Origin of the sequence: Pseudomonas sp. EA_35y_Pfl2_R5 (assembly GCF_963970805.1) — a bacterium.
GTDB lineage: Bacteria > Pseudomonadota > Gammaproteobacteria > Pseudomonadales > Pseudomonadaceae > Aquipseudomonas.
Map to the genome: position 1 here is coordinate 57,672 of NZ_CAXAOW010000011.1, position 57,671 is coordinate 115,342.

The following is a 57,671-nucleotide window of genomic DNA, read 5'->3' on the forward strand; positions in this document are numbered from 1 at the left end:
AGGAGCCTGCCAAGGTCGATCCAACAAAGCCTGTCGTTAAGCGCAGACCCAAGTTTGTCGTAGATGCGGTCTCTCTGCTCGCCGGTGGCACCAGTGAGGGCAAGGTAAGCCTCAGTGCGCTTGGGCAGTATCTGAAGCGTACAGATCCGGCCTTTTCCCCCAACACATATGGTCATTCCGGCCTGCTCGATATGGTTAAAACCTATGACTTGCTACGTCTCGTCCAAGAGAACGGTGGTCATTGGAATGTCGGCCTAGCCGTTAAAGAAGAAGATTTGGCCGAAGCGTGACAGTCGCCAATCGACCATAGACGAAGCAAAAAAGGGGGCCGAAGCCCCCGGTGTTCAGATCAATCCACGCTCAGCAAATGACACTGTTTGTCGACCTCCGACCACGATGTGATCCAGCGAGCGCACCTCGATGAGCATCAAGGCTTCCTTGAGCCGTTGGGTCAGCGCTTTGTCTGCCTGGCTTGGCTCAGGATTTCCGCTTGGGTGGTTGTGCGCGAAGATCACTGCTGCCGCGTTGTGGTGAAGTGCTTCCTTGACCACTTCCCGAGGGTAGACCGACGCGCTATCGATACTCCCGCGAAACATCTCAACGTACTGAATCAGTTGGTGCTTGGCATCCAGGAACAGTGCAGCGAAAACCTCATGTTCAAAGCCAGCCAGCTTGGTGATCAAGTACTCCTTGACCAGCTCTGGCGAAGTGAACGCTTCACCGCGTTGTGTTTTGAGGTCGATGGTCACCACCGCAAGCGAAGCGCGCAGGCTCTTGCATTTTCCGCACAATCGTGCGGATTTTCAGCTATAACCATGATTCAGCCTTAAAATCCTCACGATCATGAGGAATTATTGAAAGATGCGGTACTGCCAGCTAAAATCCTCACAATCGTGTGGATTTTGATTTTCTTTCTACGCTGCGCAATAAATCAGCAAGATCATGAGGTTTCTCAAATGAAAGTCGACATCGAATCCCCTGAGCAAGTGGGGGCGCTCATTCGAGCAAGTCGCAAGGCCATGCAAATCCGCCAAGACGACGCGGCTGGCATCATTGGCGTGTCCGAGAACTTTTTGGGGAAGGTTGAGCGCGGCGGAGAGTCGGTGCAGTGGGGCAAGTTGTTCCAAGTCATGCAGGAACTCGGTATGACCGTGACGATTGAGGTGCCCGAAGCCTTCGCAGACGACACTAGGAAGGTGCTCATCGAGACGGTAAACAAGAAGTTGGCCAAACAGAGCAAGGCGGCTGCCTCCAAGAGTACTGCTTCCGGGAGCAAGGCTGAGTAATGGAACGATCGCTTAATGTATGGATCAACCAGACCCACGTGGGCACCTTGCGCGAGAGCAATGGCCTATGGGCCTTTTGCTACAGCGGGCAGTGGTTGGTCGATCCTTTGGCGCATGCATTGTGCCCCTTGCTACCCCTGCAAGCCGAGGAGCACTTCGATGGTGCTACCACTCGCCCTGTGCAGTGGTATTTCGACAATCTGCTACCGGAAGAGGGGCAGCGGCAGTTAATCGCTATGGCAGCAGGCGCGGCGATTGAGGATGCTTTCGCTTTGCTGCAGCATTTCGGAGCGGAGTCGGCCGGCTCTCTCACGTTGCTTCCGCCTGGGCAAGAGCCAGAACCGGGGAGTAAACAGGTGCTGCCCGATGGCGAGCTGTCAGAGCGCATTTTGGCGATGCCGAAGATTCCCTTGGCTGAGCAAGCTGCCAAGAAAATGTCCTTGGCGGGTGCTCAACATAAGGTGGCGATCATCTACAGAGATGACCAGCTACTTGAGCCAGTGGGTAGCGAGCCATCGACCCACATACTCAAGCCCGACCATCCAGGTGATGCATGGCCGCACTCCGTGATCAACGAATGGTTTGTGATGAAACTGGCTGATCGTGTGGGATTGCCTGTACCAAGGGTGCACCGCTTATATGTGCCGCAGCCGGTCTATTTGATTGAGCGTTTTGACCGCGCCGAGACTGAGCACGGCTGGGCTCGCCTTCACTGTATCGATGCGTGCCAGTTGAATGGCCTGTCCAGAGAGTTCAAGTACAGCGCCGGCAGTGTTGAGCGCATTGCAGAACTGGCCAACCAGTGTCGGCCAGCAGCACTGGCCCGCCTGCGCCTATTCCAGTGGCTGATCTTCAACGTGCTCGTGGGCAATGAGGACGCGCATCTGAAAAACCTCAGTTTCTTGATGTCTCCTAGGGGCGTGCACCTGTCGCCTTTCTATGACTTGCTGTGCACGGCTGTATACGGCACACGGGCGTATGACCGGGATCAATGGCCAGGCCAAGCCACTATGGCTTGGCCCATTCATGGCATTCAGCGCCTTGCAGAGATTAGTACGCCGCTACTCATAAACGCTGGCGAAGCCATGGGCATCAAGCCAACAACGGCCCGGGACAACATCCGGAAACTTGTAGACAGTGTGCGCATAGAAGCACCGAAGCTGTTGGAAGAGGTGATTCAACAAAATGCAGGGCTACTGGAGGACAGGCCGGAGCTTAAGGCCACGTTAGGGGGTGAAGTACGGCTGTTGAGGAGCATTAATGCGATCGTCATCAGCGAGATGACGACTCAGTTGAGCCGAGGCCTGTAAGGCCTGCATAGACATCACAGGAACCGCGAGCAGACAGGTTCGACCCGCAAAAAGCCCAGCGACCTTTGGTCACTGGGCTGTTTGCTATGGGTGTCGGATTAAATAATCGTCACACCTGTTTCTGGGACAAACATAAAGCAGTAAAAACCGTACTCCACCAACAGCTCACGGCTATCGGTGCTGGAGACCGGCCCCTGGTTGACTTGCCAGTTGGCAGTTATGGGGTTGCTGATCGGATTGCCGGCAAAGTCGAAGTTGGTCACCTGGTCTGAACCGTCTTTCTGTGACCAGCTGTCGCAAGCACCGGACGAGTTGTCACAGCGCGCCCAGTGGTAGTCGCCCGGCCAGTTGGCATCACCTGCCGTTGAGACCATCAGCGCGACGAAGTGCCCACCGAGGTAGCCGGCCCCCAGGCTGCTAGGCGGCTGTGGATTAGTGCCCTGCTTGCTGGACTTGAATGCAAACAGCTCTTCGAGGCTGGTGCCGACTAACTCCAGCCCGTCCTTGACTGCGTAGCTGCTAACCAGAGCCCCCAGATCGGAGAAGGGCTGTTGAAAGTTTGCGGCGGTGAGCAGATAGCCACTCTGCCGTCCTGGCTGAGGAAAGGTGTTTGGTGTGATGTTGCAGCCGTAGGCATAACAGTTGTTGTTGGGCTGGAACCTGAATGACATGAAGTTGCCCTGGCAGTCGCCTGCGGGGTCGTAGCGACCGGCTGCCTCTCCGTATACGGTGGCCGAGTATTGGGGTACGCCAATGGTCTTCTGCTCGGGCACGCTGATTTGTACCGAGATGACCGTAGGGGCGATGTAGTGCTCGTCCGGTACCGCGCCCAGCTCCGGGGCGCGGGTGGCCTGGTGAAAGAAGTCCTGGGGCGCAATAACACCGCTGAATTTGAAGGGACGTGTTGAGCTGTTCATGGCGTATTCCTTTTCGCTGGGTGGATTGGGACTAAGGGTAGAGCTGGCTGGCGATGACCATGCTGGAGTAGTTGTAGACCTGCATGGTTAGGCTGTTACTTGGCGCAGAACTCGCGTAATGGCCGCTGATAACCAGCCGCGAAGACGCGCCACCGAACTGGCCGGTATCGCTGGCCCAGATGGCCTGGTTGTTACGGTTGTAGAACACCAAGTTCCCGTCATCCTGCATGCGCAGGCGACCTGGCAAATCACCCGGCTGGATGGTGATGGGTAGGCGCCACAGCGGCGTGTCCTGGCCGCTGGCTAGCAGTACCGGACCCTGGTCTGGGGTGTTGGTCAGGCTGGCGCTGCCATCCAGGGCGCTGATGCTCTGGTTGGGTAGCAGTTCGGCGTTGATCCGGCTGTCGAGGTAATTGACGCTCAGCATTTCGCCGGCCAGGTTGGTTTGCAGCAGGGTCTGCACCTGCTGACGCGTCCAGCCATTGGTTGCGGCGGCTGCCATCAGAATCATCAACTTTGCCAGGGCTGCCATGGGCGTCATGTCCGCTGGCGCCAGGGCGCCCACCTGGGGCAGCCAGGCGCCGGAAGCATAGGCGCTGTTGTTTACCGTACCTGCCAAGACCTGAGTGCAATCGACCAGGTTGACGCCGCTCTGGTTGGCCTGACTCAGCGCCTGGTAGATGGCCCCTGCGCTGGGTGTGTCCGGGTTGCCGGAGGGGTAATTACCTTCGCCATAGGACTCCAGAATGATGCCGCGTGCCCCGGCCGTAACCACAGCGTTTATCAGCGTGGCGAGAAAGGCGCTGGGTGGTGAGATGCTGTAAGGCGCGGGGAATGCGTTCAACTGAACAATCGGAAAGTTATTGATGCAGGCCGCTATTTGGTTGAGCTGGGTTAGCTGGCCGGCCAGTACGCTTGGGCTTTCCAGGCTTAGGCTAGCGTGCACGGGGCCGGGTAGGCAGGCTGCGTTGTTGAGCGTCAGGCTGATGCCATATTCGGCGAGGGCCGGGTAGTTGGGAGATGAGAACGCGTCGAACTGGCTCGCGTTGGTTTTAACCACGCGGTTGCCGCGGTAGAGGTGGTTGTGAAAGTACACGCCCACCTCGGCAATACCGCTTTGTGCGGCCGCGACTGCGCCACAGACGTTCTGATAAGCGTCGGTGTTGAAGTTCAGGCTTAACGCTTGGCCGCTGCTGGCTTGGTAATACAGCGGCACCTGCGAGCCGGTGATGATCACCGGCTTGTTCAGCACTGCGGTGGCATAGCCATTGGCGTCGAAACTGTTGAGCAGAAACGCCAGCGCGGCACCCGAGAAGTCCATGCTGTCGGTACCGTGGAGAATCACGAAGCCGTCGTAGGCGGCATAATTGTCCAAGATGCCCTGGGCCATGATGCACCAATCGGTGGGTTGCAGATTGGTGCTGTCCAGGGTTTTGCTGGCCGACTCGGGGAAACTGATCTGGGTCAGATAGCCGATGCTCAGATCAGGGAATTGCTGCTGCAGGATTGGGTTGAGCAACTGCTCACTGGCCGCTGCAAAGGCCGTGGCGCTCATCGGTGCAAGCGGGTCGCCGACGCAGCTGATAGTCCCGCCGGTATTGATAATCGCGATACGCATAGGGTGCCTCCTGGTAAGTCTCTGTCGTGGCTTAACGTTGGGTCAGCAGGACCTGGCGTAGCCGCACGAAACTGGGCGCAGTAGTTCGCTTCAGGTGTAGGGCGCTGAGACTGACCACGGGGGCCATGGCGATGGCGAAGGCGGCACCCAACTTGAGTTGGTCGGAGAACCAGGGGGCCTCGTAAGCCGGGGTGGTCGACCAGTTCTGCCGGATTTCTTCGCTTTGCAAATTGACGATGTTGCTGAACGCCGTGCTGGGGTCTTGCGGGTCTTTGCGAAACTGCAGGGCGATTTCAGCCAGTTCGACCAGTTCAGCATGGGTAAAGGGCAGGCCGGCGTCGCGAATCTGCACGGGCGGCTGCTCCTGGCGGCGCATGATGCAGTACACCGTTTGCCCGCCGCAGGTTGGATCACGCTGGTACAGCTGCAGGTCGTAGGGTTGGTTGGTGGCCACGGCGCGGCCATCGCCGGAGTAACTCACACCAAAATCACCACGGTTTTCCTGCCTAGGGTCACCCTGCAAGAGCGCCAGTTCGCACTGCACGACGCGGCTGCCGAGTTGGTCGATGCGGACTTGTAACTGGCTGGCATTGTCCTGGGCGGTGCTGTTGTCAGGAGGGTTCGCACCTTGGGCGAATACTTGCCAGCTGTTGGCGGGCTGGGCGGCGATCAGGTCGAAGAAAGCGTCAATACAGGCGGGGCTGTCGAGGTGGGCCAGGGTCAGGCTGTTGCGGTCATCGAAGTTGCTGACCACAGCGGTGATGATGCAGGAGGTGGCACTGTCGGAGTATGCCGTCAGCGGGGTGTCGGCCAGCACGAAGGTCTGGTAGTTGCCCTGGTCGACATAGAAGAACCCTTGCGCGGGTGGGGTAATTGGCGTTTGGTTGGCGAGCTTGAGGCTGATGTCGATGGGGCTCATGACAGGATCTCCGGAAATAGGCTGAGGGGGTTGGTCTTCGGGTTGCCGTTGATCTGGTACTCACACTGCGCGCTGCCGGCACTGGCACTGAACAGCGCGGTGGCCTGAGTGTGGAACTCGATGCCCAGGTAGTCAGTTTCACGGCAAATCGATAGCTCTGTTTCTCCGTAGTACTGGTCGCTGAGCAGGGTCTTGATGCCCTGATGACTGGGGTCGACTTGCAGAATGGTTTCAGCGCGCTGCAGGCGCAGGTAGGTGCTGTGATTGGCCGAGTAATCCACGGCATTGGGTTGCAGACGAAAATTGTTGGTTGAAACGAAAAAACCGCCCGTTCGCGTGATCAGGCGCACCGAGTCCTGGTTAAACGGGTTGGGCATGTACTCGATCAGAATGCTTATCGGCTGGGTCTTTTGGGGATCTGCCCAGCCGCTGATCAAGGAAATGTCCGGTGCCGGAAATGGCGTGTTGCCGCCTGTGTTGCGATAGAAATCAATCAGGCTTTGCGCCGCCTCGGTGGCGCTGGTATGGCTGCTGATGCTGGCCTCGTAAGCGGCAAACAGAGCCTCGGCTTGGGCACTGCTGGCGTAATAGTTGGCCGCGGTGGTGGTGTAGGTGTCGGCGGCGACAAACGCTACGCCGTGATCATTGACCCCGGCCCAGATCCCCGCGCTGCCCTGGCGGGTCATGGCAATGTAGCTATTTACGCCATTAGTGCCGGCCCGCACATCAGGCGAGTTGAAGGCGGTGACAGGGATCAGGTCGCACTGTTTGAAGGTGTAGATGCTGCCGCCGTCAAAGACGGTTCCGATGGTGCACATAGGGAGTTCCTTTCCTGTTTGCGAGATAGGGACGAGCGCGCGCAATCGGTCTCACGCATAGGGTGAGCCGATAAAGCGCCAGGGGTGATTTCTTACGACGGAAATGGCTTTGGCGGTGCAGAACCGCCAAAAGGGAGTGAGAAACAGAGGCGCGGCCTTGCGCATGGGGGACATAGCTCGAACTCCTTTTCAAGGTGCTCTGAGCGTAGTCCAGTCTGTCCGGATGCCAAGTATCTTGTTGGCGGGTGCGAACCTGAGGGCTAAGGCGTCTACGAAAATTTGGGGCGATTCAAGCTGCGCAAAATCTGCAGGAGCGAATCACCTGCCTTCCAGGGATCCCACATCAGAGCCTTCTGGCTTTCTGTGTAGTAGATCCGCGGTCTTTGCTTCATCTGCAACCATCCTGCTTACGCAGTATTTAAAGTATTGCGCTCACCGGTTGGATCCAGGGGTTAACTTGCTGCGAGCTTACATAGTTGTTTGTCAAAGCAATCCGCTCCGAAGATGTGTCCTCAGTCGATCAGGCGTAAGCAGTTTTTAGGCTAAAAATTGAGCAGAGGGTGCTGCGAAACCAGATTGACGTCTTGACAACGGCGGTATCTAGGCTAAAACACGAAGGATTGGGTGCTGTTTGTGCGGGGGAGTTAAACCGTGCACTCAATATCGAATCAATACTTTGAAGGCCACTGGAACATGGGTCAACAGAAGCCGGAAATATTCAAGACCTCCTTGCTGCGCTAGAAGCCAGAGGGGTAGGAAACAGGTGTCGGGGAAATTGCCTACCGTCACTCGGCCGTAGAGGTTAATGAATGGAGTGCGATCCGCGAGGTCATGCTAAAGGAAAATTCAGATAAACTTTTTGTCAAAGGCAGTCAATTTTATATTCAATAGCTAATATATTGCAGTTGTCAGGCGTTATCTGCAACTTAATTATTACAGCTTTTCGCTCTAAGCAGTTGCGGAAGGTGCGCATTATAATATAGGGGGATGTATGGACATCAAAGACCAGCTCGCTTCGCTTGAACGTGTTGTTGAATCCCAGGAATACTTTGCGGTAGCAGCACGAACCGAGCTGAACAAACTCTCGGAGTTGTTACAGCCAACACCATTCGATGTACTTCGATGTCAGGCTTTTGTACACGCGCACGCAGGCATGAACGATCTTGCCGTCTCTGAACTGAACGCGCTCGCGAGCCAATCAGAGGGGCAAACTCCAGATATTTTGAATAAATTAGCTCAAGTAAAGCTCAGACGCTCTCGTGAAGATGATGCGTTAGATGCAAAATTGGCAGCGGAGCGCGTATTAGCACTAGATGGGCTTGCGGACAGAGATAAATGGTTGGCTCATCAAAATTTAGGGCTGGCATTTTTAGCTCTTGGTGATATGGAAGCAGCAGAGAGTCATGCCAGCAAGGCCCTTGAACATTCTAACGATCCGCGCACCTATGATCTAATTGCCTCAATTAATGACAGGAACGGAGGTGTAGTATCTTTCTTGTCCACGATGGAACGTTGAAGCATGTATCCACATAGTCGTCGGCTTCTTAGTAAGTCAGATCTATTCGAAAATTTGGGGCTGTGTTCGCTCAAACTTTTGTCAGAAATTGATTTTTATGCACCATCGGATTATGTGCTTGTAAGTGGATCTCTGGTTGAGGGGTTTGGCAATAGGCTTTCCGATATAGACGTGCTTGTAATAGGGCAAGAAGAAAGCCGGAATACTACTATTTTTCATTCAAAAACCCTGCAGCGCTGGGTAGATGTGACCTACCTCTCGCTGCCCGCCTTACAAGCACATATGTATTCACTGCCGAATTTTAATATTGATCTTTCACAATGGGGTGATTGTCGGCCGGCTCCATTTGAGGCTTTAGAGATGATCCACGATGTTTGTTATGGAGTTGTCATCTCCGAACCATGGATCTGTGAACCTCTACCTCGCAATGATCGGACAATGAATATTTTAAGGCAGTCATGGGCGCTGTCCAATATTATTACAGCTAGAGCGCGATGGCAGGATGCGGTCGGGGCTTTGCAAGATGGGCAGAACTACCAGGCCCAATACATGCGTAACATATGCATCGGGCATTGTATTGATGCCTATACAAGCTTAAATGGTGAAACTGATATTAATGTAAAGTGGAGGTTTGCCAAGTTAGCTAGAGTTCGGGCTTCCGGCAAGGACGTTATAGGTCTCTCTGATTACTTTGTTGGTCACTCTTCGCTAGATACGCTTTCATGGAGTGATGCCGCACAGTTGCTCTTTGACGTAATCTGCCTTTTTGTCAAAGGATGTCTTTATGAGGCCCCCTCCTCACCTCTGCAAGAGGGAGAAAGGTTCGAAATAGACTCTGGAAGATGGGTTTGTGTTACGGGTAATGGGACAAGTCAGGTGGTTCCCGCACCGAGCCTTCGTCCTATATAACACAACGTACGTTGCAGGAATTTAGGGCGGTCCGGGGCCACGATCCATCATTCGGTCCCGGTCAAATGGAGCTGTTTGAGGCTGCGTGAGAGTGGGGGCTCCATGCCCGTTCTGGATATGGTGCTCGTTTGAAAGACCGACTCAACTAATCTTGCCATGGTAATTGATCTGGAAGTCACGCACAGTCATGCTTATAGTCATTCAACCTGTCAGAAACTATCTGCGTTTCTTCTGACTTTTGGAGACTTTTATGTCCGTTGCAGAAGATATTTCCAATCGAATCAAGCGTATGCAGAAGGGTAGGCACCTTTTCCGGTGCAGTGTTCGCGTAGGTCGGCTCCCGTGCATCGGTCGATAAAGCGCTCTCCAAGCTAGTGCTGTCAGGGGCGCTGGAGCGCATCGCTCGCGGTGTTTACATGCGCCCCAAGTTGAGCAAGTACACCGGCAGGGTCCACCCGAGCCCGCTGACCGTTATGGACGTCATTACGAAGGCTAACGGCGAGACGATTCAGGTGCACGGTGCAGGGGCCGTTCGCAGGCTGGGCCTCAGCACGCAAATGCAGGTGCTTCCGACCTATTACACGAGCGGATCTACTCGCGAAATCAAGGTTGGTAATGCGGTGGTACGCCTCAAGCACGTCCCCAGCAATCGCTTGCAGCATGCCGGCACGAGGGTGGGGATGGCGCTCATCGCTCTGCATACATTGGGAAAGAGGGGCCATCTGCCCAGGTGGTTTCCAAGATCACCAGTGCGCTCAGCAGTGAAGAACTGAATAAGCTCCGGGCCTGCAAGATGCCTGAATGGATGCGGTCGGCATTGAGCCTTGCTGCTAAGGAAACAGAGTGCCTGAGTCCTACCTCGACATACCTGCAACTGAACAGGGCGAACTACTAGGGTTTGCCGCAACGGAGACCGGGCGCTCGCCCAGTGTGATTATAGAAGGATATCTGGCTGTCTCTCGTTCTCAAGCACCTCTTTGCAACGCCAAACCGCAAGGCGATGGCGGTAAAAGGGAGGGGCGATTCAAAGGCTTACTCGGTGATCAAGCGTTTCTCCGAGGACGTGACCATCGACTATCGGCAACTGGGCTGCGAACTCCCATTATCTGAACTCAGCATGCTGTCCGGTCGGCAGCGTACGCAGGTTGGCGACTTCCTCAAGGTCGAGGTATCGCGTTACACCCATGAGGTGGTGCAGTCGCACCTTAAATCCGAGTTGGCCAAGCTGGCCTGCGGTGCCGAGTGCGAAGTGGGCCTCAGCGAGAATGGGGAGGAACTGCACGTTTACTAGTCGTCACGGGTTGCAGGTCGGGGCGGTTACATGCGTTATCACGTGCTGGTGGAGTTCGGTGGGCGCAATATTATTGACCCTAACGCAGTTCACGCCATCCAGCCCGATGTTGCTGAGTTGTTTCAGGGTGTGGCGTTTCCATGGGCCGAGGGAGTTGTAGTATTGGCACCGGAGGGTACCCACTGGGAAAAAGTGACGTTAATCCATACCCAGTGCAACAGGCAAATCACAGAAGGCCGTGAGCGGATTTCCCGTCATTGGTATGATCTTGCCATGGGATCGGCAAACGAGCCATGAGCGATCTTGAACTGTTGGCGGATGTGTTCGATCTCAAGAACGTGTTCTACAGGAACACGACGACGCACTCTGAGCGTTGCTTGGCTGGCGAACTGAATCTGCTACCTGACGGCGACAATCGCGTTCTGTTAGAAAAGGATTACCTCAACATGCAAGAGGCCGGCATGCTCAACGGGCATGTGTATTCCATGGCACAAATCCTCAATGAGCTATCGGCGCTCCAAAAGCAGATCAATCAACGTAGATCTCCCTAGCCTTTACGGGGGCGCAAAGGAGCTTAGACAGCCAGTCGCAAGAGGATCGAAGTGATGAGAGTGGTTGATCAGGCTGGGTTGCGAGCCAGTTCTTTGAGCGAAGGCGGTTCAGATAGATCTGTCGCTTACCTACAGCCACCAAGGGACAGCTAGTCGGGCAGAAAGCCCGGCTCCGGCTCAGAGATATTATGGCCATCCGGGTAAGACTCCAGATTGCAGAGAGAACTTGGATCTTGCTCTATTCAACCTGGCAATCAGCGCGGCATTGGCGATGGTACCCTGGTGCAGGGATAGGTCAACGACACCCAGGTAGCCATCGACATTGATCGCCGCCAGAATTCCAGAAGTGGGGAGGGGCGTTGACGTGTTTTAAACGGCGGTGTTAGTATTTTCATAGGGATTTCAAGACTATATGGATTAGTAATAATGCAAGTTTCAATGGATTGGAACAAAGAAACAAACTTCGTTGGCTTCTTGAATCTCCTTTCATCTGAGCTTCTTTCTGAAGCACATTTTGTCCTGCTGGTGGGGTCTTACAGCGAAGGGTTGGCGACCTCCACATCTGATGTCGATCTCTATGTCTGCTGCGCAAATGGTTACAGCGGCGCTCTGCATAACTTAGAGGAAATGAGCCGACAGCCTGATAGAAGAGTTGAGGTGTCAGTAGTCGATCTTGGCTATATTGAACGAAAACTCCAGAAAGCTAATAGCGATAATTATGATGGGTTCTCGCTTCGCGAGGTAGAAATTCTTCATAAGCTCTTGAAGGGGAAAGTCCTGGCTGGGCTGGCTAAATATTGTGACATTACAAGCTCAGTTTCAAGGCGCTCATTTGATGATAAAGCAATTAAGTATTTTCATGATTTTTCAGTAAATCATTACGATGATATGGTCGGGGCTCATCTGGATCGAGATGTAGCGTCGGCAGCAGTATTTGCACGTTTTTTGGCAGATAGTGCAGTGGATACAGCCTTGGCAGCGGCTGGAGATACTTATCCAAAATTCAAGTGGCGCTTGAAGCGCGCAGGTCGAGCGGTGTCGGCGGCACTCTATAACGAGTACCTGTGGGTGACCTTCAATGCTACGCTGACCTCAGATGAGGATTATGCAGCCCACTGTCAGCGATCCTTATTATTGTATAGAGAGCTAAATTTCGGCGTCTGGTACGGAAAAAATATCTCCTTAGTAGCAGGCTGCCAAGTAAGTGGCGAAGCCGCGGAGTATGTTGTCGACCCGTGGGTGTTTCCCTATATCTTCCGCGACATGAGGCTGGCAAAATACCGAGGAAAAACTTATCATATTGGGCTTCTTGCTCATTTGATAGTTAGCTTCGCATTTCAGCCGCGCTCGCTACGTTCGATGGTTAGCATAGGAGAAACAAAAGGGTATTCGAAGACCGAGATCAATGCAGCAATGGCCAACCTAATTTCGCTAGGGCTACTTACACGAATATCTGTTTGATCTTTTTGCACTTAATCAATAGTAATGCACGGATTCTAGGACTGTTCAAATGGACTTTGGCGCGCGTAGTATCATTGCCCCTGCAAGAAGGGGCGAGGCGATGTCGGTAATTCTTAAGCTGGTGGGTGAAGTCTGCAATCTTGACTGCAGCTATTGCTATGAGAAGCGCAAACCTTATGAAGGTGCGCGCACATTAGATCCCGAGGATCTCCGACAGCTGTTTATCAACATTCCAGACACGATGTTCGCCATTGAATTGCACGGTGGTGAGCCACTTCTTTATTCTAAGCGTCGATTTTTAGAGCTGGCCAATTTACTAAAGGCCAATCAGCATAGAGTCGCTCGAGTCACTATTCAAACAAACGGTACATTGCTGAGCGAGGAGTGGCTGGCATTTCTTTCCGAAAAATTTCCCACATTGCAAATTGGTATTAGCTGTGACGGGCCTGAAGTGCATGATGAATACCGACAAGACTATCAGAGCAGGCCTAGCCTAGATCGCGTGGAATCAGCGTTTCGTTTGTGTGAGCGCGAGCGAGTCAATATTGGAGTTATTTGTGTCGTGACTCGGTCGTCGCTTGGAAGGTCGGCTGCTATCGCTGAATATTTTTCCAGATGGAAATGCATAAAAGCGGTAAAGCTGGTTCCTTGCTTTGACTATACGGGAAGCCAGCAGCCGGGAACGAGGCGACGTGAAGAGCTATCTCATTTGATCTATAGTTCAGCGTCTGAGATGTTGCCATGGGCAGTGACGGCTGAAGAGTATACTAATTTTCTTAAGGAATTTTCACGCGCTTGGCAGGCGTCATATTTTGGTAGCTATCTTTTGGAACCAGATATTTCAATTATCCGGAAGCTCCATAGCGCGCCAGTAAACCATTGTCACTATACTTCGAAAAAGTGCGGGCACGTTCTTACACTTTACCCTGATGGAAATGTGGGGGCGTGCGATGAGCTGTGCAAGGGAGATATTGGTCTTGCACAAGCTACTGAGTTCAACCTAGATATCTTTACGAAAAATGTTATGGCTTTCTCAATGGATGAGACCATGTCTATGTTGCAGAACGCTTGCAACCAGTGCGATTATTTTTCTGTATGCGGAGGAGGTTGTATTGCAACGCGTCGCCGTTTGGCTGAGCACGGGCGTGAATGGGAATACTGCCAGCATCGGATCGCCACAATTGCCAATATATCTAAAACTACTGAGGTTGAGCCATGCTGAGGTTAGTAGACAAACGCTTCCCGAATAGTATGGAGAATGTTTCAGATTTTATAGTGCGTTGGCGGTCTGAAGAAAATTGCCTTGGTGCTCCGCGAGCTTATAAACGATCTCCTGCTGGCAGGATAAATTATCAAGGTGCTGATGATTGCGCATATGCATTTCCCTATGCGCATTTCGATTCGTGTTTCACTGAGTCTATAGAGCCGCTCGTTCGCCCCTTGGTAGAGATGCTGGTAATTAAAAATTTTATCACTTATACCAGTTGCGAGGGGCATGTCTTGGACGCAAATCACCTTGAATTGCACGTCGGTATTGTTGATTACTGTACGGTTAAGGTTGGGGCGGTTTTAGAGGCAATGGAGGCCGCTAATCGTGTGTTAGAAGAGCAGGGCATGATGGTTGCTTTTAAACTTTATACCGGTGATTTGCATTGCAAGACCACTGGTGAAATAGTGCCATGTCTAGATTTTTATCTTGAGGGATGTGGCAAAGCATCAGTTGTTCAATACATGAGCGCCCGAGAAATTGCAGTTGGCCAGTTTGTTCACTCTATGCAGTAATATTCGATGTCACGTACGAATCCTTTGATGCTTTCTAAACTGCACGATGAGTATAAAGCGGATTTTGAAAGGCTTGACCACCGAGGCCAACTTAGTTCGATACCTTTTGCAAGTATTTCCTATGCTGAGAAAATTCTGCCAGTCCACCTTGACCAATCAACCGATCAAGCTACCCGACGCACAGCGACGATGGACTACCTGCTGAGCGTCTTTTTGGAGTGGGGGTTGATATTGCAGGGGAAGGCAGTTTTGGAGTTGCATGCTGGGCCGATAGGAGTTGCTCCCTTAGTTTCAAAGTTCGGTGGAACGAGCTATCAAGGTCTGGAAATAAATGAATATCTGGCTAGCTATGCAAATCAAAACACTTGTAGTGAAAATGGCTTTACTTGGTGTGTCGAGGAAACTTTAGAGTATGTGAGACGACAGCATTCTAACGGAAAATGGGATGTGGTGTTCGCGCTCTATGAAAGTCTGAATACTTACACAAAAGAGCATTGTCACGAGTTGATACAGGGCTTGGGTCGAATACTTAAAAAAGGTAGCTGTGTAGTTGGGGACGTTCGTACAGACCAGCAAATACATGGCAGGTATGAATTATCTTTGTCTCGATCAGATAACCAGATACGGCTTGAAGAGCAAGGCGATCTACCCGGAAAACAACTGGTCGCTCGTCGAACTACGACAATTAGTACCTCAGGCATGCTCCGCGAGGAATATAACTGCTTGCGCCTTATCTCGGTTGATCAACTCGATTTGAGCTTTGCCGCTGCCGGTTTCAAGCTTCGAATGTCCGGTAGGCCTCTATTGAGTGTGGATAGCGACGTGCATGAATGCCGGGGAAATTATTTCTTTATTTATGAGAAAATCGCATGAGCCTTAAAGAAAAAAATAAGGTCGTCATCTACGTGATTTCGCGCGAGCATTTATTGGCTTTCTATCACGCTGACTATCCAGAGGTTGGATATCAAGTTCCAGCCGGAACTGTGGAGTCGGGTGAGGACCCTCTAGAGGCAGCCAGGCGCGAACTCTTGGAAGAGGCTGGTTTGGATCTTCCACCGGAACGATTTACCCTGCTCGGGTGCGAGTCGCATGATATGCGACCGTTTAAGTGCGAGTTGCATTTTCGTTCCTATTTTTATGTAAAAGCAGACGAGGCTTTCTTAGATACTTGGACTCATCACGAGCTTCATGCAGGCACACAAAACGAGTGCTCTCCTACAAAATTCTGTTATGAATGGATTAGCACAAAATATGATATAAAAAATCTACTCAGTGTCGGTCAGGGAAGATTTGTTGATCGTATTCTTGGTGTAGGGGCGGGAAGTATACCTTTTCAGCGGAAAGAATATGTCGCGATTAACTCTAAGCTAAGTAAATTTAGGGCTGATCGCATCTCCCATATCAGGGAGTTGCTCTCTTTGCTTCCCAAAAACTATATCGCAGAAAATGATATTAGTATGTGGGGGGAGGTTCGGAAAGGGCGATATTCTGCACTGGAGCAGGCATTTTATAGTATAACCAAAGGCATCGAGCATCATGAAGATGAGCAACTATCTTTTGGTGCTAGCCTGCTAAAATTCTTGCCCCAAGTGTCAAATGAAACGATTCATGTTTCACTGCACTCAAAACAACGCGTCTATTCTTCCGAATTTGAGTCGCCTCCTTATGTATCCACATTCAATATTGTGGATAGGGTAGGTGATCAAAAAATAAAAAATATGTTACAAGCGATCGAAGTTTGTATATCTCATGGGTTCGGCGACACTGTCGAGAGTCAAGTGGGAAATATATGCATTCTTCAAGAGAAAGATCTCTTAAGTGCCACTGACAGCTACACGTTATCAGGGCTTCCTAGTACCATTTATTGTGATTATATTGAAAACACCTATCGACTTGCCGAGATTATTCTGCATGAGGCAACGCATAATTGGCTTAACGAAGCTTTGCGGGCGTACGAGATTAAGCTGGATCAGAACAAGGAATTCTATTCTCCCTGGCGGAAAAAGTTTCGTCCAGCAGTCGGTATATTGCATGCGGCCTTGGTATTCTCGCGATTAATTGGTTTTTTCGAAGTGTTGATTGCTCGAGATGAACTAGCAGAATATGAGCTGGTGTATTTCACGAGAAAATTAGAGTCGGAAAAACTTGTAATCATGGAGAACATCGAGATGCTGAGTGAGGTACTTGGGATGCTCGAGCAGGCACCAGCTATCAAGTGCGTCATTGCTGAAGAAATAAATCGAGTTATAAATTTTTATTGACCTAGTATTGTGGGTGGAATAGAAAAATGGATTTTCATGCATTTTCGCCAATTTACAAAATCTTCTCTAGGAGTGAATTGCTTGTTAAGCAGGAGATGAGTGATCTGGCAAATCAAATGATTGATGGGCGCACCATTCACTTTTACTTTCAGTATGTATATCCAGAGCTTAATCACGAGACAAGCAAATATACGCTCGATTTTGAAGGTAAGCCGTGCTACTCATTGAACATGGCATGCAGTGAACTGGAGAAGCATGAACTTTCTGCTTCTGTTGTTAGTGTTGTGGAAAATTTTAGTTTCGATTACCCATTGCCCTTGTTATTGATCGCCGATAGCGATGAAGCAATAACGATGTTGCGTGTACATCTGGCCGAGGCGCTAGAAATCATTGATTCTGTGCAAATGCTTTGGCTGGTTTCATTGGCGACTGGGGCAGTAACGACTACGCACATTGAAATTGCAAATTGTTGTTATGTCGGTGCTATAAGTAGTGCTCAAGAACTTGCTAAACGCATAATGATGGCGTCCGCAGCCGAATTGCGACTTTTGTGGATGAGGGCGGAAGCTAAGGTTCAAGAGCAGTCGCAAGCGATCTGGACTAGTTCAGATTTTTCTGAGCTTATATTAAATATATTCAATGCCAGATTGAATGGTGACCTCAAGAGTGAGAGCAAGTGGTCACTGGCAGATTTTGATCGGTACGTTTATGACTTAGACGTACGTTACAATGCATTTCCTCTGACAAAGCATCTTTTGTGCATCTGGACCTTAGGATGGCAGCGCTCGGTGTTTCTAGAGGGGTCGCCTTTTGATTTTGCAGCTACGCTGGAGGAGCTATACAAGTTCAGTGGAGTGGGTGCCGCAGGAGGGAGGAGTTAATATGTTTATCGCCTTAGAAGGATGTGACGGAGTAGGTAAGTCGACAGTTCGCCAGATACTCCGAAAGGTTTTAGAACGGCGCGATATTCCATGCTTGACAATCGGGCAGCACTCTTGGCTGAGCCCTTGGGACGCATTTAATATTGTAACTGTTAGGGAGCAGCGAGCTCGTATACCAGACGCAGTAATCGCAGCATCTTACAGACAAGATAAGAAAATGCATGGGCTTCATAATGTTACATCCATGTTGGATTGCGGCGTAGTTATTGCTGATCGCTGGATTTACAGCGACGCAGCTTATCATGAAGCGTTATATTCTATAGCTGCTGAGCAAACACTTGAGAATCATCGCTCACAAAATACACTGATTCCTGATATTGTTATATATGTTTCTGTTGATGTAGACGAAGCTTACAGAAGGATTTTGAGTCGAGGGCGCAATACTAAACACTATGAGCGCCCCGTAGATCTGCAGAAAATATGCCAGTCATACCACCGAATCTTTTTTGAGGAGAAGTTAGCCTACTCTACTCAGGTTTTGGTGTTCGATAATACTCTTGGTGATGTAGAGGACCGGGTGTTGGAATTTACCACTCAGAATTTACTGCCGCTGATTCTCGCAAGAGAAGAGCCCACGCCTCCAAAAAAATTTGCGGCGGGGTATTAGAAAATATTTTGCCGCAGACTTTGTGCTGCAAAATATTGTAAATCACTTAAAAGGAGTTTCATATTATGCAAGCTAACGATGAGCGTTCATTTAAAGACTTTCTCTCTGCTGTAAAGTCCGCTGATATGGCCCAAGGTATTACCGAAGCGGCGTGTCATCACTCAGCAGTAGAGGTTAATGACTGGGAGAAAATAAGCCAGGAATTACGCAATCTTTCGGAAAACAAAAAACCGTAATCCTATTATGGGGCCCCTTCGCACCCAATAGAGGTAAAGTACTTTTCCGCTGTAACTACTCTTTAAACCTCTATGGGTCTTATAAGTGCCTAAAATTTTGAGGCAATAGGGTCAATACAAGTGGTTCTTAATGGGCGGCCGGGAAATTTTCCTGATCTTCATGAAAAAAATTCGCCGTCCGGTAGCTGTGGACCCTGTGTTTAATTGAGGACGATCCATGAGCCCCTGCCTCCCGAAACAGGGGGGGGGGAAGGTTATCCACTTGGGTGTGGAGTTCATGGCGCGGATATATTTACTTCGTCTGGGATGGGTTGGTCGCTATACTTTTAATTAGAGAGAAATGAAACGCGATTCAGGTCGCTTTCTGTAAAGCGCCGTTGCGGATATGTTAGCAATTGCATAGCATTCCTGCGACGGGGTATACGCATACCTAATTAGACATTTTGATGGCGCGGCAGTATGGAAAGGTTTCATCAAGCCAAGCAGTGCCATTCGCGCTAACGAAACGGATAGCTAGGTTTCCGCTGGTGAGGTTTGCTCCGGTCAAGCCTCCATCGAAAATAATGGAAAGGAGAGCCAAACAATGTCCGATAACTTCCAACTGGCCACAAAGCTCACAATCGAGCCGGCAGGCAATCAACTCAATCTTGAGCGTTTGAATAGCAGCCAAGCCACCTATGGTGACCTGGTCGATGCATTCGCTCGTGAATTGACCGCGGAGGAGATCCTGCTCATTTCGGGGGCTTCCAAGGCGGGTGCCAACTATTGCGGAGAATACTACTAATAATCCGTTGAGCGCTGGCTGTCAGCCATGCTGGCAGCCAGCCTCTAGGGGGGGCCTGAAAAAATCAGCTCTCGGAAAATTTGTCCCAGCAACCATGTGGATTGCTGAGTGGCGATTTCACGAAATCAGGTCTTTATCAGAGTTCTTTAGGGCGATACAGATGAGTACCGCTTTATGCGAACAGGATCTCTGTAAGCTGCATGGTCTTGGGTTGCATTTCTCGAAGGGGACTTTTTCAGACTATCTCTAGCTAGATACAACGTGCTAAGCCCGGAAGGCATAGCGTTTATGCTGAAAGTGTTGCTATTTCGTACCAGCCCCAAGCTAATAGAAAACAGCATTCTCTTGAATCACACTGACCTTGCATTGTGGTGTGCGCGGAAAGGCTATTTGTCGCATAAATAAATTCGAAGAACATAAACATGACTATCAATTTCAAGATTAGTGCTGATAGCTTCAAAAAGGAATATCAGGAGCGTTTGCCGCTTATTATAAAGGGTGCAGTTGACACCTCAAGTGTGCAATGGTCAGACATCAACGATGTCATTGCCAGGTGCGATCCGCAGACTGATAGATTTCGATTGTCCTTTCCCGACGGAAATATTGCCAAGGAAAAGTATGTGCATACCTACTTTCATGTAGGCGATGTTCGAAAGAGTCTTAATAAACCAGCTCTATATGATTATCTTCGCAAAGGCGGAACGCTTGTTGCGAACAGTATTTATGACGAGCCTGTCTTCAATGACTACGCTAAAGATATTGCCCAGTTTACTGGCCGTCAAACGGTAACTGCGGCATATATCGCATTTGGCAAGACTGATTCCTACCGCGCGCATTGGGACTCGCGGGACGTATTTGCTGTGCAATTGAAGGGGAGGAAGCGCTGGGTCGTGTACGCGCCATCTTTCGAAGCCCCGCTATACATGCACCAGAGCAAATTTTTGGAGCAAGAATATCCTTGTCCTGAGAAACCTTACCTCGATTTCATTCTTGAAGAGGGGGACGTTTTCTATATTCCCAGGGGGTGGTGGCACAATGTCACCCCTCTAGACGAGCCCACAGTTCATCTAGCGATTGGCACTTTTCCAGCATTTGCGGTCGACTATGTTCGGTGGATTTTCCGGCAGTTGCCGGACTCTATCCATGCACGGGCTGCGCTGGAAAACTACGAGGAGGATAAGCATACCATTCAGGCGCTGAGCGAGCATGTCAGTCAGATGATCAATGACCCGGGCTGTTACCGAGCGTTCATGGAGTCGCATATTGGCGATCAGGTGCTTGAGACTCGTTTGAATTTGGAAAAACTTGGTGATGCCAATGTCATTGTCTTGGAGGGCGGCACTCATATCCGCCTCAACGTGTTGAGAACCGATCTCGCTGAAGAGTATCTGGTCACTAGCAATGGCAAATTCTCGTTCAAGGATGAGCTAAGCGCTTTGAAGAAATTCTTGGTGGAACACCCGCTGACCACCGTTGCGGAAGTTGAGGCAAGCTTCTCGTTCGCCTCGCGAGTCCAGCTTTCGGAGCTGCTCTATCTGCTGGCCAGTCAAGGCGTGGTAGAGATCCTCTAGCGGCCATTTGCTCACCTCTCATCCCGCAACACGGGCAACTGATCCCGGGGCCTGGGTGTGCCAGCCCCTGGGTCGTGCTTTGCGGAGTGAAACAGTCCTGTGTGGATTTACGAGAATGACTTATAAACTGCCATATCCTTTCGATGTCGAGTACATGAGGCGTAATAAGGCATTCCTGCTTTTCTGCCCTCCCGACAGGCTGGACGAAGAACAGCGTCCCGTCCTCGAAGGGCGGTCGGTACTTTACAAGCTTGATGAATCTTCGTATCAGTCATGTCCCTATTCTGACTCGCGGGGCATCAGCGGCAAGCCAATTAACGTTGAGTCTCTGAAGGCGCTGTCGCGTCACCAGGATGCTGTGGCGAAGCTCATGGAAGGAGTCGGGCGTTATGTAGCGAGACAGAGGTCAGTTGATGGTGCTGCGCCAGATCTGAGTCATATGTATGCACTTGCATACATAGGATATCGATCCCCTTCCCTCTATTTTTGTAGAAAACTGTTCGATGAAGAGGTCGAGATTCCTTCCGTATGTTCGGTGGCATCTCGGTTCTTTCATGGATTGATGAATATGCTAGCGCTGATTGCCCTGGAGCATGATGGGGTGTTGGATGGCGTCACCATGACCCCTGAGCAGCTCTATCGTTATGCCGATGATCGCGGCCATCTTATCGGGATAAAGGAATCTTGTGCTGCCTCGAAGGCCGCAATCGTCAAGTATCTTTCTCTGAGCTTTGAGGTATGTATCGAGCCTACGCAGTCCGACCAAGAGACACTAGGATCGTTATTGCCGTTCAACGCCATCGGTCATGCGGCTCAAGTGACAATGGAGCTTGAATTCGCCAGTCTCGTTTATGAAACGGTACGCTGCTGGCTTTGGCGCCGAATGCCGGGTTATGAGGGGAAAGCGCCGGCCCAAAAGTTCGCTACCACGCATTGTTTGCTGGCCAAGAAAATAGCTCAGGCTGCGCTCCCATTCGAGCATGTGCTTTTCAAGCGAGCGCGAAACCTTATGCTGGCTCTGGGCAGTGAAGGACCTTCGATCACTCGGCTGATTGAGATGGCCCATGAATGTCTGGAGGCCGCAGAAAATGATAGAAAGTGCCGGGCGATCGTGCATGAACGATTAAAATTTCAAATGCTGGAAATATTTGAACAGCAGACAGATTTCCTTGAACAACATGTCATCGGTGGATGTTTTCTATCTTCTGATTTGGATTCATTTTTTGGCAATTGGCCTAATTGAAGATGTGAATTGCCAATATGGAAAATAAAGAGTTGTTCAGAAAAGAAGCCCAGGAGGCTAGAAGCGAAGCGAAGAGTCTTCATGGCGAAGTGTTGCTCTATTTGCCTGATTCTTACCGCGCCATTCTGATCATAGTTTTTTTGGTGTTGGCGATTCTGATAGCTATTCTGTTTTTGGGATCATATACGAAAAGGGTTACCGTGAAAGGAGAGCTATTCTCGACCCGCGGTGCAATTCCGGTGTATCTGTCTAAACCAGGAATTATCAAGCAGTACTATGTTGCGGAGGATGAGGTTGTTAATCAGGATGATCCCTTATTTTCCGTTTCATCCGAAGTGTTTGGTGCCGAAAATAGGGGGATGTCGACAGAGACTATTGGCTTGTTGATTGAGCGGAAAAACCTGTTGCAGCGCCAACTAGAGAGCGAAGAGATTGCGTATGAGGAAAACTTGCGCAGCCTAGATGGGCAGATCCAGTCGAAGAAGAGCGAAAAGAAACTCATTAATGCGCAGCTGGGAGAGGTCAAGAAAAAGAACGATCTGCTGGCTATCGGTCTGAAAAAATACGAGGAGGCCCGTCTACAGGATGCTATCTCGGACGATTCGATGACGGACAAGACTGTTACCGCTTTGAATAGTCAGATCGACTATCACGAGCGGCAACGGGAGTTTGAGTCGACCGTTCGCGATATCGCCAACTTGCATTTCGAAAGAGAGGGGGCCATCTCTGAGTTTGGTAGGCGCACGCTGCAGATCAAAGGGGACTTGCTGGCACTCGAAGAGCAAATATTGGCAGCAGAATCGCAGAAGGGAACCATCGTCAAGGCACCGGCGACCGGAGTGGTCACGGCGATCCAGGGCGTAAATGGATCATACTATGACAACACCAAGCCCGTCTCATTCATACTACCTTCTGGATCTGAGTTGGAGGCGCGACTTCTCGTATCCGCTGCTGCTATCGGGTTCATTAAGAAAGGCGATGCCGTATATCTTCGATATTCTGCATATCCATATCAGCAGTTTGGGCAAGGGAAAGGTACTGTCTATTCCATATCTGGAACGTCATTGCTTCCGGACGAGATAGCGCTGGGTTCAAAGCTTTCTATTACTGAACCCATGTACCTAGTAAAGGCAAGGATTGAGACGCAAACTATAAAGGGAAATGGGTCGATGTATCCGCTTAAACCCGGGCTTCTCCTCGATGCAGACATCATGTTGGAGAAGCACAGGATCTATCAATGGCTCATTCGTCCTTTTTCCACACTCTCTGAAAAACTTAAATAAATCTCGTTATGAAGAACAGGTCGTATTTCTCACAGCTGTTTGAGCCGCGCTTTCCTACAATTCTGCAAACCGAGTCGACTGAGTGTGGTCTCGCTTGCGTGGCGATGTTGGCAAATTATCATGGTCATCATGTGACCTTACGCGACTTGCGCCTCAAGTTTTCCGTCTCACTGAAGGGGATCTCCCTGGGCTCGTTGCTTAGGGTGTGTAAGCACAATGGCCTTTCCAGTCGGCCAGTTCGTACTGGTCTGTCTGGTCTGCAGCAGATCAAGCTCCCTTGCATTTTGCATTGGAACTTTAATCACTTTGTGGTGCTAAGAAAAATTGGTGCAGATTACGCGATCATCGTCGATCCGGCCCATGGTGAGAGGCGTTTGCCGTTAGAGCACGTATCACAGTCCTTCACAGGGGTGGCGATAGAGATTTGGCCTAATCCGGATTTTGTCGCCGTCAAGCAACAGAAGAATGTTCCGCTCTTGCAACTGATGGGTAAGCTTAAAAGGAGGAAGCGGGCGATTGGTGTGGTACTTTTTCTCGCGATTACTGTGGAGTTCTTTACCGCCCTTTCGCCATTTTACTTGCAGTTAGTGATTGATAATGCGATCAGTGCGAATGATCAACAAGTTTTCGCGGTATTAGCCGCCGGTTTCGCCGTGGTCTACCTGCTCCGAAACTTAGTCGGATCCATTCGAAGCTGGTTTCTTATGTACCTCGGCACAAGCTTGAATGTGCAATGGAAGGACAATATTCTTGAGCATATGCTTTCGCTACCGATTGAATATTTTGAGAAGCGACATGTGGGTGATGTGGTATCCCGGTTCAGTGGTATCGACCTGATTCAGAAAATGCTGACGACATCGTTTATTGAGTCGATTCTGGACGGTTTTTTTTCTATTGCTGTGATTTTTATACTGTTCCTCTATCAACCGCTGATGGCGGGGGTTGTCCTTGTTAGCACTCTATTATATTTTTTGGTCAGATGGATAATGAATTCATCGTTTCTAAATTATTCTAGAAATGAAATTATTCACGGTGCAAAGCAGAGCTCGTACTTGCTGGAAACCATTCGTGGAATTCGACAAATTAAACTTTATGGTCAGCAGCGGGACCGTCGACTCGCATGGATGACCTTGTTCATAAAGCAAGTAAATGCAAAAATTTCAACGCAAAAAAATGAAATATGGTTCAAATTCTTTAGGTCCCTGATTTTTGATGTTCAGAGCATAATTGTGATCTGGTACGGTGCACTGTTGGTGATTGAAAGGGAGCACACTGTTGGGGCATTGATTGCTTTTCTTGCTTATAAGGTTTTGTTCGAGACCAGAGTCATTGCACTCATTGATAACCTTTTCGTTATTCAGAATATCCAATTACAGGCTGATCGTCTGAGTGATATTGTATTGTCCGCTTCGGAAGGGGTTGATGATTCGGAGATTTTCGATGTTAGTGATGCCTCCTCCACCCTAGAGTGTGAAGATGTTTCCTTTCAATATTCGCTGTTCGAAAAAAATATTATCGATGGTCTAAGCCTAAAAGTCGCAGAGGGCGAGTCGGTAGCAATAATTGGGCCTTCAGGTTGTGGTAAGTCCACCATATTCAATGTGATTCTAGGAATCTATCAGGGAGCCAAGGGTCGTATCTTAATTGGCGGAAAGGACATCAAAGAGATCGGGATGGATAATGTTAGGAAGATTGTTGCTACAGTGTTGCAGGACGACATTCTATTTAGTGGTTCGATCGTCGAAAATATAGCAGGATTCGATAGCTATATAGATTACGACTGGGTGGCGAAGTGCGCAGAAATGGCTCATATCGCCAATGATATTGAGGCTATGCCTATGAAGTACCACACCTTGGTTGGGGATATGGGGGCGGTACTCTCCGGTGGTCAAAAGCAGCGTATTATGTTGGCGCGGGCACTTTATAAGCGACCGCGGATACTTCTTCTTGATGAAGCTACCAGCCATCTTGATGTGTCGAACGAGAGGGCTGTCAGTCGGGCAATCAAATCCTTAAAAATAACTCGTATCATAATCGCTCATCGACCTGAAACCGTGCTGTCGGCAGATAGAATTCTTCTTATGCACAAGGGGCGGATTTCTTCTGTTCTTTCACCTGCAGAAGCCACTGAGTACCTGCGCGATGAACAGCTATCAAGCCTGTCGTAGGCGAAGTTGCGTCATGCTCAGTATTTTACTCCGGGCCAGCATTCCGCTTCGGGCATCACCGAGCTTTCGTAGCTCCCTTATGCAACCTGACAGGCTTTTAACATTTTGATGCGAGCAAAACTTACAATACACAATATGTGTGTTCTGGTATGGCGAGGTGTCGCGGTTGCTTCGTTTGAGCAACATATAGTCCTTTCGTTAATGTGGTTGGCACGTATTTGGATATTGATGGGGGCAAGCGTCCTTTTAACAGCTTGTGCAGGAAGCACATATATTAGGCCGCCATTGGCAGTACCCGACCAGTGGGCCCACACTGGATATGATGGCAATGATACTTCCAGTATTACCAATGGTGCATCTTGGTGGCAGCGCTTCGATGATCCAAAGTTGGACCTTCTTATCGATTCTGCACTTGCCCGCAATAACGATCTGGCCAAGGCTGCATTAAATGTACGGGAGTCTCAGCTCATATCCGTTCGAGCGGGTGACCCGCTGCAATTTGGACCCCAAACCACGCTGATTGCGACAGGGGGCAGTCGTCTCGACAATGGGGCCAGCGTGAGTAACCGCTCCAGCTCACTGCACCTAGGGGTCAGCTACACAATTGATCTTTGGGGAAGACTAGCCCGCGAACGGGATATTGCTCGTTGGGCCTTAGAGGCCTCGGAGGCTGACCGTGAAACCGTGCGACTCAATGTGATAGGTACTACAGCCGATCTCTACTGGAGGCTCGCGTTCTTCAATCAACGAGTAGTGTCGGCTGAGAAGAGTCTTTCTTTTGCGCTGCGCACGCAGCAACTGGTTTATGCACAGTCTATTGCCGGTGCTGTTTCCGCGCTTGAGAAACGGGAGGCCGAGCAAGCGGTTCTGACTGAGCGCAGTAGTCTTTCTCAATTGCGTCAAGCGCAGGTCGAAACGCGCAATGCACTCGCGGTACTGTTCAACTCACCTCCCGGAAGCAATGTGTTGGAGGAGGTATTGGGGCAAGAGCCTCAGACTTTACCTGGGGGGGTGCTACCCATCGTGCCGGAGGGATTGCCTGCAGCGCTGTTAAGCCATCGGCCGGACTTACATGTTGCTGAACTCAACTTACGCCAGAGCCTGGCTAATGTTGATGTTGTGCGAACCAGCTATTACCCCACTCTGGCGCTGACGGGATCCGCAGGGAGCATTAGTGCTTCGTTGAGTGATCTAATAGCTAATCCTACTGCAATTCTAGGGGCAGGGTTGACGTTGCCATTCCTAGATCTGAATGCCATGCGACTCAATACAGAGATTGCGCAGGTTCAATATGAAGTGTCTGTAATTCAGTTTCGCCAGGCGCTCTATCAGGCATTTGCTGATGTAGAGAACGCGTTATCGGCTCGCGCTTATCTTGCTGAGCAGGCCAGCCTCCAGGCGCAGAATGTGGTCGCTGCGGCTGAGGCCGAGCGCTTGTACGCAATTCGCTATCGAGCCGGAGCGGTAGCCTTGCGCATGTGGCTGGATGCTCAAGAGTCGCTTCGTACTGCAGAGCTTCTCTTAGCACAAACGAAGTTAAGCCAGTTGCAGAATCTGAACACGTTGTACCAGTCCTTAGGGGGAGACGCGGCGGTATCAGTTCAACATACCAATTAGACATCCGGCCAATTCAAAGTTTCTCCCGGGAAATATCAACTGCTGTACGAGTTTTGCCGCTGCTGGATAGCCCCTGAGTTTGTGGACACTCAATGCCCGCTTTGGGCCGGAAGCAGGCGCTTGCCGCCAGTAGCTATTGGCCATAATCGGGCAGCGCAAACCAAGTCTCAAGAACGGATTCTATAATCGCTCTATAATTGACTATAAAATCCTATAAAGCCCATCCTAGAGCTATCTAGCATGCCTCTGGACGCTTTATCGCGAAGCCGGAGAGCTCATTGTGCCGACGCTTGGCGCCCGCCAACAAAACCGTAGCCATCTGGGCCGGAAGAAGCTAGGAGTTGGCAGCTATTTAGCCGATAGCTTCCTCTCAAAGGCTACAGCTGCGGGCCAAGCGGATATTCACACCGACGGGCTCGCGTAAAGACATGTATCAATTCCTGCGATAACTCTTCTTTCCGGCTGGTATCAGGCAGTCCCCCTCCGCGTGTGCCCGACCTAGTTAAAATCACCCTGTAGTGCTCTACGCTGGCGCCAAGCCCGAGAAAGACATTCGCTACTGCTGGCGAGTACTGGACTGACTGCCATTCGTGCAGATTAGCAATCACTCGCTCCGCATAAAGAAACGAAAAAAGTTAGATAAGGTAAGTGATTGATTTATTGAAGGGAAATCACAAGTAACAGTTAGTAACGTTCCGGAATGTTCGTATGCAAGTCGGCGTGAAGGTCTGCAGAGCCACTACGCGGATATTACATCGGAAGGTGTGTGCGCTCAGCGTTGCACGGAAAGCCAAGAACCAGGATTAGGTAGATGTTTGGGAGATTCGCGCGCGGCGTTAGCCGTTGTTGGTGGGCGCTCGCCGCCGGTGGCCGTGCAACAGTCCCGACCATATAATTCAAGCATTAGAGCCTGGTCAGTGATGACCAGGCTTTTTTGTGTCAGGGACTTTTGCGGGACTTTTTTCATCCTGCCTTCCTCCTCAGTATTGTCAGCGCCGGCCCACGTGAGTCGGTAGCCGAAATTTTGTTTGCTTCATCAATCAGCTTGCCCAGTTCTGCGCCCGAGTAGTTGCTGGTGGTGCAGGGCTTTCCTGTCTTCCTCGGTGACCCCCGCGGCCCTTAGTCTTCGACCGGAGGTGTGCTTCAGGTCGTGGACGCGTATCGAGGTAAAGCCTGCGGAAGCGGAGCGCAGAAACTGCTCCTGAAATCGCTTATTCGCGCGCTCCATTTGATGATCATGAGCTGCCACCAAAGAAGCAGCGACATCGTTATCCAGCGTTGTGGTAAGCGCGCCACTCTGAAACCAAACAAGCAACGTGGGGAGGGGGTCTGCTCAATCATCTCCTTATGATTGTTGGCCCAAAGTCGCTTTCTGACTGCATAACCGGTCATGCCCCTATTCGCTAAAGTGACTTTGCCGCTGGTCAAATCGGTACCGGTAACAGCTCTTGATAACGTGTTTTATCGAGAGTTTGCGCTGACGGTGCACTTCAAATAGGCGCCGGGGTCAGCATCTCTCATCACAGGTGACCACAGTTCTTGAGCTATGCAAGAGTGGGGGAAGCGGCGTTGAGACCCAGTTGCGAGGCCAGGCCTACCACCGTGCCTTCTGGCAGGATTATCCTGCGTTAACCTCCGCCCAGCGATTCGTCAGTAGCCAGAGCCCGAAATACCCTATGGAGCGGACAGATTCGCCATCGGTGCTGCCACAATTCGGTCATGCAACTCAAGTGACCGGATGGAGAAGGGACGAAACAAGCCACTTCATATTGAGATGAGTGATGAGCAGGCGTTCGGTAGCGCTTGAAAGACATTGGTGGTGTATCTTGTAGACTTGGGGTCAATTAGGCACCTTAAATCGCCCAGGTACTTAATAAGGAAACCGTCATGCTTGAAATCGAGCCGCTCTGTTTCTCGTCCGACTGCCCTAGCCGGGGCTTGTTCGACCAGATCGCTGATAAATGGTCGATGATGGTGCTGGCCGTGCTTGATGACGGTCCACAACGCTTCAACGCGATCCGCCGTCGCCTGCAAGGTGTCACCCAAAAAGCGCTAACCCAATGCCTGCGCCGGCTGGAGCGCAACGGGCTAGTATCGCGAGAGGTGATTTCGCTTTCACCGGTCGCTGTGCAGTATCAAATCACGCCGCTGGGTCGCACGTTGCAACAGCCTTTTCGGGCGCTGCACGAATGGACGGTCGCGAAGCTGCCGGAGGTCGATGCTGCCCGGCAGGCGTTCGACGCTGCTGTAAGCGGAACGACAAATCCGCAGGGTAGGTAGCGCCGTTCGATTGTATGAACGCATCCTCGGACGATCATGCATTGATCTCCGATACCTGATACGTAGATGGAAACCAAGCCAGCGGCTTTCGTCCGAGGCGGCACGGTACGCGGACTCTGGCCGTCCGTACTATGGCAGTAATATTGGTGTCTACTTCTACCAGATCTACACATTGGTTGTTCAGGCTCGTTCGAGCAAGAACACAGAGTGCTGCAGCTGCTCTTACGCTCGATGCCCCTATCGTTGGCCCAACAGCCAAGTGCCTACGACTATTTCTGAGCACCAGGTTTCCTCAAGCCTACTAAGGCGACAAATAGTGCCTAATTGACGCTAGGTTTATTTTTGATACCTTCTCGTCTGCCCCCACTTTGAGACAAGTGGCCCTAGCCGCCACATTCATTCGTCACTCTTGTGAGCGAGTTTCAACCCGCCAATGGTGTCACTCGACAGAGAGCGCTTCTTTAGTCAAGCCGTGCCTGACTAATCATCGAGTGTGGGCGGACATCAATTAAATTCAACACTATGAGGAAAACATGGAAAACCTAAAGCTTTTAGCCCCCTTGAGCAATGAAGAGCTCACCTTCAAGAATCGGGTTTTCATGGCACCAATGACCAGAGGTCGATCGAAGGATCAGGTTGCCAATGAATTGGCTGCAAAATATTACGCGCAGCGCGTATCGGCGGGTCTCATTTTCACGGAGGGTACCCAGATCAGCGCCCAGGCGGTCGGGTGGACGAATACCCCAGGAATCTATACTCCCGAGCAAATTGCGGGGTGGAAGAAGGTAACCCTGGCAGTGCATGAAGCCGGTGGTCTCATTTTCGCCCAGCTCTGGCATACCGGGAGAGCGTCGCACCCTGATTTTCATGGTGGAGAACTCCCGGTCGCACCATCAGCGGTCCCCTTCAATAGCCAGGCGTTCACGCCAGAAGGCATCAAACCCTCTGTGACACCACGCGAACTAACCCTCGATGAAATTAAGTCCACCATCACAGACTATGAAAAGGCTGCGCAGGCTGCAAAAGAAGCGGGTTTTGATGGCGTCGAGGTTCACGGCGCCAATGGCTATCTGCCTGCACAGTTTCTGGAAGATGGTTCGAACAAGCGAACCGACGAGTATGGTGGCACCGTTGAGAAGCGAGCGCGGTTCCTGCTTGAGGCCACTGATGCTGCGATAAAGGTCTTTGGGCCGGCCCGTGTCTCGGTCAGATTGTCGCCGCGCATTCCGTATAACGATATGGGCGATTCCAATCTCGAGCATACATACATGTACGCGGTGGAAGCGCTGGAAAAGAAAAACGTTGGCATTATGCATTTCATGGAACCGGCGACCCTTCCGGAAGGCCTTAAAGCTCTTGCACCTGGGGCTCGTCAGCGATTCTCAGGAATTTTCGTATTGAATGTTGGCTACGACCGGGCGTCTGCGGAACAGGCGTTGCAAAACGGCTTGGCTGATGCAGTCACATTTGGCACGCTGTTTATTAGTAATCCAGACCTTCCGGAACGCTTCCGTCAGGACGCTCCGCTGGCAACTCCGGATGCTTCTAGTTACTACAGTGGTTCGGAAGAAGGCTATACAGACTACCCGCCGTTGGCCTAGTCATTCATGATCGAGGCGTAATAGCTGGAAGTTAAGATCTTGATCTGAATTGACTCGCTCCGTCTCGCGCCATGTCCGCCGGGCATGGCGTTTCCAGATTGCACGTGCATCTCTAGAGACCTATCGTTCTCAGGCCGAAGACTTCTTCGCCAAGGAAATCGTGGCGGTAACGATTAAGGGCAAGAAGGGCGACAGCGTTATCGAGGCCATGAGCATCTGCGCCCGACCACCACCCTGGAAACCTTGAGCAAGCTTAAGCCGGTCAATGGCGAGAGCAAGACCGTCACCGCCGGCAACGCTTCGGAGGCAATGGCGGTACCGTGGTACTGACCCTGGCCTCGCGCGACGCCGTCCAGAAATACGGCCTGACCGCCCGCGCCAAAGTGCTGGGTATGGCCAGCGCCAGCGTGGCACCGCCGGTTATGGGCATAGGTCCGGTGCCGGCGGTACGCAAGCTACTCGAGCGGCTGAAGATCAGCGTCCATGACTTCGGCGTCATCGGACTCAGCGAAGTCTTCGCCGCCAACTGTGCAGCGGTGCGCTATGCCGTTTTTCGCGAGCAGATTGCCGCCATTGTCGCGCTCACCTTGATCGTCTCCGGCACGGCCCATGCGGACCCCCGAACAACGAGGTTCTGCCTATTGCGCTGCATTATCTGGGCTTACCTTCACACTCCACCGAGGAAGACGATTATCGCCAGGCTAAGGAGCTGATGGTTTCGATTCGTCCGCATATCAATTACTTCAACTCTTCCCGCTATGGCATGGATCTGGCCAACGGTGATATCTGTGTAGGCATCGGTTGGTCAGGCGGTGTGGCACTGGCAACGCGATTGGCGGACGTGGTAGGTAAGGGCATCAAGGTTGACATGATCCTGCCCAAGGAGGGCGCGCCGGTGCGGCCAATCGCGATGGGATCCATGCGTTCCTCGACTATATGATGCGTCTAGAGGTGATCGCCAAGGCCAGTAACGCCATCGGTTACCCAAATGCCAACAAGGACGCCACACCTCTGGTCGATGCCAGTATCCGGGACAATCCGAATATGTATGTGTCGCAGGACGTTCTCCCTTCATTGATTGTGCTCAAGTCGTTGCCGCAGGGTGTCGAGCGCATGTGCATACGCACCTGGAGCGCTATACGCACCGGTATGTGATTTATCTCAGATCCGGCTTTTATGCCGGACCATTGTGTGGGGCGAGGGGAGGTGCTGAGCGGCGCTTATTGCGCTTGCTCAGGCGCTTATTTCGTGGTCAAGGAGAGTCGTAGCCGACTCTCCTTTCAGCGTACTCAGTGTCATATAAGACTGTGGTCCAGGCCGGCCCGGCTACCTCTGCGGGCAATGTACTCGGCTGGCAATCGATGAGCGCACCTCGCTCTTCGCGTTCAGCGTTGCTTTAAGGCTGGCATCACAGCCAGCGACGAAATCATCCCTGTTTTTGTCGTCGTGAGGGCCAGGCTCTGTCCTGTGTAGTCCCTGCGAACTCATGCATACGATCGCGGTAGCCCAAGGTCGATTTTCGCGAGCAGATCGCCAACCCCCTCGCGTTCATCCTGAGCCTTTGTCGCACTGCCGATTGCTCCGCCAGCGTCAGTGATCCTTCAGGATGAGCAAAAAGATTATGGTTGTTAACGTGATTTTATGCGTTTTCATGGCAGTCAATATCCTGGTTTATGGCAGTTAAATGCTGCTGTGTCGGGGGCTCTTCCTAAGTTTTCTAGGTGATGGTTGTTTTTAAATATAGTTAATTGACATAACTATATTGTCGCGGTAATTTTGTTTCCAGGCGCTAACAGCCAAGACAAGAGGTGTGAGATGAGCAGCTACGAAAACCGCTGGAAAACCGTCAAGGTCGAGATCGAAGAGGGCATAGGTTGGGTCATCCTCAACCGTCCGGAAAAACGCAACGCCATGAGCCCGACCCTGAACCGTGAAATGGTCGAGGTGCTGGAGACTTTGGAGCAGGACGCCGATGTTGGTGTGCTGGTGCTGACCGGTGCCGGCGAGGCCTGGACCGCGGGTATGGATCTCAAGGAATACTTCCGCGAAATCGATGCCGGCCCAGAAATCCTCCAGGAGAAGATCCGTCGCGAGGCTTCGCAATGGCAGTGGAAGTTGCTGCGCATGTACACCAAGCCGACCATCGCCATGGTCAACGGCTGGTGCTTCGGTGGCGGCTTCAGCCCGCTGGTGGCCTGTGATCTGGCGATCTGCGCCGACGAGGCGACCTTCGGTCTGTCGGAAATCAATTGGGGCATCCCACCGGGCAACCTGGTTAGCAAGGCCATGGCCGATACCGTCGGCCACCGTCAGTCGCTGTACTACATCATGACCGGCAAGACCTTTGGTGGAGCGAAGGCCGCAGAGATGGGCCTGGTCAACGAGAGCGTGCCGCTGGCGCAGCTGCGCGAAACCACCATCGAGCTGGCGCGTAACCTGCTGGAGAAAAACCCGGTGGTGATGCGCGCGGCGAAGATCGGCTTCAAGCGCTGCCGCGAACTGACCTGGGAGCAGAACGAGGATTACCTGTACGCCAAGCTCGACCAATCGCGCCTGCTCGACACCGAAGGCGGCCGCGAACAGGGCATGAAGCAGTTTCTCGACGAGAAGAGCATTAAGCCGGGCCTGCAGGCCTATAAGCGCTAAGACGCTAACGTGGCGCCAGGCCTGAGCGGGCCTGGCGCGCTTCCAGAATAAGCACAATAAGAGGAGTTCCCCATGTTCGAGGTGCCTTTGCTGATTGGCGGTCAGACCCGAGCGGCTGCTGATGGTCGCGTGTTCGAGCGCCGCAACCCGGTGACCGGTGCAGTGGTGTCGCGGGTTGCCGCCGCTACCCTGGAAGATGCTGATGCCGCCGTGGCAGCGGCGCAGGCGGCGTTTCCCGCCTGGGCCGCATTGGCACCCAACGAGCGGCGTGCACGCCTGCTCAAGGCGGCCGAGATGCTCGAAGACCGTGCGCCGGAATTCCTCGCCGTGGCCGGCGAAACCGGGGCGATGGCCAACTGGTACGGCTTTAACGTGCACCTGGCCGCCAGCATGCTGCGCGAGGCGGCGGCGATGACCACGCAGATTTATGGCGAGGTGATCCCCTCCGATGTGCCCGGCAGCTTTGCCATGGCCTTGCGTCAGCCCTGCGGCGTGGTGCTGGGTATCGCGCCGTGGAACGCGCCGGTGATTCTCGGTACCCGCGCGCTGGCGATGCCGCTGGCCTGCGGTAATGCCGTGGTGCTCAAAGCGTCCGAACTGAGCCCGGCGGTGCACCGCCTGATCGGTCAGGTGCTGCAGGACGCCGGCCTTGGCGATGGCGTGGTCAACGTGATCACTAACGCGCCAGAAGACGCGCCGGCCATCGTCGCCCGGCTGATCGCCAACCCGGCGGTGCGCCGGGTCAACTTCACCGGCTCCACCCATGTCGGGCGCATCATTGGCGAGCTGTCGGCGCGGCACCTGAAACCGGCACTGCTGGAGTTGGGCGGCAAGGCACCTTTGTTGGTGCTGGACGATGCCGATCTGGATGCGGCGGTAGAGGCTGCGGCCTTCGGCGCCTACTTCAACCAGGGACAAATTTGTATGTCCACCGAACGTCTGGTGGTCGATGCAAAAGTGGCCGATGCCTTTGTCGACAAGCTGGCGAGTAAGGCCGCCAGTCTGCATGCCGGCGATCCAAGCGACAGCCTGTCGGTGCTCGGCTCGCTAATCGACGTTTCGGCTGGAGAGCGGATCAAGGCGCTGATCGATGATGCCCTGGCCAAGGGCGCACGCCTGGTAACCGGTGGCCAGCTGGACGGCAGCATCATGCAGGCGACCCTGCTTGATGGCGTCACCTCGGCCATGCGTTTGTACCATGAGGAGTCCTTCGGTCCAGTGGCAGTGGTGCTGCGCGGCGAGGGCGATGAGGAGCTGCTGCGCCTGGCCAACGATTCCGAGTTCGGTCTGTCGGCAGCGATCTTCAGTCGCGACGTGTCGCGCGCTTTGTTGTTGGCGCAGCGAGTCGAGTCGGGCATCTGCCATATCAACGGGCCGACCGTGCATGACGAGGCGCAGATGCCCTTCGGCGGGGTCAAGGCCAGCGGTTATGGCAGCTTCGGCAGCAAGGCGTCGATCGACTTCTTTACCCAGTTGCGCTGGGTGACCATTCAAAATGGGCCGCGTCACTACCCGATCTGAAACACAACCAAGGGTCTGCGGCGCGTCGGCCAGAAGGCGTAGATCCGCAGCAGGCTCTAAGAGTTGGCGCAAAACAGCACTATAAGAACAATCGGCCTAGGCCAAGCCCGCGTACCCATGAGGTGGCGCGGCTGGACGCCCAGGGAGCGCTTTGCTGAGGAGTTTTACAGGTGAACAACCCATCTAGCGGTCGTGTCGAGCCGATCTACCGGCCGGTAACGATCGGCATGCCAGCGGTGCAGCTGCGCCAGGCCGGGCAGGCGCTGTACATGCAGGCGCTGGAGCCGTTGCAGGCTTACCCGCAGCGGTTACTTGAGCGTCTGCTACGCTGGGCCGAGGAACGTCCCGAGCAGACATTCATCGCCCGTCGCGGCGCCGATGGCCAGTGGCAGCGCATCAGCTATGCCGAAATGCTTATGCGGGTGCGCAGCCTTGCCCAGGGGCTGCTGGCATTTGATCTGTCGGCCGAGCGGCCACTGTTGATTCTCTCTGGCAACGACCTGGAACACCTGCAGCTGGCATGCGCCGCCCTATATCTCGGTGTGCCCTATTGCCCGGTGTCGCCGGCCTATTCGCTGGTGGCCCAGGACTACGGCAAGTTGCAGCACATCTGCACGTTGTTGCAGCCAGGGCTGGTGTTCGCCGCCGATGGTCAGGCCTTCGCTCGTGCCATCGAAGCGGTGGTGCCGGTGGCCACGCCGTTGCTGCTGACCGAGGGGGAAGTGGCGGGTCGCGAGTGCCGTTCGTTCTCCAGCCTGCTCGGGCTTGAGGCCTGCGATGAGGCGGATGCGGCCTTTGCCGCTAGTGGTCCGGATAGCATCGCCAAATTCCTCTTCACCAGCGGTTCGACCAAGCTGCCCAAGGCGGTGATCACCACCCAGCGCATGCTTTGCGCCAATCAGCAGATGCTGCTGCAAACTTTCCCGGTGTTCGGTGAGGCACCACCGGTGCTGGTCGACTGGCTGCCGTGGAACCACACCTTTGGCGGCAGCCATAACGTCGGCATCGTGCTGTACAACGGTGGCACCCTGTATATCGATGACGGCAAGCCGACCCCGCAGCATTTCGCCGAGACCTTGAGCAACCTGCGCGAGATTTCGCCGACCGCCTACCTCACCGTGCCCAAGGGCTGGGAAGAGCTGGTCGCCGCTCTGGAAGTGGATGCCGAGCTGCGCGAGATGTTCTTCGCGCAGATCAAGCTGTTCTTCTTCGCCGGCGCCGGGCTGTCGCAAGCGGTCTGGGATCGCCTCGACGCGGTGGCCGAGGCGCATTGCGGTGAACGCATCCGGATGATGGCCGGTATCGGCATGACCGAAACATCGCCGTCCTGCACCTTTACCACCGGGCCGCTGTCCATGGCCGGTTACGTCGGCCTGCCAGCACCGGGTTGCGAGGTCAAACTGGTGCCGGTGGACGGCAAGCTGGAAGGTCGCTTCAGTGGCCCCCATGTGATGCCGGGCTATTGGCGTTCGCCTGAACAGAGCGCCGCGGCTTTCGACGAGGAGGGTTTCTACTGCTCCGGCGATGCGCTGAAACTGGCTGACCCCGAGCACCCGGAATGGGGCCTGATGTTCGATGGCCGCATCGCCGAGGACTTCAAGCTCAACACCGGGGTGTTCGTCAGCGTTGGTCCGCTGCGCACGCGGGTCATCATGGCGGGCGCGCCCTATATCCAGGATGTAGTGGTGACCGCGCCGAACCGTGAGTGCATCGGCCTGCTGGTGTTCCCGCAGTTGCCGGCCTGTCGTGAGCTGGCCGGACTGGCGCCCAACGCCACGGCCGAGCAAGTGTTGGCCGCGCCGCGGCTGCGCGCCTGGCTGGGCGAGTTGCTCGAACAGCTCAACCAGCATGCCACCGGCAGCGCTTCGCGCTTGGCCTGGGCCTGTCTGATGAGCGAGCCGCCATCGCTGGACAAGGGCGAGGTCACCGACAAGGGCTCGCTCAACCAGCGGGTGATCCTCAGTTGCCGCGCCGAACGAATCGAAGCCCTGTATCAGGGTGCGGACCCGCAGCGCGTAACGGCGGCGCGTTGAATATGGCTGAGGGGCTCTACTCGGCGTTCGACGACGTAACGATTATCGAGGCCGTGCGTACGGCCTGGTGCGATTACGGCGGTGCCTTGGGTCTGGTTTCGCCGACCGATCTGGGGATCAAGGTCGGCCGCGAAGTGCTGCGCCGCGCAGCCATAGACCCGGCTGCGGTGGATTCGGTGCTGGCCGGTTGCGTGGCCCAGGCGAGTTTCGATGCCTATATGTTGCCGCGCCATATCGGCCTGTACAGCGGCGTGCCGCAGGCGGTTCCGGCCTTGGGCGTGCAGCGTATCTGCGGCACCGGTTTCGAATTGCTGCGCCAGGCCGGCGAGCAAATCGCCGCCGGAAGGGCTGAGTTAGCCTTGTGCGTTGCGAGCGAATCGATGTCGCGCAACCCGATCGCCGCCTATACCCACCGCGGTGGTTTCCGCCTCGGTGCCGGAGTGGAATTCAAGGATTTCCTCTGGGAGGCGTTGTTCGATCCGGCTGCGGATATCGATATGATCGGCACCGCGGAGAATCTGGCGCGGCGTTATGGCATCAGCCGCGAAGAGGCCGATGCCTATGCCTTGCGCAGTTTCGAGGCGGCATTGACCGCGCAATGCGAGGGCGAGTTCGCCGACGAAATTGTCAGTGTGCGCAGCGAATCCTTCGAGCTGGATGGCTATCAGCCCCGCGGTATCGCCTTGCCGCGCGGGGTCGAATCGCTCGAACGAGACAGTCACCCGCGCTCGACCAGCCTGGCGGCTCTATCGCGCCTGCGGGCGATCCATGCCGGCGGCGTGCAGACCGCCGGCAACAGTTGTGCGGTGGTCGATGGTGCGGTGGCGGCTTTGCTCGGCTCGGCGGATATGCTTGGTGACCGCACACCATTGGCGCGGCTGCTGGCGACTGCAGTGGTCGGTGTGGCGCCTGAGCTGATGGGTATCGGCCCGGCTCCGGCGATCCGCCTGCTGCTGGCGCGTAGCGGATTGCGTCTGGACGATATCGCTCGTTTCGAAATCAACGAAGCCCAGGCCGCGCAAGTGCTAGCGGTGCAGCGTGAGTTGCAGCTCGACCCGCAGCGCCTGAACCTGCACGGTGGCTCCATTGCCCTTGGTCATCCGCTGGCCGCCACCGGCTTGCGCCTGACCCTGAGCCTGGCCCGGCAACTGCGCGCGGCTAACCAGCGATACGGCATCGCCGCCGCCTGCATCGGTGGCGGCCAGGGCATGGCGGTGCTGCTCGAAAATCCGGCGTTCGTTCGGGGCTAACAGTCCCGCGGGGACGTGTTGTTGGCCGTGAGCTTCGCCATGGTGCAGCGGTGTGGGAGGCGCTTTAGCGGCGAGCTTCAACCGCTGTTGTCGCGGCTAAAGCCCCTCCCTCGGGTTGTACGCCCATCAGCTGGGTAGGGTGGATGACGCCTTTTTCATCCACCGTTGTTGTTATTGCCGGCGCTGCGATTGGTGGATGGATAAAGCGTCATCCACCCTACGAGAGCGCGCCTTTCGTGGGAGCAGCAGGGACGCCGAGTCATTGGCCGCGAGGCCGTTCGTGCGTTTGGCGCTTAATCGACGTTCCGATAGACCTTGTGCAGCAACTGCAGCAGCTGCTGGCGTTCCGCGTCGCTAAGCGCGGCGGTGGCTTCGCGGTCGCTGGCGGCGGCGATTTCCTTGAGTTGCTTGAGCAGGGTTTCCCCGGCCTTGCTAAGGAAGATGCCGTAGGAGCGTTTGTCCGGCTTGCAGCGCACGCGCACGGCGAGGCCGAGTTTTTCCAGTTTATTGAGCAGGGTCACCACCTGCGGCGGCTCTATGGCGAGGATGCTCGCCAGGTCGGTCTGCATCAGGCCGGGGCTGGCCTCGATGATCAGCAAGGCGGAGAACTGTGCGGGGCGCAGGTCGAAGGGGTTGAGTTGCTCGACCAGGTTCTGCGCGACCTTCAGCTGGGCGCGGCGCAGGGCGTAACCGATCAACTGGCTGAGCATGGTATCGCTCGGCTCGGTGGCTGGGCTGTTCACTTCCGGGGTGGGGGGGCTTTTCTTGGCCATTGGCTGGAACCGGGTGCTCGCTATGGGTTGCCGAAATGGATACTGGTTAATAAACCTAATCAGTTTCGCACCAATAGCTAGGTTTTGGCCAGTTGCTTAAACCGCTGGCGGCGTTTCAGGGTAAACCCTGGGCTGGCTTGGTGTTGCCCAAGACTATTCACTGGCCCCTTGCTTGATGGGGTAGAGCCTTTAGTCAGAAATTGAAAAATAAGGAAACTTATCGGTTTCCTTTGTCGTGGTTTTTGCCATACTCCAGCCGACGAGTCGGTGGAGGTGCCGGCTTGTCCAGCACTTAGTGCTGGCTAATAACAATTTAACCAGCAGGAAAATTACGCCATGAGCATTCTCGGTCACCAGGCTGCGGCGGTCAGCGCCGAACAACTCTCTGCGGCCCTCGCCGCCATGAAGCAGGCCCATCTGGCCGAGGGGGCGGCCAGTCTGGAGCTGCGCCGCGACCGCCTCGACCGGGCCATCGCCCTGTTGCTGGATAACCGCGAAGAGATAGTCGCTGCGGTGTCCGCGGACTTCGGCAACCGCAGCCGTGAGCAGACCCTGCTGTCCGATATTGCCGGCTCGGTGGCCAGCCTCAAGCATTGCCGCGAGCATTTGGCCGAGTGGATGCAGGCCGAGTCCCATCCGGCGCCGTTCCCTGGCTGCGAGGCACGGGTCGACTACCAGCCGCTTGGCGTGGTCGGGGTGATCAGCCCGTGGAACTTTCCCATAGTGCTGGCCTTCGGCCCGCTGGCGAGCATCCTCGCCGCCGGCAACCGGGCCATGCTCAAACCCTCGGAGCTGACGCCCCGCACCTCGGCCTTGCTCGCTGAGCTGATCGCCCGTTACTTCGACGCCAACGAACTGAGCACCGTATTGGGCAGCGCCGAGACCGGTGCGCTGTTCAGTGCGCAGCCGTTCGATCACCTGATCTTCACCGGCGGCACTGCGGTAGGGCGGCATATCATGCGCGCCGCTGCGGACAACCTGGTGCCGGTGACTCTGGAGCTGGGCGGCAAGTCGCCAGTGCTGGTCTCGCGTAGCGCCGACCTGGCCACCGTGGTACAGCGGGTGATGACGGTGAAGACCTTCAATGCCGGGCAGATCTGCCTGGCCCCGGATTATCTACTGCTGCCGGAAGAGTCGCTGAGCGACTTCGTCGCCGAGGCCGTGCGCTTCGTAAGTGAGATGTACCCAACCCTGCGCAGCAATGCCGATTACACCTCGATCATTAACCCGCGCCACTTCGATCGTCTGCGCAGCTACCTTGCCGATGCCCATGCCAAGGGCGCGCGTCTGCTTGAGATCAACCCGGCGCAGGAAGATCTGAGCGACCGCGAGATCCGCAAGGTCGCCCCGACCCTGGTGCTCGATACCAACGAGCAGATGCAGGTGCTGAGTGAGGAGATCTTCGGCCCGTTACTGCCGATCAAGACCTACCGCGACTTCGCCGAGGCGATCGACTACGTTAACGCCCAGCCGCGAGCGCTGGCGGCCTATTACTTCGGTGAGGATGCTGACGAGCGCCAGCAGGTGCTGCAGCGCACCACCTCGGGCGCGCTGGTGGTCAACGACTGCATGAGCCATGTGCTGTTCGAGGAGCTGCCGTTTGGCGGTGTCGGCCATTCGGGCATGGGCGCCTATCATGGCGTCTACGGTTTCCGTACCTTCAGCCATGCCAAGGCGGTGGTGGTGCAGAGTCCGATCGGTGAGTCCAACCTGGCGATGCGCGCGCCTTATGGCGAGATGATTCATGGTCTGCTGGACCAACTGCTGACCGCTAACTAATTGAGCCGTTAAGGAGTGAAGTCATGAGCCTAGTGAAAACCCTTAAGGCCAAGCTGCTGCGCGCCCTCGCCAAGCGCATGAAAGGCAAATTCGTCTACGCCGCGGCGCAGTTTCCGCTGCGTGCGGTCGCCGAGGAACAGATTCCTACCGCCTGGGGGCCGGCACGGGCGCTGTTCTATTGGCCCCATACGCCATCCCAAGAACCCCTGCCGGTGTATCTGAACCTGCATGGCGGCGGCTTCGTCGCCGGGGTGCCCGAGCACGACGACAGCTATTGCCGTCGGCTGGCACATAACCTCGGCTGCCTGGTGGTCAATCTGGATTATGTGCTGGCCCCTGAGCATCCCTTTCCCGCCGGCTTGCGCCAGAGCTTTGCGGTGCTGGAATGGCTGGCCGAGCAGGCTGCGGCGCTGGGTATCGATCCGCAACGGATTGCCGTTGGTGGGCACAGCGCCGGCGGCAATCTCGCCACCGGCGTAGCCAACCTGGCGCGCGGGCATCAGCGGCTACGGGTGGTGCATCAGCTGATCGACTACGCAGTGCTGGATCTTGCTCAGGATCCTGGGCTAAAGCTCTCCAGCCTCGACAAACCCTTGCTCGGTGCCGGCCTGGTGCGCTTCTTCAATAGCTGCTACCTGAGCGATCCGGCCCAGGCCCGCGACCCGCTGGTCTCGCCACTGCTGGCAACGGTCGACGAATTGCGCGGCATGCCGCCGGCCACCCTGATCACCGCCGAGTACGACATCCTGCGCGGCGAAGGTGAGGCCTATGCCGAGAAGCTGCGTCAAGCTGGCGTGCCGGTAAACGAACGGATGTTCGCCGGCTGCGACCATATGTTCACCCACCTGGGGCCGGACGACTCGGCGGACCAGGCCTGGCAGTTGATGGAGGATGGGTTGCGTGGGGCGTTTCAGGTTGGGGTGGGTGAGCAGGTGGGCGTCAATATTGCCGCTGCGCTGTAGTAAGCCCCCGTCGTCCAGACGTCGCGCAGCAAGCTGGGTGGTCTAGCGTAGGGGCTTTTTGTGGGAGGGGCTTTAGCCGCGACTGGACTGGCACATTTTCGCGGCTAAAGCCCCTCCCACAGGTATTCACAAGCCGACTTCGACGTTCCGGAAAATTTTGGCGCTGGAAGTTAATCGTCGGAATGTCGAACCACAGCAAGGACTAGGCGTCCCCGACTAGGCGTCCCCCAGGTTCCTACAGATAAACCTAGCGACACAGGCGTTTACCGGCATGCCACGGTAAGCTAGGCGCCGCCGAAGGATCCCGTGCCATGCCTATCAGTAGAAGCCCTAATGCCTGAAACCTCCCCACAGCCAACCAAGCGCGGTCGCGGTCGCCCGGCCGTGCGCAGCCGCGACGAGCAGATGAGCCTGCTGCTGGATGCTGCCGCCGCCGAACTCGGCAGCGGCAATTTCGCCAACGTCACCATGGACGCCATCGCGCGTTCGGCGGGCATCTCGAAAAAGACCCTCTACCAACTGGTTGCCAGCAAGCAAGAGCTGATCTCGCAACTGGTGGCCCGCGATTTGTCCACCCTCGAATTGCTGTTGGAAAGCGGCATCGATTGCGCCGAAAGTCTGCTCGCCGAGCTGCGTATGTACCTCTACCTGTGGGCGCGCCTGACCCTTTCGCCGTTGGCATTGGGCATCTACCTGATGGCTGCGCAAGGCCGCGAGAACGCGCCGGGTATCGCGCGGATCTGGTATCAGGAAGGCGCCGAGCGCTGCCTCAATCTGCTGCGTGGCTGGTTGGGCAAGGCCGCGGGCAAAGGGCTGTTGGCGCGTGAGGATGTCGAACCGGCGGTCGAGCTGATCGACGCGCTGCTGATCTCGCAGCCGCTCAAGCTGTTCACCCTGGGCGTGCAGCAGAGCTGGTCCGACGAGCAGATCAGCGAGCGGGTCGAGGTGGCCCTGGGGATGTTCGGCAGATGTTTTATGTCTCGCGGCGCGGCGTCTTGATCGTGCCCTGGCTGCGCTATGATGGCGAGCATTGCAGGCGGGGTGGGGACTGTTATGAATAAGCCGGGTCAGCGTGTTCTGATCGCGCTGCGCAAGATGATCGCCTCGGGGGAGCTGGCGGCGGGCGAGCGGATCGCCGAGATACCCACCGCCGAATTGCTTGAGGTGTCGCGCACGCCGGTGCGCATCGCTTTCCGTACCCTGGAGCAGGAAGGCCTACTGGTCAAATGCGCCGGGCGCGGCTACACGGTGCGCGCGGTCAGCCCGGCCGATATCGCTGGTGCGGTCGAGGTGCGCGGGGTGCTCGAAGGCCTGGCCGCGCGCCAGGCGGCGGAGCGCGGTATCGCTGTCGAGGTGCGTGAGGCCCTGCATGAATGCCTGGAGCAGGGTGACCGGCTGTTTCAGAAGGGCCATGTGCTGGAAGAGGATCTGGAGAGTTATCACGACCTCAATATGCGCTTCCATCAGCTGATTATCGCTGCCAGCGGCAACCCGGCCATCGCCGAAGCCCTGGCGCGCAACGACCACCTGCCGTTCGCCTCGGTCAGCTCCCTGGCGGTCGACCTGCACGATATGGCCCGCGAATACCGCCGCTTCAATTTCGCCCATATGCAGCACCACGCGGTGTTCGACGCCCTGGTCAATGGCCAGGGATCGAGGGCCGAGGCGATTATGCGCGAGCACGCCAATGCGACCCTGCGTTATGCGGAAATCTTCGGCCCAACCCAGGCCGCCAGTGAAGGGGTGAAGGTGATTCAGAAGGGCGCGGTAGAGGGGCTGTTGTAGGCGGCTACGCCTACCCCCATGCCCGCGAAACGAACAAAGGCATCGCGGGCATGGCCCGCTCCTACGGACCGTAGGCTAGCTGTTACAGATCCAACACCAGTAACGGACTCTTCGCCCGCGAGCAGCAGGGCGTGAATTGGTCGTTTTGTGCCTGTTCGGCTTCGGTGAGGAATAGGTCGCGGTGTTCCGGTTCGCCGGCCAGTACGCCGGTCAGGCAGGTGCCGCAGATGCCTTGCTCGCACGACAGCGGAATCAGAATGCCGGACGCTTCCAGCGCTTCGGCGACGCTCTGATCGGAGGGGATCTGGATGATCTGGCCGCTGCTGTTGAGCTGCACGGCGAAACTGCCGTCGTTGGTGTGATTGATAGGCGCTGCGGCGAAATACTCGCGGTGCGCGCGCTTATCGTCCCAGCCCTGAGCCTTGGCTGTGCTCAGCACATGCTCCATAAAACCGCCTGGGCCGCAGACATACAGGTGCGTGTCGGCATCGGGGTGGGCGAGCAGGGCGTCGGCATCCAGGCGCTGGGCAGCCGGGCCGTCGTCGAAATGCAGGTGCACGCGCTCAGCAAAGGGCGAAGCCTGCAGGCGTTCGACGAAGGCCGCGCGTTCGATCGAGCGGGTGCAGTAGTGCAGTTCGAACTCGGCGCCGAGTTGGTGCAGGCGTTCGGCCATGCAGAGGATCGGGGTGATGCCGATGCCACCGGCGAACAATAGGCTGCGTTGTGCATTTTCACTCAGCGGGAAGAGGTTGCGCGGCTCGCTGATCAGCAGCGTCTGGCCCACCTGGACCTGCTCGTGCATGGCCTGGGAACCGCCGCGCGAGGCGGGATCCTTGAGCACGCCGATCACGTAGCTCTGGGTTTCCCCGGGCGGGTTGCACAGCGAGTATTGGCGGATCAGACCGCCGGGCAGGTGCACGTCGATATGAGCGCCAGCGGTGAACGCCGGTAGCGGCTCACCGTCGGGTCGGGCCAGTTCGAAGCTGCAGATACCCTGTGCCTGACTGTTGCGTGCGACTACTGAAACTTCGATCACGGGACGCTCCTTGCACCGGCGGTGCTGGCGATCAGCTCGGGCGTCGCGGCAGGCGCGCGCTCCTGGGCGATCAGGCGTTCGAGGATGCGCCGCGATTGCACGCCGCCGGCATCGATATTCAGCTTGAGCAGTTGGCGCTCTGGATGAGCCAGCAGATTGGCCTGCTGCTGTTCGAGCATCTGCAGGTCCTCGGAAAAAATTTTGCCCTGGCCTTCGCGGATGCTGTCGGTGAGCTCTTCATCATCGGGCTTGAAGCTGCGCGCCATGCCCCAGAAGTACCAGATCGAGGTCTCGGTTTCCGGGGTGATGAAATCGACCACGATGCTTGCTGCCTTGTCGGCCGGCGTGGCGTCATAGCCACCCTTGCCGGCGTGGGCCACGCCGACCTCGATCAGCACATGGCTCGGCGGTGTGAAGCGGCAGATCTGCCAGCGGTCCACCGGCACATCGTCGGCCAGGCCGTTGCCACGCAGGGCCATGCGCCAGAACGGCGGCGCCATGATGTTCTGCATATGCCGGCTGGTGACCACATTCTCGCCCTCGACCGTGGTGACCGGCGCGACCTCGTCGATCTCCTTCTGGCCGATGCTGGAGGCGTGCACATAGGTTTCGTGGGTCAGGTCCATCAGGTTGTCGATCATCAGGCGGTAGTCGCAGTTGATATGGAACAGGCCGCCGCCATAGGCCCAGTCCGGGCTGTCGGCCCATTCCAGGTGATGGATCAGCGCCGGGTCGGCTTGCTCGGCATCGCCCGGCCAGACCCAGATAAAGCCGTAACGCTCCTCCACCGGGTAGCTGCGGATGCACGGAAAGCCGCGTACGCGCTGGCCCGGCATGGCCTGGGTCTTGCCGTCGGCACCCATGGCCAGGCCGTGGTAGCCGCAAATCAATTGGCCGTCCTCGACAAAACCCAGGGACAGCGGCGCGCCACGGTGTGGGCAGAAATCCTCGACCGCCGCGACCTTGCCTTGCGCCCCGCGATAGAAGGCGATCTTCTCCCCGCAGATCTGCCGCCCCAGGGGTTTCTCGGCGATTTCATCCGGGGTGCAGGCTACATACCAGGTGTTTTTCGGGAACATGGAGGCTCTCCTGTGGGTGGGCCTTGGTTGTTTTATTGGATCCAATAATTCCCGCTGACGTAGCCGAGTGTCAAAGCAAAAATCTGCACGCGGAGTATTTTGTGGCCGATTATCGGACGATTAAGCAAGTTTTCTTGGACGGTTAGGGGCCGTTTGGCGTGCCGAGCGAATACTTTGAGTTTGGTTAATTGCATCTATGGATCCAATTGGCCGGCGATAGATCGAGCCGTTTCCCGGGTGTGTATGGGCATATAAGGCTGGTGCGCATGGCGCACCCTACGGGGCTTTCCCGGATTTCATTCGGGCTACAAAAAATGCCGTTCACCTGAATCAGGTGAACGGCATTGGTCTGGGGGAGGGGCCGAGAAGTTGTTACTCGCCCGCCGGCCGGCGCGACAGGCGATAGGACAGTTGCGCGCGGGTCAGGCCCAGGCGGCGGGCGGCTTCGGAGACGTTGCCTTTTACCTCGGCCATGCAGTGGTCGATCATCGCGTCTTCGACTTGCTGCAGTGACAGTCGGCTCAGGTCCTTGTCGCCGAACAGGGCGTGCAGTGCTTCGGGTTGCTGGGCAGGAGGCGGGCTGTTGGTCTGCTGGGGTTGCGCTGGTTCGTGGGGGGCTGCGGCAAGCTGGCCGCGCACGCCGATGGAGAACATCGGTTGGGCCAGGCGTTCGCCGCTGGTAAACAGGTGCGACAGGTCGATGGCGCCGCCGTCCGGGGCGCTGATCACGCCGCGTTCCACCAGGTTCTGCAGTTCGCGGATATTGCCGGGGAAGTCGTAGCCCAGCAGGGTGTCGGCGGTGCGCGGGGTAAAGCCGCTGAGTTGCCTGCCGTGGCGCTGGGTAAAGCGCTGCAGAAAGTGGCTCATCAGCAGCGGGATGTCCTCCTTGCGTTCGCGCAGCGGCGGCAGGTGGATCGGGAATACGTTGAGGCGGAAGAACAGATCCTCACGAAACTCGCCACGCTGGGCGGCGGCGCGCAGGTCGACGTTGGTTGCGGCAACCACCCGTACATCGACCTTCAGCGTGCGGCTGCCGCCGACCCGCTCGACTTCGCCTTCCTGCAGGGCGCGCAGCAGCTTGCCCTGGGCCACCAGGCTAAGGGTGGCGATTTCGTCGAGAAACAGGGTGCCGCCATCGGCGCGCTCGAAACGTCCGGCGCGGGACTGGGTGGCGCCGGTAAAGGCGCCGCGCTCGACGCCGAACAGCTCCGACTCCATCAGGTTTTCCGGAATCGCCGCGCAGTTGATCGCCACGAAGGGCGCCTCGCTGCGCGGGCTGATGCGGTGCAGCATGCGCGCGAACATCTCCTTGCCGACCCCGGACTCACCGGTGAACAGCACGGTGGCCTGGGTCGGTGCGACCCGCCGCAACATATGGCAGGCGGCGTTGAAGGCCGAGGAAATGCCGACCATCTCGCCGTCCTGGGTCGCTGCCGGCTCGGCTTGTCGGACCCTCGGTAGTGCGCCCTTGTCGGCGTTTTTGCCGTTGGGTTTGGCTACGGCCGTGCTGGCGCCGCTACCCACGAAGGGTTCGGCGTTGAGATCTGCCAGTTCCTCCTCGGCGTCGTCCCATTCCTCCACGGGTTTGCCGATCAGGCGGCAGGTATTGGACCCGGTGGAGCGGCACTCGACCTCGCGGTAGAGGATCAGGCGGCCGACCATCGCCGAGGTGTAGCCGGTGGCGTAGCCGGTCTGCATCCAGCAGGCCGGCTCGGTGCCGATGCCGTACTGGGCGATATGTTCGTCGTCCTCGCTGGAGTGATGCCAGAGGAATTCGCCGTAATAGGTGCCCAGGTTCATATCGAATTCAAAGTGCACCGGCTCCACCTTAACCGCGCCTTCGAGGGCGTGGATGATCGGCCCGGCGGCGAATATCGCCAGGGTGTCGGCCTCGGGGAAGCGTTCCCGAACCAGCGCCGCATCCCGAGCGCCGCAGTGATAGCCGGTGCGCAGCATGATGCCGCGGGCGCGGGCCAGGCCCATGCTGTCGATCAGTTCGCGGCGCAGTGCACCGAGGCCGCTGCTGTGCATCAGCAGCATGCGCGCGCCATTCAGCCAGATGCGCCCGTCGCCGGGACTGAACAGCAGGGCTTCGGTCAGGTCCTGCAGGGTTGGCGAGGCACCGGGCGGCAGTTCCTCAATGGCGCCGCGGGTGGGGGATTTCTGCGTGCCGCGGGAGAGTTCGGCCAGGGAGATCAGCTTGTTCGGCATCGAGAACCCCTTAATCGGATTAATCATATTCCGCATAGTGCAGCATGATTTTGCTGAAATCATCACTTTTCTAAGGTGGCTCAGGTTTCTCTAGATAGGCCTATTTTCCTAGTATTCAGCGCAAATATGCGAGCTAGACGGGTTTTCCGCTCGTGATCGATACATGGCATATCGATTGCTAGAACTAGTTACCGATATTAACTAATTCGGCAATAACAATATGGCTTGGCTGCCGCGCCCTTGCGCTAGCAGCACAAGCACGGACCGGGAAACCCTTATGAAGCTGACCAACAAGACGATAGTCGTGACCGGGGTCTCCTCGGGCATCGGCGCCGAAACTGCCAGAGCCCTGCGTGCCCATGGTGCCACCGTTATAGGCGTGGACCGCAACGAGCCCAGCCTGACCCTGGACGGGTTCGTCCAGGCCGACCTCAGCCATCCCGACACCATCGATGCCGCCGTGCAGCAGCTGCCGGCGCAGGTCGATGGGCTGTGCAATATCGCCGGGGTGCCCGGCACTGCCGATCCGCAGCTGGTGGCGCAGGTCAACTACCTGGGCCTGCGCCATTTGAGCGAAGCCATGCTGCCGCGCATCCGCGAGGGTGGGGCCATCGTCAACGTGTCCTCGGTGCTTGGCGCCGAATGGCCGCAGCGTCTGGAACTGCACCGCAGTCTTGGTCTGGTAAGCGGTTTCGCCGCAGGCGAGGCCTGGCTACGCGACAACCCGGTGCCAGACCAGACCTGCTACCAGTATTTCAAGGAAGCGCTGATTGTCTGGACCCAGATTCAGGCGCAGACCTGGTTTATGCGTACCTCGGTGCGGATGAACTGCGTGGCGCCGGGCCCGGTGTTCACCCCGATTCTCAACGAGTTCGTGACCATGCTCGGCGCCGAGCGGGCCCAGGCCGACGCCCATCGCATGAAGCGTCCGGCCTATGCCGACGAGATCGCCCCGGTAATTGCCTTCCTCTGCGCCGATGAGTCGCGCTGGATCAACGGCGTAAACATTCCGGTGGATGGCGGTCTGGCCTCCACCTACATCTGAACGAGGAGCCGCAGCCAACGCATTTGCGTGTAACCACTGCCGCTCGCTAGCGCGAACGGTGATACCCCAAAACATGCTTCCAACAACAAAAACAATGAGGGACAACATGCACAACTCTCGATGCTACCCAGGCTTCAAGCGTTCCGCCCTGGCGTTATCGGTTTGTCTGGCCGGCTGGGCTTCCCAGACCCAGGCCATGCAGTTTGACTTGGGCGATAGTGAGTGGCGGTTGCGCTGGGATAACACCATCAAGTACAGCCAGGCCTGGCGCCTGCAGGGCGCCGACGACCAGATTACCAACTCGCCGACCGCCGGCGGGCTCTATCAGAATATCCAGAGCCAGGGCGATAACAACTTCAGTAGCGGCCTGGTCTCCAATCGCCTGGATCTGTTCAGTGAAATGGACCTGAGCACTCAGAACTATGGCATGCGCATCAGTGGAGCGGCCTGGTACGACGATATCTACAACCAGAACACCGACAGCAGCCTGCAGGAAGACTTCCTCGACGACACCCGCGATCTGCACGGCCGCGACGCCGAGATCCTCGATGCCTTCGTGTTCGTGCGTGGCAATGTCGGCGAGTCGAGCCAGGGCACTCTGCGCCTCGGTCGGCACAGCCTGATCTACGGCGAGAGCCTGTTCTACGGCAGCAACGGCATCGCCAACGCCCAGGGGCCGAGCGATATCGTCAAGCTGCTCAGCGTGCCGGGCACCCAGTTCAAGGAAATCCTGCGTCCGGTCAACCAGGTATCGGGGCAATTGCAGATCAACCCGCAACTGTCGGTCGGTGCCTACTACCAGTTCGAGTGGGAACGCTCCGCACTGCCGGGCGCGGGCAGTTACCTGAGCGATAACGATGGCATCGGCGAAGGCTCCGGTTCCTGGACTCAGGTGTTCGGCAACGAGACGGTGCACGCCAGCGATATCGAAGCCAAGGACTCCGGGCAGGGCGGTATGCAGCTGCGTTACAAGCCGGCAGGCACCGAGCTGGAACTTGGCCTGTATGCCGCCAAGTATCACGACAAGGCGCCCAGCGGCCTTTACGCCTACCTGGATGGCGCAGCGTTTGGCGCCACCGGCCTGCCATTCCTCAGCTCCTACCGCCAGGTCTTCGCCGAAGACATCAAGACCGTCGGTGCCAGCTTCTCCACCGCCTCGGGCCCGTTCAACTTCGCCGGTGAGGCCTCGCTGCGCTGGGACGCGCCGCTGGTCAGCAATCTGCAGGTGGTGACGCCTGGTATGGCCGCAGACAACAACGGCGACGCGCTCTATGCCAAGGGCAAGACTGCGCATATCAACCTCTCGACCATCTACCTGCTGTCGCCCAATGCGCTGTGGGATGGCGGTTCGGTACTCGCCGAGCTGGCCTGGAACCGCACCCTGAGCGTCACCGACAACCGCGCCGCGCTGGATTCCAATACCACTCGCGACGCCACGGCGCTGCGCGTGTTGGCTGAGCCTGCGTACTTCCAGGTGGCCGACGGCCTCGACCTGAGCGTGCCGGTGGGCCTGGGCGTGGTACTCGACGGGCGTTCCTCGGCGGTGAGCAAGGCCGGTTTTGGCAACAGCCACGCCGGCGACTGGAGCATCGGGCTCAAGGCCACCTACCTGCAGCGTTGGGACTTCGGCGTCAACTACGTGAACTTCTTCGGCAAGAAGGGCGCTGGGCTGCGTGAGGACGGCGACTTCAGCTATGCGCAGTCGCTGGCCGACCGCGATTTCGTCTCCGTCTACGTGAAAACCACATTCTAATAAGAGGTTTTATTCGCCATGCAAAGCCAATTTTCCTTGCATCTCTCTGTCCTGACGCTGGCCCTGATGGGCAGCTGCTTCGCCCATGCCGCGGTCTCCCCGGATCAGGCCGCACGCCTTAAGGCCGACCTCACACCGATGGGGGCTGAACGCGCCGCCAATGCTGATGGCAGCATCCCAGAGTGGACCGGTGGCTACACCCAGGTGCCGGCCGGTTACAAAAGTGGCGACAAGCGTACTGACCCTTTTGCTGCTGACAAGCCTTTGTTCTCGGTCAGCGCGGGCAATATGGCGCAGTACGCCGAGCAGTTGGCCGAGGGCACCCAGGCATTATTGAAGAAGTACCCGGATTACCGCCTGGACGTCTACCCGACCCATCGCAGCGCCGCCGCGCCGCAGTGGGTGTACGACAACACCCTGCAGAACGCCACCCGAGCCACGCTGGACGTAGCCACCGAGAAAGTCAGCGGTGCCTACGGCGGCATTCCCTTCCCGCTGCCGCAGAACGGTGCCGAAGTGTTGTGGAACCAACGCCTGTCCTGGCAGGGCTCTGACACCTTCTACGCGCCCTTCGACACCTGGCTGATGACCGCCGGCGGCAAGAAGCTGCAGGCCACCCGCGCGAGCTTCTGGTACCAGAGCCCTTACTACTTCAAGGAAGGCAGCCTGGAGACTTATCAAGGCAAATACCTGATCGGCAAGTTGGCCACCGAATTGCCGTCGTCCAAGGCCGGCGAGGGCCTGATGACCCACTGGGACATGGACCCCAGCGCACGCGGCGCCTGGCAATACCTGGTCGGTCAGCGCCGGGTACGCCGCGCACCGAACGTTGCCTACGACACTCCGGACTTCGTAACCTCCGGCGTCGGCTTCTTCGATGAGGCCTTTATGATCTTCGGCCCGACTGACCGCCACGACCTCAAGCTGGTGGGCAAGAAGGAACTGCTGGTGCCCTACAACAACAACCGTGCCGCCGCGGTAAGCAGCGATGAGCTGGTCAAGCCGGGCTTCCTCAACCCCGATCTGGTGCGTTGGGAGAAGCATCGCGTCTGGGTAGTCGAGGCCACCCTCAAGGCCGGCAAGCGCCATGTGGTGCCCAAACGCACCTACTACGTGGACGAGGACTCCTGGCAGGTACTGCTGATCGATGGATACGACGCACAGGGCAAACTGGGCCGGCATAACTACTCGCTGACCTTGCTGGCGCCAGAAATGCCGGTACTGACCAACCAGGTCATGTGGGGCAGCTACAACCTGGAGACCGGTGCCTACTTCCTCAATGCCTCGGCCAACGACCTCAAGGTGCAGTACCAGGCCTATCCGCGCCCATCGGCATCGTTCTTCACCCCTGATGCCATGGCCAGCGACAGCATGCGCTAAGCCATCTAACGGCACGCCAGGGCCAAGCTCTGGCGTGTTGTTTGGCTAATTCTTCTGCAGTGGTTGGAGCGCATATGAGCGGCAAATTTTTATTTACACGGGTTTTGCCCCTGCTATTGAGCGCGCTGCTGCCCGGTTGGGCTATGGCGCAATCGACGGTCAGCGCGCAGATTCCTTTACTCGACCAGCCGGCGCTACAGAGTGCCAAGGCACCGCGTGCGGTGCTGCTGGCTGTGACCCGCGCCGGCGAGCGGCTGGTGGCGGTTGGCGAGCGCGGCATTATTTTACTTTCGGACGATTCCGGTGCGAGCTGGCATCAGGCCCAGGTACCGGCCAGCGTCAGCCTGACCTCGGTGCAGTTTGTTGATGCCGAGCACGGCTGGGCGGTGGGGCACCTCGGCGTGGTGCTGCACAGCGCGGACGGCGGCGAGACCTGGAGCAAGCAACTGGACGGCATTCAGGCCGCACAGCTGGCACTGGTCTCGGCCCAGCAGAGCGGCGATGCAAAATTGCTCAAGGCTGCCGAATGGTTGGTCGCCGATGGCCCGGACAAACCCTTTCTCGACCTGTATTTCAGCGACCTTCGGCACGGCTATGTGATCGGTGCCTATGGCCTGATTTTGCGCACCACGGACGGCGGCGCCAGTTGGCAGGCCTGGATGGGTCAGGTGGAAAACCCCGAGGGCCTCAACCTGTACGCCATTCGCGCCCAGGACGATCAGCTGTATATCGCCGGCGAGCGCGGCTTGTTGCTGCGTTCCAGCGACGGCGGGCAGTCTTTTCAGAAACTGGAGTCGCCCTACGAGGGCAGTTTCTTTGGTCTGTTGGCCAGCCGCAGCGGTGGTCTGTTGGCCTACGGTCTGCGCGGCAATGCCTGGTGGACGAGTGACCATGGCGACAGTTGGCAGCAGTTGGACACTGGTGTTGAGTCGGCCCTGGCCGCCGGCCTTGAGCTAAACGACGGTCGCCTGCTGCTGGCCAGCCAGAGCGGCGAGTTGCTGCTGAGCGGTGATAACGGCCAGCACTTCGAACACCGTCGCACCCATGAGGGCGCGACGGTCGCCGCCGTTGCACAGGCGGCCGATGGCAGCCTGACCAGCGTCGGTCTGGGCGGCTTGTCCGCCCGCCAGGAAATCCCGGCCGTGGCCCGCCCTTGAGCGGTCATGCCTGCGTAGTTAGGAGTCAGATGTGAAATACGAAAAACCGTCGAGTGCCATGCCCAGCATGGTCGGCTGCCTGCAAGACTTCGACCGCGCCTCGGGCAACCGAGTGGAACGGCTGATCTTCAATCACCGGCCCTGGGTGATCCTGCTGTGTCTGTTGGCCACCCTGGTGCTTGGCTGGCAGGCCGCGCGCATCGGCATCAACGCCAGCTACGAAAAAACCATCCCCACCAAGCACCCCTTCGTGGTTAATTTTCTTGTCGAACGCAGTGAGCTGAGTGGCCTGGGCAATGCCCTGCGCATCGCCGTGACGGCGGAGCAGGGCGATATCTTCAGCGCCGGGTATCTCGACACGTTGGCCAAGCTCAACGATGAAATCTACCTGCTGCCGGGTGTCGACAAACCCTACATGAAGTCGCTGTGGACGCCGACTACGCGCTGGACCGCAGTGACCGAGGACGGTCTGGACGGCGGCACGGTCATCCCCGGCAGCTACGACGGTTCGCCCGCCAGTCTGGATGAGGTGCGTACCAACGTTGCTCGTTCCGGCGAGATCGGCCAACTGGTCGCGGCCAACTTCAAGTCCAGCGTGATCTACGTGCCGCTGCTGGAGATCAATCCGGAAACCGGCAAAACACTGGATGCTGGTGAATTCTCGCGGCGCCTGGAGGCGTTGCGCGACAAGTACCAGAACGATCAGGTGCGCATCCATATCACCGGCTTTACCAAGCTGATTGGCGACCTGATCGAAGGGCTGCTGCAGGTTGCGTTGTTCTTCGTCGCCGCGGTGGCGGTGACCATCGCCGTGTTGTTCTGGTACACCCGCTGCGTGCGCAGCACCTTCGTCGTGGTGCTCTGCTCGCTGGTCGGTGTGCTCTGGCAGGTCGGTTTGCTCGCGGCCATGGGTTACGAGCTGGATCCGTACTCGATTCTGGTGCCGTTTCTGGTGTTCGCGATTGGCATGAGCCATGGCTCGCAGAAGATGAACGGCATCATGCAGGACATCGGCCGGGGGATGCTGCCCTGGGTCGCCGCGCGCTTGACCTTTCGCCGCCTGTTTGTCGCCGGCCTGACTGCGCTGATCAGCGATGCGGTGGGCTTCGCCGTGCTGATGGTGATCGAAATCCAGGTGATCCAAGACCTGGCGATCACCGCCAGTATCGGTGTCGCTGTATTGATCCTAACCAACCTGGTGCTGCTGCCGGTGCTCTTGAGCTACACCGGTGTCAGCCCGCAAGCGGCGCAGCGCAGCCTGCAAGCCGAGCAAGATGACCGCGCTGGGGTGGCTCGTCATCCGCTGTGGCGCCTGCTCGATCGCTTTACCACCCGCAGCTGGGCCGTCGCAGCCGTACTGGTGGGCCTGCTGCTGGCGGTGTTTGGCAACCAGGTATCCAGCCATCTACAGATCGGCGATCTCGACCCCGGTGCCCCGGAGCTGCGCGCGGATTCGCGTTACAACCGCGACGTGCAGTTTATGAACGACAACTATGCCGCCAGTTCGGACATCTTCGTGGTGATGATCCGCACCCCCGAGGACCAATGCACCCGCTACAGCACCCTGTCGGCGGTCGACCAACTGGCCTGGCGTCTGGAGCAACTGCCGGGGGTTGAGTCGACCACCTCCATGGCGGCGCTGAGCAAGATCGCCAACGCCGGCTACAACGAGGGCAACTTCAAGTGGTACGAACTGGTGCCCAACGACGGCGCTCTCGGCGCGGTACAGACTCGCGCGCCGCGCGAGCTGTTCAACCAGGGTTGCTCGCTGCTGTCGCTGTACGTTTACCTGGCCGATCACAAGGCGCAAACCCTAAGTCGGGTAGTGGCCACCAGTGAGGCCTTTATCGCCGAGCAACAGCTCCCTGAGGTCAAGTTCATGCTCGCCGCAGGCTCGGCCGGGATCGAGGCAGCGACCAATATCGTGGTCGAGAAGGCCATGCAGGAAATGCTCTATTGGGTCTACGGCGCGGTGATCCTGCTGTGCTGGGTAACCTTCCGCAGCTGGCGCGCCGTGCTGGTGGCGATCCTGCCGCTGATGCTTACCTCGATCCTCGCCGAGGCGCTGATGGTCGGCCTGGGCATGGGCGTCAAGGTCGCCACCCTGCCGGTGATTGCCCTCGGCGTGGGCATCGGCATCGACTACGCGCTCTATGTGCTGAGCGTGATCCTGGCGCGCATGCGCGCCGGCGACTCGCTGTCCGAGGCCTATTACCGCGCGCTGCTGTTCACCGGCAAAGTGGTGGTACTGACCGGTATTACCCTGGCGATTGCCGTGGCCACCTGGGTGTTCTCGCCGATCAAGTTCCAGGCTGATATGGGCATCCTGCTGGCCTTTATGTTCCTGATGAACATGCTCGGTGCGCTGATCCTGCTGCCGGCGCTGGCCTACTTTCTGCTGCCGCAGAAACTCTTCGGCGCCAGGCCAGACGATGTGGCTGCCGTGCAGCCTGACGGGGTGAGCTGAATGCGCGCCCTGCAGGGAGGGTGTATGAGCCTTTGGTTGTTGGCGTCTTCGACACTCTGGGCCGCAGCGCCGGCGCAGCAGTACCAGCAGCTGCGCAGCCAGGCGACCCTGCTGGCGGTGAATGCGTTGCTCTACTTCGATGCCGACCCGCGCGCGCAGCCCGATGCACGCCATCTGGCCAGCGTGCGCGAAGCGCAGCAGCGCCTGGATGCACTGGCGCTGCAACTCAACTTACCGGCGGACATGGGCGACTCGCTGGCCAGCCTGAATGCCTGGCTGGACGATTTGCAGGCCGTACGCCGTGACGAGGCGCCGCGTTACCCGCAGCTGTTGATTGGTTTGCTCGATAGCCGGGCGCAGCTGGATCTGCAGAGCGATGTGGCCTATCAGCAGGTGCAGGCTGATCTGCAGCCGGTGGTGCGCCTGCTCAATCGGCAGAGCCTGGATATCGCCAGCCTGTTGCTGCATGCCCAGGCGCGTAGCGCACGGGTACTAGGCGATCACTCGTTGGCCTACTCCGAGGTCGAGTTTACCGCGCGGGATCAAGCCATTGAGGAGGGGTTTGTGCAGCTGATAGCACTGCTGCCGGAGCAGGCCGATACGCTGCACAAACAGCGCCTGGCCTACCGCTTTGTGCGCCAGCGTCTGCTCGACCGCGATCCGGGGCGGGTGACCGGTAGCCTGGAGCGCTACCTGGCCGGCATCGTCGTGACGCTCGATGAAATAGCGGCGCACTAGCGATCTGGTCTTCAGGTCCTTTCAACCTAAGCGCCGCCTTCAGACATAAGGATAAAAATAATGCTGAAGCCAATCGCCAGGCTGCTCGCCAACTGTTCGGTGGGGCAGAAGTTGTTGCTGGGTTTTGGTTTGGTGTCCGTACTCGCGGTCGCCGCCATTGCCCAGGGTTTGTATGCCACGGCCAGCCTGCTCGAACACGGCCGGCAGGTCAGCGCCATGGTGGCGATTAATAACCTGACCTTGCAGATGCGCAATGCCGAGAAGCGCTATGCCCTTGAACCCACTGCAACGGCCATGCAGGAGGTCGAGGCGCTGGTGCATACGCTCAACAGCCAGTTGCGCGAACTACAAACGCAAGCCACGGCTGATGCTTTACCGGTGCTGGTGGCCATGCAGCAAGCCATCGTCGGTTACCAGCAGTTGTTCGAGCAGTTTGTCGGCCATCAGCACCTGGCGGCAGAGGCACTCAGGCATATGCAGGAGCAGGCCGAGCAGGCGCGCCTGCAGTTCGAGATGGTCGAGCTGGATATGTACGACCAGGTGCGCGGCGTATTGAACAGTGGCCAGGCGCTGGAAGGGGATCCGCTGAGCCTGGCCGAACAGGCCTCGGCCCTGCAGCGCAAATTGCTGGTCACCCGCAACAGCGAGTTCCTCTATGTGCAGGCGGGCCAGCCGGCCGCCCTCGAACGTTGGCGCGAGTCGACCGAGGAAATGAGTAACGCCCTGGAGTTGCTTCAGGGCCGGGTCGACGAAAACTCCGAGGCGTCCCTGGGCGCAGCACTGGCGGCGCTGGTGGAGTATCGCCAGGCGTTTCAGCGCTACCGCGATAGCCTGACCTTGAGCCAGCAGACGGTGCTGCAGATGGATACCCAGGCGCAAAGCGTATTGCACCAGGTCGAACAGGCCGCCGCCGAGCGGCAGAATCAGATGGACCAGAGCGGTCGCTCGGTGATGTTGCAGCAGGCGGTTGGGGCGCTGGTGATCGTCACCCTGGCGTTGCTGGCCTCGTTGACTATTCGCAATCTGATCGTTGCCCCGCTGCGTGAAACCCTGCAGGTCGCTCGGCGCATTGCCGCCGGCGACCTG

Annotated in this window: 47 protein-coding genes and 6 pseudogenes (2 of these 53 cut by a window edge); 43 read left to right on the plus strand and 10 right to left on the minus strand. The window is 56.4% G+C overall.

Annotated features, from left to right (window positions below; all coding sequences use genetic code 11):
• Positions 1 to 290, plus strand: a pseudogene (locus AACX99_RS16915) (OST-HTH/LOTUS domain-containing protein); its annotated part reaches 127 nt to the left of the window's first position; the annotation flags it as partial.
• Between the two features lie 54 nt (positions 291 to 344).
• Here the strand turns inward: AACX99_RS16915 and radC are convergent.
• Positions 345 to 743 (minus strand): annotated as a pseudogene (radC, locus tag AACX99_RS16920) (RadC family protein); the annotation flags it as partial.
• Positions 744 to 854: 111 nt separating this feature from the next.
• Here radC and AACX99_RS16925 point away from each other — a divergent pair.
• Both AACX99_RS16925 and AACX99_RS16930 read left to right on the plus strand, forming a co-directional pair.
• A complete protein-coding gene (locus AACX99_RS16925) occupies positions 855 to 1,286 on the plus strand; it encodes a transcriptional regulator (RefSeq protein WP_339413601.1) in 432 nt (143 codons plus the stop codon).
• Complete coding sequence (locus AACX99_RS16930) at positions 1,286 to 2,596, plus strand: HipA domain-containing protein (protein WP_339413602.1); 1,311 nt, start codon at positions 1,286 to 1,288, stop codon at positions 2,594 to 2,596. Before AACX99_RS16925 ends, AACX99_RS16930 begins: the two co-directional genes overlap by 1 nt.
• A 98-nt stretch (positions 2,597 to 2,694) precedes the next feature.
• Here AACX99_RS16930 and AACX99_RS16935 read toward each other — a convergent pair whose 3' ends face one another.
• The 4 genes from AACX99_RS16935 to AACX99_RS16950 are packed head-to-tail and all read right to left on the minus strand — an operon-like array spanning position 2,695 to position 6,868.
• A complete protein-coding gene (locus AACX99_RS16935; protein ID WP_339413603.1) occupies positions 2,695 to 3,513 on the minus strand; it encodes a hypothetical protein in 819 nt (272 codons plus the stop codon).
• A gap of 31 nt (positions 3,514 to 3,544) precedes the next feature.
• Positions 3,545 to 5,131, minus strand: coding sequence for an asparaginase domain-containing protein (locus tag AACX99_RS16940; RefSeq protein WP_339413604.1), 1,587 nt, complete (start codon positions 5,129 to 5,131; stop codon positions 3,545 to 3,547).
• A gap of 31 nt (positions 5,132 to 5,162) precedes the next feature.
• Positions 5,163 to 6,050: a hypothetical protein gene (locus tag AACX99_RS16945; protein WP_269381798.1), complete on the minus strand. Its 888-nt coding sequence runs from the start codon at positions 6,048 to 6,050 to the stop codon at positions 5,163 to 5,165.
• On the minus strand, positions 6,047 to 6,868 hold the full coding sequence (locus AACX99_RS16950; protein ID WP_339413605.1) for a hypothetical protein: 822 nt from the start codon (positions 6,866 to 6,868) through the stop codon (positions 6,047 to 6,049). Before AACX99_RS16950 ends, AACX99_RS16945 begins: the two co-directional genes overlap by 4 nt.
• 991 nt (positions 6,869 to 7,859) lie before the next feature.
• On the opposite strand from AACX99_RS16950, the gene AACX99_RS16955 reads away from it, so the two are divergent.
• From AACX99_RS16955 to AACX99_RS17050, 20 genes and pseudogenes are all read left to right on the plus strand, one after another.
• Positions 7,860 to 8,384, plus strand: a complete 525-nt coding sequence (locus AACX99_RS16955; protein ID WP_339413606.1) for a hypothetical protein — start codon at positions 7,860 to 7,862, stop codon at positions 8,382 to 8,384.
• Positions 8,385 to 8,387: 3 nt separating this feature from the next.
• Positions 8,388 to 9,293 carry a hypothetical protein gene (locus AACX99_RS16960; protein WP_339413608.1) on the plus strand — a complete coding sequence of 302 codons (906 nt, stop codon included), beginning with the start codon at positions 8,388 to 8,390 and terminating at the stop codon, positions 9,291 to 9,293.
• A gap of 289 nt (positions 9,294 to 9,582) precedes the next feature.
• Positions 9,583 to 10,188: pseudogene (locus tag AACX99_RS16965) on the plus strand (DUF6088 family protein).
• 144 nt (positions 10,189 to 10,332) lie between these two features.
• Positions 10,333 to 10,584 carry a hypothetical protein gene (locus tag AACX99_RS16970; protein ID WP_339413609.1) on the plus strand — a complete coding sequence of 84 codons (252 nt, stop codon included), beginning with the start codon at positions 10,333 to 10,335 and terminating at the stop codon, positions 10,582 to 10,584.
• A 30-nt stretch (positions 10,585 to 10,614) separates the two neighbouring features.
• Positions 10,615 to 10,881, plus strand: coding sequence for a nucleotidyl transferase AbiEii/AbiGii toxin family protein (locus AACX99_RS16975; protein ID WP_339413610.1), 267 nt, complete (start codon positions 10,615 to 10,617; stop codon positions 10,879 to 10,881).
• Positions 10,878 to 11,135: a hypothetical protein gene (locus tag AACX99_RS16980; RefSeq protein WP_339413611.1), complete on the plus strand. Its 258-nt coding sequence runs from the start codon at positions 10,878 to 10,880 to the stop codon at positions 11,133 to 11,135. The genes AACX99_RS16975 and AACX99_RS16980 overlap by 4 nt, the downstream gene beginning before the upstream one ends.
• A gap of 426 nt (positions 11,136 to 11,561) precedes the next feature.
• Entirely contained in the window at positions 11,562 to 12,596 is a 1,035-nt protein-coding gene (locus tag AACX99_RS16985; RefSeq protein ID WP_339413612.1) for a hypothetical protein, read from the plus strand.
• Positions 12,597 to 12,696: 100 nt separating this feature from the next.
• Positions 12,697 to 13,818, plus strand: a complete 1,122-nt coding sequence (locus tag AACX99_RS16990; RefSeq protein ID WP_339413614.1) for a radical SAM/SPASM domain-containing protein — start codon at positions 12,697 to 12,699, stop codon at positions 13,816 to 13,818.
• Positions 13,812 to 14,378 carry a hypothetical protein gene (locus AACX99_RS16995; protein WP_339413615.1) on the plus strand — a complete coding sequence of 189 codons (567 nt, stop codon included), beginning with the start codon at positions 13,812 to 13,814 and terminating at the stop codon, positions 14,376 to 14,378. The genes AACX99_RS16990 and AACX99_RS16995 overlap by 7 nt, the downstream gene beginning before the upstream one ends.
• A gap of 27 nt (positions 14,379 to 14,405) precedes the next feature.
• Positions 14,406 to 15,251 (plus strand): hypothetical protein, encoded by an 846-nt coding sequence (locus AACX99_RS17000; protein ID WP_339413616.1) that lies wholly within the window; start codon positions 14,406 to 14,408, stop codon positions 15,249 to 15,251.
• The gene (locus AACX99_RS17005) at positions 15,248 to 16,639 is read left to right on the plus strand and encodes an NUDIX hydrolase (RefSeq protein WP_339413617.1); all 1,392 of its coding nucleotides are present in this window, start codon (positions 15,248 to 15,250) and stop codon (positions 16,637 to 16,639) included. Before AACX99_RS17000 ends, AACX99_RS17005 begins: the two co-directional genes overlap by 4 nt.
• 26 nt (positions 16,640 to 16,665) lie before the next feature.
• Positions 16,666 to 17,520 (plus strand): hypothetical protein, encoded by an 855-nt coding sequence (locus AACX99_RS17010; protein WP_339413618.1) that lies wholly within the window; start codon positions 16,666 to 16,668, stop codon positions 17,518 to 17,520.
• Position 17,521: 1 nt separating this feature from the next.
• Positions 17,522 to 18,187, plus strand: coding sequence for a deoxynucleoside kinase (locus tag AACX99_RS17015; protein WP_339413619.1), 666 nt, complete (start codon positions 17,522 to 17,524; stop codon positions 18,185 to 18,187).
• A 65-nt stretch (positions 18,188 to 18,252) separates the two neighbouring features.
• Positions 18,253 to 18,423, plus strand: a complete 171-nt coding sequence (locus AACX99_RS17020) for a hypothetical protein (RefSeq protein WP_339413620.1) — start codon at positions 18,253 to 18,255, stop codon at positions 18,421 to 18,423.
• 583 nt (positions 18,424 to 19,006) lie between these two features.
• Entirely contained in the window at positions 19,007 to 19,207 is a 201-nt protein-coding gene (locus AACX99_RS17025) for a hypothetical protein (RefSeq protein ID WP_339413621.1), read from the plus strand.
• 422 nt (positions 19,208 to 19,629) lie between these two features.
• Positions 19,630 to 20,778 carry a JmjC domain-containing protein gene (locus AACX99_RS17030; protein ID WP_339413622.1) on the plus strand — a complete coding sequence of 383 codons (1,149 nt, stop codon included), beginning with the start codon at positions 19,630 to 19,632 and terminating at the stop codon, positions 20,776 to 20,778.
• A 115-nt stretch (positions 20,779 to 20,893) separates the two neighbouring features.
• Positions 20,894 to 22,021, plus strand: coding sequence for a hypothetical protein (locus AACX99_RS17035; protein WP_339413623.1), 1,128 nt, complete (start codon positions 20,894 to 20,896; stop codon positions 22,019 to 22,021).
• A gap of 17 nt (positions 22,022 to 22,038) precedes the next feature.
• Positions 22,039 to 23,304 carry an HlyD family secretion protein gene (locus AACX99_RS17040; RefSeq protein ID WP_339413624.1) on the plus strand — a complete coding sequence of 422 codons (1,266 nt, stop codon included), beginning with the start codon at positions 22,039 to 22,041 and terminating at the stop codon, positions 23,302 to 23,304.
• 8 nt (positions 23,305 to 23,312) lie between these two features.
• A complete protein-coding gene (locus AACX99_RS17045; RefSeq protein ID WP_339413625.1) occupies positions 23,313 to 25,472 on the plus strand; it encodes a peptidase domain-containing ABC transporter in 2,160 nt (719 codons plus the stop codon).
• A gap of 228 nt (positions 25,473 to 25,700) precedes the next feature.
• Positions 25,701 to 27,089: an efflux transporter outer membrane subunit gene (locus AACX99_RS17050; protein WP_339413671.1), complete on the plus strand. Its 1,389-nt coding sequence runs from the start codon at positions 25,701 to 25,703 to the stop codon at positions 27,087 to 27,089.
• A 963-nt stretch (positions 27,090 to 28,052) separates the two neighbouring features.
• Here AACX99_RS17050 and AACX99_RS17055 read toward each other — a convergent pair.
• Positions 28,053 to 28,311 (minus strand): annotated as a pseudogene (locus AACX99_RS17055) (tyrosine-type recombinase/integrase); the annotation flags it as partial.
• A gap of 665 nt (positions 28,312 to 28,976) precedes the next feature.
• Here AACX99_RS17055 and AACX99_RS17060 point away from each other — a divergent pair.
• From AACX99_RS17060 to AACX99_RS17100, 9 genes and pseudogenes are all read left to right on the plus strand, one after another.
• Positions 28,977 to 29,369, plus strand: coding sequence for a winged helix-turn-helix transcriptional regulator (locus AACX99_RS17060; protein ID WP_339413626.1), 393 nt, complete (start codon positions 28,977 to 28,979; stop codon positions 29,367 to 29,369).
• 533 nt (positions 29,370 to 29,902) lie between these two features.
• Positions 29,903 to 30,970 carry an alkene reductase gene (locus AACX99_RS17065; RefSeq protein ID WP_339413627.1) on the plus strand — a complete coding sequence of 356 codons (1,068 nt, stop codon included), beginning with the start codon at positions 29,903 to 29,905 and terminating at the stop codon, positions 30,968 to 30,970.
• A gap of 103 nt (positions 30,971 to 31,073) precedes the next feature.
• A pseudogene (locus AACX99_RS17070) lies at positions 31,074 to 31,509 on the plus strand (3-oxoadipyl-CoA thiolase); the annotation flags it as partial.
• Positions 31,510 to 31,682: 173 nt separating this feature from the next.
• Complete coding sequence (locus AACX99_RS17075) at positions 31,683 to 31,910, plus strand: hypothetical protein (protein WP_339413628.1); 228 nt, start codon at positions 31,683 to 31,685, stop codon at positions 31,908 to 31,910.
• Positions 31,907 to 32,125 carry a hypothetical protein gene (locus AACX99_RS17080; RefSeq protein WP_339413629.1) on the plus strand — a complete coding sequence of 73 codons (219 nt, stop codon included), beginning with the start codon at positions 31,907 to 31,909 and terminating at the stop codon, positions 32,123 to 32,125. The genes AACX99_RS17075 and AACX99_RS17080 overlap by 4 nt, the downstream gene beginning before the upstream one ends.
• A 660-nt stretch (positions 32,126 to 32,785) precedes the next feature.
• Positions 32,786 to 33,616, plus strand: coding sequence for a p-hydroxycinnamoyl CoA hydratase/lyase (locus AACX99_RS17085; protein ID WP_339413630.1), 831 nt, complete (start codon positions 32,786 to 32,788; stop codon positions 33,614 to 33,616).
• Positions 33,617 to 33,688: 72 nt separating this feature from the next.
• A complete protein-coding gene (locus AACX99_RS17090; protein WP_339413631.1) occupies positions 33,689 to 35,137 on the plus strand; it encodes an aldehyde dehydrogenase in 1,449 nt (482 codons plus the stop codon).
• A 227-nt stretch (positions 35,138 to 35,364) separates the two neighbouring features.
• Entirely contained in the window at positions 35,365 to 37,170 is a 1,806-nt protein-coding gene (locus tag AACX99_RS17095; protein ID WP_339413672.1) for a feruloyl-CoA synthase, read from the plus strand.
• 2 nt (positions 37,171 to 37,172) lie between these two features.
• Positions 37,173 to 38,420: a thiolase family protein gene (locus AACX99_RS17100; protein WP_339413632.1), complete on the plus strand. Its 1,248-nt coding sequence runs from the start codon at positions 37,173 to 37,175 to the stop codon at positions 38,418 to 38,420.
• A gap of 293 nt (positions 38,421 to 38,713) precedes the next feature.
• Here the strand turns inward: AACX99_RS17100 and AACX99_RS17105 are convergent, their stop codons facing one another.
• A complete protein-coding gene (locus AACX99_RS17105) occupies positions 38,714 to 39,193 on the minus strand; it encodes a MarR family winged helix-turn-helix transcriptional regulator (RefSeq protein WP_339413633.1) in 480 nt (159 codons plus the stop codon).
• 336 nt (positions 39,194 to 39,529) lie between these two features.
• Here AACX99_RS17105 and AACX99_RS17110 point away from each other — a divergent pair, with 336 nt between their 5' ends.
• The 4 genes from AACX99_RS17110 (at position 39,530) to AACX99_RS17125 (ending at position 43,719) form a co-directional block, all read left to right on the plus strand.
• Positions 39,530 to 40,972: a coniferyl aldehyde dehydrogenase gene (locus AACX99_RS17110; protein ID WP_339413634.1), complete on the plus strand. Its 1,443-nt coding sequence runs from the start codon at positions 39,530 to 39,532 to the stop codon at positions 40,970 to 40,972.
• 23 nt (positions 40,973 to 40,995) lie between these two features.
• Complete coding sequence (locus tag AACX99_RS17115; RefSeq protein ID WP_339413635.1) at positions 40,996 to 41,934, plus strand: alpha/beta hydrolase; 939 nt, start codon at positions 40,996 to 40,998, stop codon at positions 41,932 to 41,934.
• A 333-nt stretch (positions 41,935 to 42,267) separates the two neighbouring features.
• Entirely contained in the window at positions 42,268 to 42,933 is a 666-nt protein-coding gene (locus AACX99_RS17120; RefSeq protein WP_339413636.1) for a TetR/AcrR family transcriptional regulator, read from the plus strand.
• Positions 42,934 to 42,987: 54 nt separating this feature from the next.
• Positions 42,988 to 43,719 (plus strand): GntR family transcriptional regulator, encoded by a 732-nt coding sequence (locus AACX99_RS17125; protein WP_339413637.1) that lies wholly within the window; start codon positions 42,988 to 42,990, stop codon positions 43,717 to 43,719.
• A gap of 82 nt (positions 43,720 to 43,801) precedes the next feature.
• On the opposite strand, the gene AACX99_RS17130 is transcribed toward AACX99_RS17125, so the two are convergent.
• From AACX99_RS17130 to AACX99_RS17140, 3 genes are all read right to left on the minus strand, one after another.
• Positions 43,802 to 44,755, minus strand: a complete 954-nt coding sequence (locus AACX99_RS17130; RefSeq protein WP_339413638.1) for a PDR/VanB family oxidoreductase — start codon at positions 44,753 to 44,755, stop codon at positions 43,802 to 43,804.
• Positions 44,752 to 45,834 (minus strand): aromatic ring-hydroxylating dioxygenase subunit alpha, encoded by a 1,083-nt coding sequence (locus AACX99_RS17135; RefSeq protein WP_339413639.1) that lies wholly within the window; start codon positions 45,832 to 45,834, stop codon positions 44,752 to 44,754. The genes AACX99_RS17130 and AACX99_RS17135 overlap by 4 nt, the downstream gene beginning before the upstream one ends.
• 372 nt (positions 45,835 to 46,206) lie before the next feature.
• The gene (locus AACX99_RS17140) at positions 46,207 to 48,045 is read right to left on the minus strand and encodes a sigma-54-dependent Fis family transcriptional regulator (RefSeq protein WP_339413640.1); all 1,839 of its coding nucleotides are present in this window, start codon (positions 48,043 to 48,045) and stop codon (positions 46,207 to 46,209) included.
• A 277-nt stretch (positions 48,046 to 48,322) separates the two neighbouring features.
• On the opposite strand from AACX99_RS17140, the gene AACX99_RS17145 reads away from it, so the two are divergent.
• The 7 genes and pseudogenes from AACX99_RS17145 to AACX99_RS22265 all read left to right on the plus strand — a co-directional run.
• A complete protein-coding gene (locus tag AACX99_RS17145) occupies positions 48,323 to 49,090 on the plus strand; it encodes a coniferyl-alcohol dehydrogenase (RefSeq protein WP_339413641.1) in 768 nt (255 codons plus the stop codon).
• 106 nt (positions 49,091 to 49,196) lie between these two features.
• Positions 49,197 to 50,843: a DUF1302 domain-containing protein gene (locus AACX99_RS17150; protein ID WP_339413642.1), complete on the plus strand. Its 1,647-nt coding sequence runs from the start codon at positions 49,197 to 49,199 to the stop codon at positions 50,841 to 50,843.
• 18 nt (positions 50,844 to 50,861) lie between these two features.
• Entirely contained in the window at positions 50,862 to 52,223 is a 1,362-nt protein-coding gene (locus AACX99_RS17155) for a DUF1329 domain-containing protein (RefSeq protein WP_339413643.1), read from the plus strand.
• Positions 52,224 to 52,297: 74 nt separating this feature from the next.
• Positions 52,298 to 53,380: a WD40/YVTN/BNR-like repeat-containing protein gene (locus AACX99_RS17160; RefSeq protein WP_445261883.1), complete on the plus strand. Its 1,083-nt coding sequence runs from the start codon at positions 52,298 to 52,300 to the stop codon at positions 53,378 to 53,380.
• Between the two features lie 58 nt (positions 53,381 to 53,438).
• The gene (locus AACX99_RS17165) at positions 53,439 to 55,847 is read left to right on the plus strand and encodes an efflux RND transporter permease subunit (RefSeq protein ID WP_339413674.1); all 2,409 of its coding nucleotides are present in this window, start codon (positions 53,439 to 53,441) and stop codon (positions 55,845 to 55,847) included.
• Positions 55,848 to 55,871: 24 nt separating this feature from the next.
• A complete protein-coding gene (locus tag AACX99_RS17170) occupies positions 55,872 to 56,585 on the plus strand; it encodes a hypothetical protein (protein ID WP_339413644.1) in 714 nt (237 codons plus the stop codon).
• Positions 56,586 to 57,536: 951 nt separating this feature from the next.
• Positions 57,537 to 57,671 (plus strand): annotated as a pseudogene (locus tag AACX99_RS22265) (HAMP domain-containing protein) (its annotated part continues 78 nt past the right edge of the window); the annotation flags it as partial.

Coding starts and splice junctions, on each gene's coding strand:
- AACX99_RS17170 (WP_339413644.1), top strand. CDS start 55,872: ATGAGCCTTTGGTTGTTGGCGTCTTCGACACTCTGGGCCGCAGCGCCG.
- AACX99_RS16930 (WP_339413602.1), top strand. CDS start 1,286: ATGGAACGATCGCTTAATGTATGGATCAACCAGACCCACGTGGGCACC.
- AACX99_RS17065 (WP_339413627.1), top strand. CDS start 29,903: ATGGAAAACCTAAAGCTTTTAGCCCCCTTGAGCAATGAAGAGCTCACC.
- AACX99_RS16990 (WP_339413614.1), top strand. CDS start 12,697: ATGTCGGTAATTCTTAAGCTGGTGGGTGAAGTCTGCAATCTTGACTGC.
- AACX99_RS17110 (WP_339413634.1), top strand. CDS start 39,530: ATGAGCATTCTCGGTCACCAGGCTGCGGCGGTCAGCGCCGAACAACTC.
- AACX99_RS17050 (WP_339413671.1), top strand. CDS start 25,701: ATGGGGGCAAGCGTCCTTTTAACAGCTTGTGCAGGAAGCACATATATT.
- AACX99_RS17000 (WP_339413616.1), top strand. CDS start 14,406: ATGCTTTCTAAACTGCACGATGAGTATAAAGCGGATTTTGAAAGGCTT.
- AACX99_RS17100 (WP_339413632.1), top strand. CDS start 37,173: ATGGCTGAGGGGCTCTACTCGGCGTTCGACGACGTAACGATTATCGAG.
- AACX99_RS17105 (WP_339413633.1), bottom strand. CDS start 39,193: ATGGCCAAGAAAAGCCCCCCCACCCCGGAAGTGAACAGCCCAGCCACC.
- AACX99_RS17015 (WP_339413619.1), top strand. CDS start 17,522: ATGTTTATCGCCTTAGAAGGATGTGACGGAGTAGGTAAGTCGACAGTT.
- AACX99_RS17125 (WP_339413637.1), top strand. CDS start 42,988: ATGAATAAGCCGGGTCAGCGTGTTCTGATCGCGCTGCGCAAGATGATC.
- AACX99_RS16935 (WP_339413603.1), bottom strand. CDS start 3,513: ATGAACAGCTCAACACGTCCCTTCAAATTCAGCGGTGTTATTGCGCCC.
- AACX99_RS17085 (WP_339413630.1), top strand. CDS start 32,786: ATGAGCAGCTACGAAAACCGCTGGAAAACCGTCAAGGTCGAGATCGAA.
- AACX99_RS16980 (WP_339413611.1), top strand. CDS start 10,878: ATGAGCGATCTTGAACTGTTGGCGGATGTGTTCGATCTCAAGAACGTG.
- AACX99_RS17045 (WP_339413625.1), top strand. CDS start 23,313: ATGAAGAACAGGTCGTATTTCTCACAGCTGTTTGAGCCGCGCTTTCCT.
- AACX99_RS17030 (WP_339413622.1), top strand. CDS start 19,630: ATGACTATCAATTTCAAGATTAGTGCTGATAGCTTCAAAAAGGAATAT.
- AACX99_RS17115 (WP_339413635.1), top strand. CDS start 40,996: ATGAGCCTAGTGAAAACCCTTAAGGCCAAGCTGCTGCGCGCCCTCGCC.
- AACX99_RS17060 (WP_339413626.1), top strand. CDS start 28,977: ATGCTTGAAATCGAGCCGCTCTGTTTCTCGTCCGACTGCCCTAGCCGG.
- AACX99_RS17075 (WP_339413628.1), top strand. CDS start 31,683: ATGGTTTCGATTCGTCCGCATATCAATTACTTCAACTCTTCCCGCTAT.
- AACX99_RS16995 (WP_339413615.1), top strand. CDS start 13,812: ATGCTGAGGTTAGTAGACAAACGCTTCCCGAATAGTATGGAGAATGTT.
- AACX99_RS17165 (WP_339413674.1), top strand. CDS start 53,439: ATGCCCAGCATGGTCGGCTGCCTGCAAGACTTCGACCGCGCCTCGGGC.
- AACX99_RS17035 (WP_339413623.1), top strand. CDS start 20,894: ATGACTTATAAACTGCCATATCCTTTCGATGTCGAGTACATGAGGCGT.
- AACX99_RS16955 (WP_339413606.1), top strand. CDS start 7,860: ATGGACATCAAAGACCAGCTCGCTTCGCTTGAACGTGTTGTTGAATCC.
- AACX99_RS17010 (WP_339413618.1), top strand. CDS start 16,666: ATGGATTTTCATGCATTTTCGCCAATTTACAAAATCTTCTCTAGGAGT.
- AACX99_RS16975 (WP_339413610.1), top strand. CDS start 10,615: ATGCGTTATCACGTGCTGGTGGAGTTCGGTGGGCGCAATATTATTGAC.
- AACX99_RS16945 (WP_269381798.1), bottom strand. CDS start 6,050: ATGAGCCCCATCGACATCAGCCTCAAGCTCGCCAACCAAACGCCAATT.
- AACX99_RS16960 (WP_339413608.1), top strand. CDS start 8,388: ATGTATCCACATAGTCGTCGGCTTCTTAGTAAGTCAGATCTATTCGAA.
- AACX99_RS17080 (WP_339413629.1), top strand. CDS start 31,907: ATGATGCGTCTAGAGGTGATCGCCAAGGCCAGTAACGCCATCGGTTAC.
- AACX99_RS17095 (WP_339413672.1), top strand. CDS start 35,365: ATGCCAGCGGTGCAGCTGCGCCAGGCCGGGCAGGCGCTGTACATGCAG.
- AACX99_RS17135 (WP_339413639.1), bottom strand. CDS start 45,834: ATGTTCCCGAAAAACACCTGGTATGTAGCCTGCACCCCGGATGAAATC.
- AACX99_RS17040 (WP_339413624.1), top strand. CDS start 22,039: ATGGAAAATAAAGAGTTGTTCAGAAAAGAAGCCCAGGAGGCTAGAAGC.
- AACX99_RS17020 (WP_339413620.1), top strand. CDS start 18,253: ATGCAAGCTAACGATGAGCGTTCATTTAAAGACTTTCTCTCTGCTGTA.
- AACX99_RS17120 (WP_339413636.1), top strand. CDS start 42,268: ATGCCTGAAACCTCCCCACAGCCAACCAAGCGCGGTCGCGGTCGCCCG.
- AACX99_RS16940 (WP_339413604.1), bottom strand. CDS start 5,131: ATGCGTATCGCGATTATCAATACCGGCGGGACTATCAGCTGCGTCGGC.
- AACX99_RS17150 (WP_339413642.1), top strand. CDS start 49,197: ATGCACAACTCTCGATGCTACCCAGGCTTCAAGCGTTCCGCCCTGGCG.
- AACX99_RS17140 (WP_339413640.1), bottom strand. CDS start 48,045: ATGCCGAACAAGCTGATCTCCCTGGCCGAACTCTCCCGCGGCACGCAG.
- AACX99_RS17090 (WP_339413631.1), top strand. CDS start 33,689: ATGTTCGAGGTGCCTTTGCTGATTGGCGGTCAGACCCGAGCGGCTGCT.
- AACX99_RS17025 (WP_339413621.1), top strand. CDS start 19,007: ATGTCCGATAACTTCCAACTGGCCACAAAGCTCACAATCGAGCCGGCA.
- AACX99_RS16950 (WP_339413605.1), bottom strand. CDS start 6,868: ATGTGCACCATCGGAACCGTCTTTGACGGCGGCAGCATCTACACCTTC.
- AACX99_RS17005 (WP_339413617.1), top strand. CDS start 15,248: ATGAGCCTTAAAGAAAAAAATAAGGTCGTCATCTACGTGATTTCGCGC.
- AACX99_RS17160 (WP_445261883.1), top strand. CDS start 52,298: ATGAGCGGCAAATTTTTATTTACACGGGTTTTGCCCCTGCTATTGAGC.
- AACX99_RS16985 (WP_339413612.1), top strand. CDS start 11,562: ATGCAAGTTTCAATGGATTGGAACAAAGAAACAAACTTCGTTGGCTTC.
- AACX99_RS17155 (WP_339413643.1), top strand. CDS start 50,862: ATGCAAAGCCAATTTTCCTTGCATCTCTCTGTCCTGACGCTGGCCCTG.
- AACX99_RS17145 (WP_339413641.1), top strand. CDS start 48,323: ATGAAGCTGACCAACAAGACGATAGTCGTGACCGGGGTCTCCTCGGGC.